The sequence below is a fragment of the Mesorhizobium sp. Arg314 genome (assembly GCF_053714275.1).
On record NZ_JBSKBP010000022.1, the window covers coordinates 56,301 to 98,173 of the forward strand.

Here is a 41,873-nt window from a genome sequence, read left to right on the forward strand (position 1 = left end):
GAGCCAGTTCCGCCGCTGCCTTTGCCGGTGCCGGCAAGCCGGGGAGGAGCCGACATTGCCGCCGACGGCAGCGGCCTCAGCCTGTGGAACGGCTTTGGCGGCTTCGATGGCGACGGCCGCCACTATGTGACGCGGCTGACCGGCCGGCGCTCGACGCCGCAGCCCTGGATCAACGTGATCTCCAACGCCTCTTTCGGCTTCCACGTCTCGGCCGAAGGCGCCGGCTTCACCTGGAGCCGCAACAGCCGCGACTACCAGCTGACGCCCTGGTCGAACGACCCGGTGTCGAACCGGCCGGGCGAGGGCTTCTATGTTTTCGACCACGCCAGCGGCAAGGCGTTCTCGCCGATGGCCGCGACGGTTCGCGATCCGTCGATGACCTATGAGACCTGGCATGGCCAGGGCTTCTCGACCTTCCGCTCCAGGCGGGGTTCGCTGTCCATGGACCTGACGCAGGTGGTCGACCCGACCGATCCCGTGAAGATCACCCGGTTGCGCATCCAGAATTCCGGCTCCGTGCCGGCGCGGCTGCGCGTCTATGCCTATGCCGAATGGGTGCTGGGCGGCCATCGCTCACGCACCGCGGCGACCATCGTGCCGACGCGGGATGCGGCAACGGGCGCGCTTTTGGCGCAGAACCCCTATGGCCTCGACTTCGGCGAGCGGGTCGCTTTCCTGGCGGCCGGCCATACCGTCCATTCGGTGACCGCTGACCGCAGCGAGTTCATCGGCAGGCATGGCACGACCGAGTATCCGCAGGCCGTGCTTGGCGGGCTTGCGCTCTCGGGCCGGATCGAGGCGGGCGACGATCCCTGCGCGGTTGTCGCCAGCGACATCGACGTTCCGGCCGGGGGCGACGTCACGTTGTTCTGGCTGCTCGGCGACGCGTCCACGCCCGCCGAGGCAAGCGCGCTGGTGCAGACCCATCGCGGCAAGGATTTCGATCAGCGCCTGGCCGACAACGAGCGCGCCTGGCGCGGCTTCCTCGACACCATCCAGGTCGAGACGCCCGACGAGGCGATGAACGCCATGGTCAACCACTGGCTGCCTTACCAGAGCCTGGCCTGCCGCATCCGCGCCCGCTCGGCATTCTACCAGGCGAGCGGCGCTTTCGGCTTCCGCGACCAGCTGCAGGACACGCTGTCGCTTCTGGCGCATGACCCGAAGCTGGCGCGCGACCAGATCCTCAATGCCGCGCGCCGGCAGTTCCCGGAGGGCGACGTCCAGCACTGGTGGCTGCCGCGCACCGATGCCGGGGTGCGCACCTTGATCTCGGACGACGTTGTCTGGCTGGCGCATGCGACGGCCCGCTACATCGAGGTGACCGGCGATGCTGGTATCCTCAAGGAGCAACTGCCTTTCATCGACGGGCAGCAGCTCGGCGAGGGCGAGCATGACGCCTTCTTCACGCCGGAGATCACCAAGAGCACCGCACCGCTCTATGACCATTGCGCGCGGGCGCTCGATCTCGCGATCAAGCGCAGCAGCCCAGCCGGCCTGCCGCTCATCCTTGGCGGCGACTGGAACGACGGCATGAACCGCGTCGGCGAGGGCGGCAAGGGCGAGAGCGTGTGGCTGGGCTGGTTCCTGTTGAAGACGCTGATCGACTTCGCGCCGGTCGCCAAGGGGCAGGGCGACACCAAGCGGGCGCAGGCCTGGACCAAGCATGCGGATGCGCTGAAGCGGGCGCTGGAAAGCACCGCCTGGGACGGCCAGTGGTACCGGCGCGGCAGCTTCGACGACGGCACGCCGCTCGGTTCGCACAACTCCGACGAGTGCAAGATCGACTCCATCGCCCAGTCCTGGAGCGTGCTGTCGGGCGAAGGCGATCCGGCCCGCTCCACGACGGCCATGGGGCAGGCGACCAACATGCTGGTCGATGACAAGCTCAATATCGTCAAGCTGTTCACGCCGCCCTTCTCCAGGAGCGAGAAGGATCCCGGTTACATCAAGAGCTACCCGCCTGGCGTGCGCGAGAACGGCGGCCAGTATACCCATGCCGCGACCTGGTTCGTGATCGCGCTGGCCGAAATGGGCCGCACCGACGAGGCCTATCGCTGCTTCTCGATGCTGAACCCCGTCAATCACGCTTCGGATGAGGCGGCGGCCGAACACTACCGCGTCGAGCCCTATGTCGTGGCCGCGGACATCTATTCCGGCGAAGGCAAGGGCGGCCGCGGCGGCTGGACCTGGTACACGGGCTCGGCCGGCTGGCTCTACCGCGCTGCGGTGGAAGGCATCCTCGGCATCGAGCGGCGCGGCAAGGAGATCACGTTTAGGCCGAAGCTGCCCGGACACTGGGATGGCTACGCCGCGACGCTCAAGATGTTCGACGGCGAGATCAAGGTTCGCGTCATCCGCGACAAAAAGACCAAGTCGATCTCGCTTGAAGTCGACGGTTCGAAGAAAAAATCAACCTCTTTTGAGCCGAAAACCGATGGCAAGACCGAGGTTGTCGTCAAGATACCTGCGTAAAATCAAAGGCTTGGCTTGTTGGCTGCGCACCCTCCGGGGCGCGCGGCCAATCGGTGTTTTTTACTTGGCGCAGGCGCCGCGCCCGATCGCGCGCCTTCCTTTAGGGCAGGCTAAGCAAGCAGCCGGTGATTAAAAATGTGGCAGCGCGAGGCCAGTGCCATTATTTTGCCGCAAGGCTGACATTTCACCTTTTATCTCAAACCGTTAGGCGATCACGTCAGATTTCGTACCGTCGTCATCTTTTGTTCGCTAAATGGGAACGGAAGGGATAGACGACGCATTGTTTCGCGACACATTTACCGTTACGTGTCAAAAAATGGTGCGGTGCACAATAGCGGCATTGAGCACAGACAAGAGTTTGGCGGAGTAGCTGAAGTGTCACTTCTGCAGATCTACTTTAGAGCGCTGGGTTATCTGGCGGCCGACAAGAAGCGCGTTGCGCTGATTTGCGGCGCCAACGTCGCGCTCGCAGCGATCGCAATCCTCGAGCCGATCCTGTTGGGCCGGGTGATCGGTGCCATTTCCGAAAAAGGCCAGGTGTTTTCGACGCTCGCCGTCTGGGCAGCTCTCGGTGTCTTCAATGTCATAGCCTTCGTGCTGGTGGCGCGCGGCGCCGACCGCTTCGCCCATGCCCGTCGTTCGGAAGTGTTGTGCCAATCCTTCGAGCGCGTCATCACCATGCCGCTTGCCTGGCATCACCAGCGCGGCACTTCCAATTCGCTGCACACGCTGCTGCGCGCCGTCGAGACCCTGTTCAGCCTGTGGCTCGAATTCATGCGCGTTCATCTGTCGACGGCCATCGCGCTGGTGCTGCTGGTGCCCACCGCGCTTGCCATGGACATCCGCATGTCCATTGTGTTGCTCGGCCTCGGCGTGCTTTACGTTGGCATCGGCCGTATCGTCATGCGCCGCACCAAGTCAGGGCAGACGGCCGTCGAGCGCCACTACCACACCGTGTTTGCCCATGTGACCGATAGCGTCAGCAATGTCGCCGTGCTGCAGAGCTACAACCGCATCGGCCATGAGACCGCGACGTTGAAGCGTTACGTCAAGAACCTGCTCGACGCGCAGAACCCTGTGCTCGACTGGTGGGCGATCGCCAATGCGCTGAACCGCCTGTCGTCGACGATCTCGATGATGATCGTGCTCTCGATCGGCGCTTATCTCGTCACCCGTGGCCAGCTCCGCGTCGGCGATGTCGTCGCTTTTACCGGCTTTGCCGGAATGCTGATTGCCCGTCTCGACCAGATGTCGGCCTTCACCACCCAGATTTCCGAGGCGCGCGCCAAGCTCGAGGACTTCTATCGCCTTGAAGACTCGGCCGCCGACACCGCTGAGCCGGACGGTTTGCGCGAGCTCACCAATGTCACCGGCCACGTGCGCTTCGAGGATGTCAGCTTCGAGTTCGCCAATTCCGGCCACGGCATCGACGATGTCTCCTTCGAGGTCCAGGCTGGCCAGACGGTTGCCATCGTCGGCCCGACCGGCGCCGGCAAGACGACGCTCATCAATTTGCTGCAGCGCGTCTTCACGCCGTCAAGCGGCCGCATCCTGATCGACGGTATCGACACCCGCACGGTGACCCGCAAGTCGCTGCGCCATTCGATCGCCACCGTCTTCCAGGACGCCGGCCTGCTCAACCGCTCGATCGAGGACAACATCCGTGTCGGCCGCGCCGATGCGAGCAATGACGAGGTCCACGCCGCAGCCAACGCCGCCGCCGCGCAGGATTTCATCCTCTCCAAGAGCGGCGGCTACGATACCATCGTCGGCGAGCGCGGCGGCCAGCTCTCGGGCGGCGAGCGCCAGCGTATTGCCATTGCCCGCGCCGTGCTGAAGGATGCGCCGATCCTGGTGCTCGACGAGGCGACCAGCGCGCTCGACGTCGAGACCGAGGACCGCGTCAAGGAGGCGATCGACGAGTTGCGCCGCGACCGCACGACCTTCATTATCGCCCACCGCCTGACCACCGTCCGCGACGCCGACCTCGTCGTCTTCATGGACAAGGGCAAGGTGGTCGAGTTCGGCGGCTTTGCCGAACTGTCGCTGCGCAACGGCCGCTTCGCCGCCCTGCTGCGCGCCGGCGGCCTGCTCAACGACGAAGAGGTCCGCCGCCTCAGCCGTCCGGTGACGGAAGCGGCTTAAAGCAAGGCGCTTCTCCCTTCTCCCCTTGTGGGAGAAGGTGGATCGGCGCGTAGCGCCGAGACGGATGAGGGGTGTTCCAGCGGAGTGAGACGCTGGTGTCATCTGGAACACCCCTCATCCGTCGCCTTCGGCGACACCTTCTCCCACAAGGGGAGAAGGGAAAGTGCGACACTCCCCCGATTGCCCCTGGCGCATCGCCGGTCTATTTAGGTCGCCATGAGCGACACCACCTCACGCCCTGCCGGCTGGACCGATCTCGCCAACCCGACGCGCTTCGTCGGGCTGGCCGACAAGGTCGTCCCTTGGCTGGCGGCGCTAGCGGCGATCCTGCTCGTGGCAGGCTTGTATATGAGCTTCACCGCGCCAGAGGATTTCCAGCAGGGCATCACGGTGCGCATCATGTATATCCACGTGCCTTTCGCCTGGCTCGCCATGATGTGCTACACGATCATGGCGATCTCGGCGCTGGGCACGCTGGTCTGGCGCCATCCGCTGGCCGATGTGGCGCTGAAATCGGCGGCCCCGATCGGCGCCACCTTTACCGCGCTGGCGCTGATCACCGGCTCGATCTGGGGCAAGCCGATGTGGGGCACCTGGTGGGTATGGGATGCGCGGCTGACCTCGGTCTTCGTGCTCTTCCTGATGTATCTCGGCATCATCGCGCTGACCCGCGCGCTGGATGATGCCGGCCGCGCCGCCTGGGCCGCCGCCATCATCACGCTCGTCGGCTTCATCAACATCCCGATCATCAAATTCTCGGTCGATTGGTGGAATACGCTGCACCAGCCCGCGTCGGTCTTCCGGCTCGGCGGTCCGACCATCGACCCCTCGATGCTGTGGCCGCTCGGCGTGATGGCGCTCGGCTTCACGGTGCTGTTCTTCGCGCTGCATCTGATGGCGATGCGCACGGAGATTTTCCGACGCCGTGTTACCGCGATGCGCAGGGTTGCGGCAAGGCAGGCCGAGCGGGCTTGACCTTCTCCCTTGTGGGAGAAGGTGTCGCCGAAGGCGACGGATGAGGGGTACTCCAGGGAACACCGACGTCTCACTCCGCTGGAACACCCTCATCCGTCTCGGCGCTATCGCGCCGATCCACCTTCTCCCACAAGGGGAGAAGGGAAAGGCGCACATCACCCCATCCGTCCACGTGCGGCCACCGGCAGCGTCTCCAACACCTTGTCACCGTCGATCAGATGCACCTGGTCGAACAAGTTCGTCACCACGCAGCAATGGTCCGGCACGACGCGCACACGCTCTCCGATGCGTAGACCTGCGCCGTCGGAGAGCGTGACGTTGCCGTGCTCTTCGCTCAAACCGGTGACGCGCGCGCCGGGCACGCCGAGCAGTTCGCCGAAATCCGGCAGGCCGAGCGTATCGGATGACAGCGCCTTGCTGCCGGAATCGAGGATGGCGCGCGACGCCGTCGGGTGGCTGACCACGGTGGCGAGCACCGTCAGCGCACAGTCGTCCAGCGTGCCGACGCCTTTGGCGACCTGGTAGCGGTCGAGATAGATATAGGTGCCGGGCCGGTATTCGGTGACGACGCTGTTTTCGCCCGAGCGCCACATATCGGGCGTGCCGCCGCTGGAGATGCGTTCGCATTCGAGCCCTGCCGCGGCAAGCGCGTCGCGTGCAGTCTTCAGCCAGGCTTCCGCCTCGGCGGCGCGCCCGGCGGCCGGATAAGTCATCAGCCCGCCAAAGGCGAGGCCCTTTGCCTGATCGATCACCTTCGCCAGCGCCAGCGCATCGTCGGTGCCCTGTACGCCGCAGCGGCCCATGCCGGTGTCGCATTCGACCAGCACTTGCAGCGGATGGCCGGCATCGGTGAAGGTGGCGGCAAGCCCTTCCAGTGTCTCATGGCTGTCCGCCGTCACCGACAGCGTCACGCGACCATGGAGCGCCTTCAGGCGCTCCAGCTTGGCGCGGCCAAGGATGTTGTAGGGCAGGAAAATATCCTCAAGCCCGGCATCGGCCATCACCTCGGCTTCGCCGATCTTCTGGCAGGTGATGCCGACCGCGCCGGCTGCGACCTGCTTCTTCGCCCAGTAAGGCAGCTTGTGCGTCTTGATGTGCGGCCTGAGCTTCAACCCGTGGCGGTCGGCATGCGCCTGCGCCTTCTTTATATTGGCTTCGGCGCGGGCCGCGTCGATCAGGATCGCCGGCGTGTCGAGGTCGTCTATGCTGGCCATGAAAATCACCGTCCAATGCATGTATCTTGAAAGCGGGAACCGGTTTCGGGAAAAGACATGCGTAAAATCGAAAAGTCCGGTTGGGTTTATGGTCCCGATCCGGCCGGATGTCACGGGGCCAGAGCCGTCAGTTTGCGTCGACAGCGGACCGGCATTGGGCTATTCGGATGGGCAGATTTCAGCACCCAGCGGCCGGAGGAAGGGAACTCATGAAGCGCTCCAAGATCAACGACATCATCCGCGAAGCCGACGCCTTCATCCGCTCCTTCGGCTATATCATGCCGCCCTTCGCCTATTGGTCGCCGGAAGAGATGAAGGCGCATAAGGGCGACTCGTCGGCCATCTTCACCTCGCGCCTCGGCTGGGACATCACCGACTACGGCCAGGAGAAGTTCGACGAGCTCGGCCTGTTCCTGTTCACCGTCCGCAACGGCCGCTACGAGGACATGAAGCTGGGCATGGGCATGCTCTATGCCGAGAAGATCATGATCTCGCGCAAGGACCAGTTGTCGCCGATGCACCGCCACAACATCAAGGCCGAGGACATCATCAACCGCGGCGGCGGCAAGCTGGTGCTGGAACTGTTCATGCACGACCGCGACGGCGGCATCGACCCGAAGGCCGAAGTGTCTGTGCCGGTCGACGGCACAATCCATCGGTTGCCGGCAGGCGGGCTGTTGAAGCTCGATCCGGGCCAGAGCGTCACGCTGCTGCCAGGCGTCTGGCACGCCTTCTGGGCCGAGAGCAAGGACGTGCTGATCGGCGAGGTCTCGACCGTCAATGACGACCTCACCGACAACGTCTTCCGCGACCCGATCGGCCGCTTCTCCAACATCGACGAGGACGTCGCGCCGGTTCATCTCTTGGTGTCGGATTACGAGAAGTGGGTGGGGTAGGACTCAAAGTCAGTAAGTTGACTAGATACAATACTGTGAATTGGACGGGCCATCTGGTTAAGACTATTTGCAGATCCGCCAGGCTACCCAGTATAGTCGGTATAGGGCTTGGAATGGGCTAGTCGGGGGAGCAATTGATTCACATGCCGGGATCTGCGAGCGCGAAGCGCCTTGCCTGGTGGTCAGACTAAGTGATCAGGCGTGCTTTCCCACAGCGCTTTGATCGGCTGGCCGACAATGGGCGCACTGAGCCTATCCGAGTTACTGTGACTACTGACGATGGCGTCGAGCACGATGTTGTCATGAAGGTCTCTGCCGGTCGCGAAAGCAGCGAAGAAGGCCTGATGAATGAAATGCTGGGTTCGCTGTTGGCTGCGGACCTTGGCCTTCCGGTGAATGAGCCGTTTTTTATCGAGCTCGATACTGACTTCGTCCAGTCAGTAGTAAGGCCCGACGTTAGAGACAGGCTGGAGAAATCCTCTAGAATCGCATTCGCATCCAAAGCCGCTGGCGAACAGTGGCGACGGTGGAAGCCATCGGACAAACTGGCCAAATCTCAGCTCGAACTGGCAATTGCCGTTATGGCATTTGATGGCTTTGTCGCAAATAGCGACCGAAACCCGCAGAACTCAAACTTGCTGGTGAAGGATACAGACTGGCGGTTGATTGATCACGAAGCTGCGTTCGGCTTCCGACTGCGACTTTTTCCGAAGTGCGAGCCGTGGAAGGTAGGCAATTTGGAGATGATGCGGCGATATGGGCATGAGAGCGAGCATGTTTTTGCAAAACAGCTTGCAAAGCGGGACGATCTCAATTTTGGACCAGTGCGTGGCTCGTGGTCGGGTTTGTCAGACGTCCGCATGATCCAATATGATGCAATGCTCCCAGAGGAATGGGAAGCTGTTCGCCCTTTTTTAGCCGAAGCGATACGCCACCTTAAGCAAGTGCGAGACAACATCGAAGCATGTCTGCGTGAACTGGAAAGAGTGCTGTCATGACGCGCGAACCTTATACGTACATGATCCTCCGCTATCGCCATGACCCCGTGGCTGGTGAGCAGGTCAACGTCGGTGTTGTGGTGCATGCCGTGAGGAGCGGGTTCCTTGGTGCGATCATGCGACGTTCGTATGGCCGCATTGCAAAGATGTTCCCGACGCTGGATGGAGCGACCTTACGCCAAGATTTAATCGGTATCGAAAGAGCGTTCCAAAAGCTCGCGAGAACAAACGTATCCGGCGATATGGTTGGCCGCCCTAGCGCTGCAACCTATGCGCTCCGTGTCGTCGGCAAGGATGACAGCGCCTTAGTCTGGAGTGACATAGGTTCGGGTGTGACCTCGGATCCTGCCAAAACACTTGAAGACCTCCATAGTCGTTTTGTCACTCGGTACGATGAAGCCACGGCGGCACGGCGATCGGATGCGGATATCTGGCGGCCATTTCGTGACCTTTTATTGGAGCGAAAAATCGAGAACGTTTTTCAAAGGAAGACCATCGTGGGTACGCATGATGCTGTCGAGTTCGACCACTCCTGGAAGAATGGAAAGTGGCACTGTTTCCAGCCGCTTTCATTCGACCTGACTTCTGCCGCGGGCATTCAGGAAAAGGCCGCCCGCTGGGTTGGTCACATGGTTGGACTGAAGCAAGCGGTGGACGAGTTTCAGCCTTATTTCATTGTAGGCGAGCCGTCCGACGACTCGTTGGCAGCATCCTACGAGCGAGCGATCGACTTCATTCGAACGGCTCCACTTAATCCTCAGATCGTAACTGAGAAGGAGATGCCTAACTTCGTCGATGATCTCGCGGTCAAGGTTCAAGCTCATGGTCACGATACCGAGCGTTCGACGTAACGCTTGCGCTGCACTTGCCCTGAGCTCACCGCGCGTATTTATCCGCCTTGCGGTTCCCGAGCAGCAGCTTGCGTTCCAGATGCGCGCGAAGCTCGCCGTAATAAGCGGTCAGGAAGGCTTTTGAATCGATCGGCTCGACCCTGGCGCCGATCTTGCGGGCGATGGTCTCCGCCACCGCCTTGAGCGCCGAATAATCGTCGCGGCGCAGCACTTCCTCTAGCTTCTGCAACTCGGCGATGCCATAGGCGTCGAGCTGCGCGGGGCTGAACTGGAAGCGCGCCGCGACCGGGTCCTTGCGCAGCGAAAGATCCTCGACCAGCGCCACTTTCGGCGCCTCGACCACCCAGGTGCCGGCGAGCAGGTCGCCGATCCTCAACCGGTCGCGGTTGAAGAGCGGAAACAGCGAAAACAGCAGCGCCCAAACCAGGCCGAAGATGGTCGTCAGCGTGTCGGCGACATCGGCGCTGGCGCGCGCGGCGAGGATCGACAGCGGCAGGAACACTTCGATCTCCCGCATCAGATTGCGCGCGATGACCTGGTCGAGCGTGAGGCCGGCGCCGCTGCGCGACGCGACCCTGACGCCGACCATGCGCTTGCCCGGCGTCGCAGCGCGCCGTCCCGCCTCGAAGGCAATGAAATAGATGTTGCGCAGGAAGAAAATGAAGATGACCCAGACGATGAACAGCGGCTGTGCATCCTGGAAGCCGAGGCCGGCAAGGCCAAAGATTATCACCAGGGAGAAGACCACGGCCGCGGTGACGATGATCACCACATCGAGCAGGAATCCCGAAGCGCGAGTTCCGGCATCGGCCAGCTTGACCCGCAGGTCCACGCCTTCCGGCGTGACCAGCGAGCGTATCAGCGCGGCCGGGCTCTTGGTCTTGCCCACAGTTCTAGCGGTCGCCATGCCGTACCATTCGCAACAGGTAGAAATAACAGATCCACAAAACCAGCATGCCGCCGCCGATCGAATAGCGAGCGACGTCGCTGGTGATCGTCTGCCGGCCGATGCCTTCGAGCAGACCGGCAAAAAGCAGCATCACCGTGACGCCGACCATGGCGGTCGCCGCGACGCGCCCGGCCTGGGCGGCGGCTGCCATGCGCGTCAGTTCGCCGGGAAAGGCGATGCTGGTGCCGATGCGCATGCCGGCCGCACCGGCGATGGCGATGGCGAACAGCTCCGTCGTGCCGTGGATCGAAAGCCAGCCGCCGAGCTCGAAGCCCAGCCCCTTGGCGGCATAGATCTGGAAAATCGCGCCGAGCATGCAGCCATTCATCAGGATGATCAGCACGCTTGGCACGGCGAAGGCGAAGCCCAGCGCGAAGGCCAGGATCGAGACCTGCGTGTTGTGGGTGAAGAGATAGGCGGCGAAGCCTGAAAGGAAGTGATCACCGCCGCCGTAAAGCACGCTGCGCAGCGTCTCGGCCGACGAATCCGGATTGCGCCCGCCGGCCAGGCTCGGCGCGATGATGGCGTCGTACCAGCGCTTGTCGGAGGCGACCAGCCAATAGCCGGCAATCGCGCCGATGACCGTCAACCCGACAGATGTCCACACTTCGCGCCAAAGGTCGCGGATCGCCGCCGGCCAATCGTGCAGGAAGAAATCGCCGATGCGGGTCCTCAAGGAGCGCCGCGCGCCGTAGAGGTAGAAATAGCCGCGCAGGCATAGCGCCTCGAGATAGGCGATCAGCGCACTGTCGAGCGAGGTCGCGCGCGCCACCGACAGCGAGGACAGCGCCGAGCGGTAGAGCAGCGGCAGCGACAAGAGTTCGTCTTCCGACAGCGCGCGCGGCGTGCGCTTCTCGACGCGCGCCAGGAGCGCCTCGAAGGCTTTCCAGTCGGCTTCGCGCTCCTGGCGGAAGCTCGCCAGCGACTGGCGCACCGCAACGGTCCCGGCGGACAGCGTCATAAGAGGTTCTCCTCCTTGAGCTGGATATAGCGCTCGACCAGCGCCGGGCCGAGCCGCTGATGATCGGCCTCGATGACATGCGCGCCAAGTAGCCTGAGCCTGCCGATCACCACCTGACGCTGCTTCAAAAGATCGCCGGCGGTAACGGAGCGGGCGACATCCTCGGGCGCCGCCGGCGCCATGTCGGACAGCGTTTCAAGTTCCACATCCTTCATCAGCATGAACAGCACCAGATGCCGTTCGGTCAGCCGGCCGACGGTGCGCAGCATCAATTCGGCGCTGATCGGATCGACGAAATCGGTGAAGACGATGACCAGCGAGCGCCGGTCGAGCCTGGCTGCCAGCGTGGTGAGCGCCAGGGTGAAATTCGTCTCCTCGGTCGAATAGTCGATCTCGGCGGCGCGCTTCTGGATCATGGTGAAGCTCGGCGAGCCGCGTACCGCGCCGCTCGAGACGCGCGGCCTGGCATCGAAGGAAAACAGGCTGACGAGATCGCCGCCCTTGAGCGCGATGAAGGCCGACAGAAGCGCCGCCGTCACTGCACGGTCGACTTTCGGCACGCCGTCGACCGGCTCGCACATCAGACGGCCGCTATCGATGGCTAAAACGATGTTGTTGTTCTCCTCGATCCGGAACTCACGCGCCAGCAGCTTGCCGTGGCGGGCGCTGCGCTTCCAGTCGATCATGCGCCGGCCCATGCCGGGCTGGTAGTCCTTCAGCGCTTCGAATTCGCGACCCTGGCCGGCGCGCTTCTGCGCATGGCCGTCGGCAAGGGCCGAGCGCTGCAAAAGCGTGATCGCCTCGTCGCGCGCGCTGTTGACATTGGGCAGCACCGCAACCTTGCGGTCGACTGGCAATATGACCTGGTTCCACACCAGCCCGAACGGGCCCTGCCAGCGCAGCCAGAGCCGGTCGAAACTCGCGATGCCGCGGCGGATAGCCTCGAATTCGAGGTCGAGCGTGCCGCCATTGGCCGGCAGCGCGCCGCCGGTGCCGGCGACCGGTTGCACCCGCTGGTCGTGCCCGACACGCGCCTGCAGTCGCCGCAGCTTCGCGCCGAGACAGGCCGCGATGTGCAGCGTGAAGCGTCCGCCGACGCCCACCTGCGGCGGCGCGGTCAGTGTCGCGTTGAGCGAGGCGCGACCCCGCCCGGCGGCGGCGTCCACCGCCAGGAATGCGAGCAGCACGCAGATCCACAACAGGCCGAGATACCAGACAGAGGGCAGCGCGAGCGCGATCAGGAAGGCGGGGATCGCCCCCGCCGCCGCTGCCCAGACCGCTCGGCCGCTCGGATAGATCAACGCGGCGCTTCCGTATGGTCGACGAGGTCGGAGACGATCCGCTCGACCAGCCGCCCGTCGATCTGTGCTGCCGGCGAGAGAACGACGCGGTGACGCAGCGCCGGCACGGCCAGCGCCTTGACGTCGTCCGGGATGACGTAGTTGCGGCCGTCGAGCGCCGCCCTGGCGCGCGCCGCCCTGGCCAGCATGGCGCCCGCGCGTGGACTCGCTCCCACTTCCAGGTCGGGGCTTTCACGCGTGCCGCGCACCAGCGCCGCGATATAGCCGACGACATCGTCGACCAGCGTGACGTCGCCGACCGTGGCAAGTGCCGCTTCCAGCGCCTTGCGGTCGGTCTGCGCCGTGATGCCGTATTGCCCGATATCGTGCGAGGCCGAGCCGCCGCCGTGATGGACGATGATGGCGCGCTCCTCCTTGAGGTCCGGATAGCTCACCCGGTGCTTGAACAGGAAACGGTCGAGCTGCGCTTCGGGCAGCGGATAGACGCCCTGATGCTCGATCGGGTTCTGCGTCGCCACCACCATGAAATTCTTGCTGAGCGGATGCGTGGTGCCATCGAAGGTGACGGCGTGCTCCTGCATGGCTTCGAGCAGGGCTGCCTGCGTCTTCGGCGGCGTGCGGTTGATTTCGTCGGCGAGCAACAGGTCGCAGAAGATGGGGCCGCGCGTCAGCGTGAACTGCCCGGTCTGGAAATTGTAGATGTTGGAGCCGACGATATCGCCGGGCATCAGGTCGGGCGTGAACTGGATGCGACCGTAGGCGACGCCCAGCGCCTGCGCGAAGCAGCGCGCCGTCATGGTCTTGGCGGTGCCCGGTGGGCCCTCGAGCAGGATATGGCCGCCGGCAAACAGCGCCGTCAGCATCAGGTCGACCGTGTCGTGCTGCCCGGTGATCGCTTTGGCCACTTCTTCCCTGATCGCGTTCGCCAGGGCCTTCACTTCATCGACGTTCACCGAGCCTCCTTGCCGTCCAGTCATGCAGCTGTTCGGCTGCCTCATGCATTGCGGCCAAATTGTTGGATTCGTTCGCGGCCTTGAAGCGACGGGTGAAGCCGTACGCCTCGCCCTTGTCGCGGGAATCGAGCCAGCGGTCGAGCGCTTCGCCCTGCAGCCCATGCGGCGCGCCGAGCAGCGCCCCTGCGCGCTGCCGCACCAGCGTTGCATAGCGATCGCCAAGCCGTTCCAGCCGCCCGGCGCGCTTCAGCAGCGTCGCCGTGGTGTCGACCAGCGCCCGCTTGCCGAAGGCAATGGCACGCCCTTCCGCGCGCGGTGGCCCGAACCGGCCGAGCCCATGCAGGAAAGCGAGCGCGGCCGCCACCAGCACCGACAGCGTCAGCGCCAGGAAGGGCGGTTCGACCAGAAGCTTCGCGAGATCGTAGTTGCCGCCGATGCCGTGCATGCTCAGGTCGAACATCACCGCGCCCTTGGCGGGCTCCAGCATGGCGATCATGTCGAGCGCGGCGGCCGCCTTCTGCTCGTCGCCCAACGCGGCATTGTTGAGGAAATCGGGATCGGTCAGGATGTAGAAAGGTTCGCTGTCGAGCTCGGTCAGGATGGCCCTGCCGTCGCCCGCCGCAATCAGCGGGTGATCGTCCGCCACCCATTGCAATTCGTCTGGCACGGCGATCTTGAGGCCTTGGACATCGATCTTGTCGACCGTCGGCTTGCCTTCGCCGAGCTTCGCCTTGGCGAGCCGGCCGAGCCAATCGTTGACAACCGAGTTCGGCAACCGCTCGATTTTCGTTTCCCAACCTTCCCGCCCTGGCAATGGCATGGTCTGCCATTTCGGCAGGACGAAAAGCGTGTCCTTGCCCGAGCGCAGCTTGATGAGGCGATCGAGCGCGGCCGGATCGCTGCCGGGGGCGATGGTGACGACGAGCAGGAAAGTCGATGCCAGCGGGGACGCAAGGTCCTTCTCGCCACGTTCCATCGGCGGCGCTTGTCCGTTGGTGAGCTTCAGCCATTCGACGAGCCCGGCATAGCCGGTGCCGCCTTTCGAGAGCGGCGTGGCGCCGCCTTCGGGCTGGCGGAAATCGGGAGCATAGGTCGAGAGCAGGAAGAAGCCGGCCGCGGCCAGCAGGCTGGCGAAAATACCCCAGAACAGGGTTTTGCCGCTGAACGGCGCCTCGGCTGCCTCGTCCGGCTGCGTACTCATGCCCAGGCATCCCGGAAAGCGAAGCGCTCATAGGCGCCGCGCGCCTGCCGCCAGCCTTCGGCGCCGACCGGACGGCGGGCAAACAAGGCAGCTTCGACGATGCGCGCGATCTCGCTGAACGCGGCGCGAGGCCGGGTAGGGATCGAGCCTGCACCCGCGATGTCGCGCGCCGTCAGCGATGGGCGCAGGAAGTCCGGCAGCCGGGTAGCAATGTCGGCAACGCTGCGGCGCAACAGAAGATGCACCGCTTCGTCATATTCGCCGCGCGCGGCAAGTGCATCGGCCTCGGAGAGCAGGATCTGGGCCGCACCCGCGTCGGGGCGCCATTCCTCCTTCGTTTCGATCTCCTCGCGCTTGCGCCGCCAGGGCAGGCGCCACGTGATGCCCTTTGCTTCAAGAAACACAAGCAGCGCGATGATCGCGACGCCGATGATCACCGCGCCCCAGAACATATAGATCATGTAGGGACCGAGCTTTGCCAGATATTCCAGAAACGGCCTCAGCCACTCCGGCGGCTCCGGTCGAACATAGGTCGGCAGCCCGAACTGGATCGAATCGTGCGCCAGCAATTGCTTGTGCAACTGCGCCAGCCGCCCGGCGTCTTCCGCCCCTGCCTGTACGGCTGCCACCCGCTCGTTCCCCCCTGCAACCTGCGGTTCGGTTTCGACACTGGCAATACGCCAAGATAATTGCAAGCGCACTGGACGTAGGCCTTCAATCTTGGCAAATTTACTTTTGAAGTCACCCATCGAATGCCGTGGTGACTCGGGGGAAATTATCATGACCACTGCAACATTGGGACGACCCGGAAGATTCGAGATCGGCAGGGTATTCAGCAACACCTTTTCGGTAATCACCCGCAATATAGGACTTTGCGTGGGGCTGGCGGCGCTGTTTTCAGGCCTTCCGACATTGCTCATCAGGCTGTGGACGCAGCCGCAAATCGACGCAGTGCTACACCGGGATCCGGCTGCCATGGCAGACCCAAGCGCCATGTTTCGCAATTCCTACATCACCGTCATCGCCGGGCTGATCTCGTTTGTGTGCGCGCTGCTGCTGCAATCGGCACTGGTTCGGGCGACAATCGAGGACCTCAACGGCAAGCGGCCGTCCTTCGGCGACTGCATTCAGATGGCGATCCGCTTTCTGCTGCCGACGCTCGCGATCGGCCTTCTCGTCGGTCTCGGCGCGGGCCTCGGGCTGATGCTGTTGATCGTACCCGGCATCATTCTCTGGCTCGGCTGGTCGATGGCGGTGCCGGTCCTTATCCAGGAGCGGCGGGGCGTGTTCGGCTCGATGTCGCGCAGCCGGGCTCTGACCAAGGGCAGCCGCTGGGCGCTTTTTGGCCTGTTCCTCATTCTCATCATCATCGCGATGATCGTCCAGTGGGGGATGTTGCTGGTTCTGGTGCTGTTCGGCGGCATCATTGCCGAGATCGGAGCCGCGCTGGTGCAGACCGTGGTGTCGATGGTGCTCTCGATCGCGACGGCGGTCAGCTATGTCGAGCTGCGCCAGGCCAAGGAAGGTGCAAGCATCGACGAACTGGCGGAGATATTCTCGTAGCGATTGGCTGGTCGCCGCCAATCGATGTGGGCGGCGGCCAACCGTTTAATGACAACAGCAATCGTCCGACTTACGTTCGTCCGGCAGAGGCATGACGAGGTGATCGGTACGTCCGCCTTGGAAAGTGCCGCAGCCAACTTCGCCTGCAACTCCGGCAGCTCCTCGGTCTCGCTGCGCCGCTTCAGGCATTCGACCAACCCGTGCAACGCCCAGACATTGTCGGGGTGCTGGGCGCAGCGCTGCACGGCGCCGCTCAAGCCCAGATCGTCGCGATAGACCTGTTCGGCCTCGGCCGCGTGGCCCTGCTCAAGCAGGAGCGCCGCCAGCGCGTGGCGCGGCGGATGCATCCAGGCCCATGGCTCGGTGTAGGATAAATTGTCGTCGAGCTCGACCGCGCGTCGCAGATGCTCGTAGGCCTCATCATGCCGGCCCTGGTGATAGGCCAGCTCGCCGTCGAGCAGAGCGCCGCCCACCGCGAGCGAGGCTTTTGTCGGGTTGCTGAGGAAGCGGCGCTCCGGCGAAATGCTTGCGATTTGCCGGCTAAGTAAATCGCGTTCGCGCTCGGCGGAAGCGAAATCGCGCAGCGTCGCATGCGCCACGCCCTTGGCGTAATGCTGCAGCGCGGCGGTCATAACATAGAGCCCGGGCTCGCTATTCAGCGGCTCGTCGATGATCTCGCGCCAGCGCCCGAAGCGCACTTGAACATGCGACTTCATCGCATGATAGCCCTCGACCGTCTGCGTCAGCTTCGGTCGCTCGGCAATGCTGACGACATCGCGCGTCACCAGGCTGCGCACCTTGTCCGCCGCCCACAGTGCCGGGCGGTGCTGGCCGAGGAACATGCAGGTGAACATCATCAGATGCAGGTCGTGGCAGCAGCCAAGCAGGTAGTAGGTCGGCTCGCCGGCATAGGCGAGATAGAGGTCGTTGGCCCGCACCGCCTTCTCGCTGGCGAGCCTTGCCTTCTCATACTCGCCGCAGAGCACATGAATGTGCCCCGGCATGTGGTTCATATGGCCGGCATCGGGGCACATCGTGCCCAGCCGTTCCGCCGAGCGCATGCCACGCTCGGGCTGCGTCGACATTTCGAGCAGATGGATATGGAGATGCAGCGCCGCCGGGTGCGGCGCAACGCCTGCCTCGTCCGAGAGCCGGATCGAGCGTTCGCAGATCTCCAGCGCCTCGATCACGTCGGAATCCGGCGCCGGCGCGCCGGTCTTGAGGTTCCACAGGCGCCGCACCGTGCGCATCATCAGCGCCTCGACCGTCAGCGCCATCACATCATGGTCGTCGGGGAACGCGCGAAAAACCTGCCGCATCGCGGCGGCATAGGCATCGTCCCATTTTTCGAATTCCGCGGCGCTCACGCCATGCGGTTGTTGGAAGCGGGCGCTGAGCGCCCCGATCAGCCGCTGCTCGACAGCGCTCGCTCTGGCCGCATTGGCTTGCGCAAGCCGCACATGCTCAAAACAGCGTTTGGCGACATGGTCGGCCTCGGCCTTGCCATGTTCCTTCCAAGTGAGGTTGTAGAAGGGGCCGGCGGCATAGGCGATGCCCCAATGCACGAAAGCGCAGCCGGGATCGGTCCCCAGCGCCTTTTCGAAGCATTTCATGCCTTCCTCGTGATTGAAGCCGTAGCACCAGTTCAGCCCGATATCGAACCATCGTTGCGTTTCGGCCGAGGATGTGGAGATGGGGCGGCGGTAGGTGCCGAGGTCGAAGTGATCCATGCCTTGTTGCTTCTCGCATTCCGGCTGGAAGCCGGTCGGTGCAATCTGGGCCGAAAGGCACGGGGTTGGCAAATGACAAACGGCCGGCGCGACTGGAAGGTCGCGCCGGCGCGTCTCAGCCCTGGGAGGCTCAACTCTCCAGCCAGACTTTCTCGAAATGCTGCTCGAGCGACTGGTGCTGTTCGCAGCCCTGCACGCCCTTGCGGTATGTACGATAGACCGAGCGCCAGTAAGGCTGGATGATGATGCCGGAGTCGCGCAGGTTGGTCTCGATCTTGGCCATGATCTCCTTGCGCTGCGCGGCGTCCGGGGTCGCCAGCGCCTTGTCGAGAAGCTCGTCGAACTCCTTGTTCGAATAGGCGCTTTCGTTCCAGGCGGCACCCGATTTGTAGGCTAAAGCCAGCACCTGGACGCCGAGCGGGCGGCCGAGCCACTCGGTGCAGGAATAGGGGAACTTGCTCCAGTCGTTCCAGAAGGTCGCGGCCGGCAGCACGGTGCGCTTGATCTTGAGGCCGGCCTCGCGGATTTGCGCAGCGATCGCGTCTGCGGTGCTCTTCTGCCATTCGACGTCGACCGAGATCAGCTCATATTCGTGGTCGGTCTTGCCGGCTTCCGCGATCAGCTTCCTGGCCTGTTCGACATCGCGCTTGGCCGGGCCGATATCGGCGAATTCCGGATGCATCGGTCCGACATGGTGGTTGTCTGCGGGTTTTCCGCGGCCGTCGAGGCCGAGCTTCAGCACCGCCGAATTGTCGACGGCAAGCTGGGCGGCGCGGCGCACCTTGACGTCGTCATAGGGCGCGTTGCCGACATTGAAGCGCGCGACAATGGTCGAGCCGGTGGCGATTTCCGAATTCTGCAGGCCCATCTTATCGGTCTGCGAGACAGCGTCCGAAGCGGTCTCGTGGTCGGTGTCGATCTCGCTGGATTCGAAGGCCGACAGCGTGGCGTTGGGGTCGGAGCCGTAGTCGACCCATTTGATGCCGTCGAGATAGAACTCGCCCTTCCACCAAGGCTTGTCCTTGCGCTTCACCTCGGCGCCGGTCTCGGCGTCCCAGCTCACCAGCTCGCACGGGCCGGTGGTAATAGCCAAAGCCTTCTTCGGGTCGCCGTCGCCCTCATAGGAGCGGTGCATGATCAGCGCCGGATAGTCGGCCATGCCGGCGATCAGCGAGATGTCGGGCTTGGGCAGGTTGAGCTTGACGGTATGGTCGTCGACCTTCTGGATGCCGCCATCGACCGGCTTCTTGGTGTCGGCATTGACCAGCGCGCCCATGCGCGCGGCGACAGAATTGCCGGCGACCGAGGCATCGCACCAGCGGGTGAGGTTGTGGATCACGTCGTCGGCGTTGAAAGTGTCGCCATTCGACCAGGTGATGCCCTTGCGCACGTTGAGCGTGATCGTCTTGGCGTCGTCGCTGGTTTCCCAGCTTTCCAGCAGCCACGGCTCGAAAGAGAAGTCGGTGTTCCAGCGCACCAGATATTCGTTGCATTGGCGCGCGACATTCGACATCTCGACGCCGTCGAAGGTACGCGGGTCCTTGAATCCCTTGACGTTCATCGCCACGCGCAGCGTGCCGCCGCGCTTCGGCTCGGCAGCGCGGGCCGGCGAGGGGACAATCCCGCCCAGCGCCAGCGCTCCGGCTGCACTGACGCCGAAGCCGGCCATAAGGGCGAGGTATTCGCGCCGGCTGATCGCGCCTTTTCTGAAGTCGTCGGCGATTGGCCTGGCCCGCGGGTGCAGTTTTCTGTCGGTAAACATGAATTTCATCGTCGTTCCCTTTGTTGTTGGTGCCTGTCACCTCAGGCACGGCCAGCGACCTGCACGAAGGGGCAACGAGCACCCCGGCCGCCGTCAGGCGCGGGGGCGGAGACGACCGCCGGAGCGCCGTTGCCTGCGCGAGGATGATAGGTCTGCTTGCCGCGGCGAAATGTTTGGTTTTCCGCAGTTCTTGTGCGTTGTTCCGCAGAGGCGTACAGCCAATTTCTCCCCTTGTGGGGAGATGTCCGGCAGGACAGAGGGGGCGCTGTCCCGCCGGCGCCTCAGCCAGTCACTGCATCGCTCACGAATAGTTTGGGGCCATCAAGGGTTCGAAGGGTCGCGATCCTTCGCGCCCCCCTCTGGCCTGCCGGCCATCTCCCCCATTTGGGGGGAGATTAGCACTTCGTCGCCGGCGCCAAGTCTTGCGATGTCGCTGACGATCCTCGCAAACGCCTCCGCCGCGCGCGGCACGGTCGGGCGTGCCCGCAGGAAACTGTGCACCAGCCGCGGCTCCTCGCGCCACCAGGCACGGCCGCCGGCGGCGAGGATGCGGTCGCGATAGGCCTCGCCGTCGCACGACAGCGGATCGCATTCGGCGGTGACGATGATTGTCGCCGGCAGGTCGGAAAAGTCGTGATCCCTGAGCGGCGAAAAGGTCGGGTCGTCCGCCGACTGCCCGGGCGCGGAGCGGACACGACGGTAGAACTCGATGTCCGCAACCGTCAGCAGCGGTGCCTCGGCGTGCTCGATGTAGGAACCGCGGCTCTCGTCGCCGCCCAGCCCGGGATAGATCAGCATCTGGCCGACGGCATGCCGGGAGTGATGCCGCATCGTATGCGCCACCGCCGCGGCCAGATTGCCGCCGGCGCTTTCGCCGCAAAGGATGATAGGCAGCGCGCTGGTCGCCGCGATCCATTCGAACACGGCAAGCGCATCGTCGAAGGAAGCGGGGTGCACATGTTCCGGCGCCAGCCGGTAGTCGGCCGAGACAACTTCGAACCCGGTGCCGGCACAGATTTCCGCGCAGATGTCGTCGTGGCTGTCGAGATCGCCGAGGACGAAGCCGCCGCCGTGATAATAGACGACGACCGCCGCCGCGATCCTGTTCGCCATGCGGTAGCGGCGGACCGGGATCGCATGCGTCGCCGTGGCGACGAGGCCGTCGCTGGTCGTCACACCTTCCGGACGACCCTGGTGAAACGCTACGCACATCCGGCCATAGACCGCGCGCTGCTCCGCGATCGGTGCGGCCACGATCTCCGGCGGGTACCAGCTGTTGACCCTGTCGATATAGTCCCAGAGCTCCGCATCGAGCCGGTCGGCGTATTTGCCGCGGCTCGCCGGATCGATTGGGTCGCCAGCCATCGCCGTCAGAGCTCGGCGTAAAGCTGCGCGGCGTTCTCGAAGGTGAAGCGCAGCGGCACCGACCCCTCGACTTGCCACGCGCTGACCGTGTCGCCGGCCATCAGCCGGCAGGCGTCGAGCGTGTTGGTGACGGCGCCGCCATAGAGGCGGTTGGCGAGATTGAGGATGCCGGTCTGATGCATGGCGGCGCTTGCGCTGCCGCAGGCGTCCTTGACCAGCAGCACGCGAAAACCGCGCGCCACCGCGTCCTTCACCGTGGCGTCGATACAGGCCTCGGTCCACACGCCGGCGACCACCAGCCATTCGATGCCGGCCGCCTTGAGCTTATCGGCAAAGTCGTTCCTGCCGAAGGCGCTCGCTTCCCGCTTGATCAACATGGCTTCGCCGTCTTGCGGCGCCACCTCGTTGCAGATCGCCGTCAGCGGATCATCCTTGTCGGAGAAGGCCGACTTTCCGCTCTCGTCCACCGGATGGAACGGCCGCGCCTCGGCGAGGTCGACGATATAGGCCCAGTGATGGAGCGGCACGAAATTGCGTCGCGCTGCCTCCTGCAGCCGCTGGACGTTGGCGAGGATGTCGGCATAACCCTCGACCAGGTAGCGCTTGTCCTTGCGATGCTCCTCCTGGAGATCGATGAACACCGCGGCCACCGTGCCGCGCCGGATGGAAATGGGCGTTTTCATGCGGATGCTCTCGAAGGGGGGCGGTGGGGCATCGGAATGTGCCGTAGCCTATCGGCTTCGTCATTCCAGGGCGTAGCAGCCGCGCAGCGGCGTCGCGAAGACCCTGGAATCCATGCCGTTACGTCCATCGACGAGTGGGGCCTAACAGAATTCTGCACCGTTGCAACGCTTCGTCGTAACGGCATGGATTCTAGGGTCTGCGCCGCGTCGCTCCGCTCCTTGCTACGCCCTAGAATGACAACGGCAGGTACGCAACGGCTAGTCTCGAAGCTTTGCGATATCGCACCCCGGCTGGCAGTGGACGCCGGCATGACTTCGCTCATTCCAAAAACTCTTCCTCATAAGGGAAGCGCGAGAGCAGTTCCGTGCCGGTCTCGGTGATCAGGATCTCATCCTCCAGTTTGACGCCCTCGCGGCCGCCTTTCTCACCGATATAGCTCTCGACGCTGACCACCATGCCGGGCACGATGATGCCGTCGCGGCCATAGGTCTCGTAGTCCATCGCGTGGGCGATGAAAGGCGTTTCGCCATGCATGCCGACCCCGTGCATGACCGAAGTGTAGCGCTGGTCGACGAAGCGGTCCGGGATCTTCCACGCTTTCTCGGCGATCTCGCGGAAGGCCATGCCGGGCTTCACGATGCCGATATTGTGCTGCACCTGATCATGCGCCATGCGGTAGAGCGATTTCTGGTAGGGCGTCGGCCTGCCAGGACCACAGCGGAAAGTGCGTGAGAAATCGGAATAATAGCCGTAGCAGCCGATCGTGTCGGTATCGAGAGCGAGCAACTCGCCCGGCCGGATCTTGCGCCCGCTCGCTTCGTTGAACCACGGATTGGTGCGCTGTCCCGACGTCAGCAGCCGGGTTTCGATGAACTCGCCGCCTTGGCGGATGACCTCGCCATACATGATGGCGAACAGCTCGTTTTCGGAAACGCCGGGCTTGATCGCCTCGCGCACCGCAGCCACCGCGGCTTCAGCGCCCGCCATCGACGCCAGCAGGCATTTGACTTCCTCCGGCGTCTTCACGGCGCGCACGGCCAGGATCTCGCCCTGGCAGTCCTTCACCTCGCAGCCGCGCCTTTCCAGCGCCAGCGCCTGGAGGTGGCTGCAGCGGTCGAGGCCGAGCTTCATAGAGCCGCCGCCATGCTTCTTCAAAAGCTCGGTGATCTCGTCGGCGAACGGCCCAGCGGTCTCGTCGTCGCGGCCGGAGACCGAGGACCACACCAGCTTGGAAGGCCGCGCCTCGTCGATCGTGTCGAGCACCATCGAGACGTGGTAGCTTTGCGGATATTCGAACAGCACGACCGGCCCCTCGGTCGGGATGAAGAAGTACCGTGTCGAGTTGCGCAGGAAATAGCCGAACATATTGCGCGAGCCGGTGGCATAGCGCTGGTTATAGGGATCGAACAGCACGACGCCGCCATAGCCCGCCTCGCGCATCCAGGCGCGCAGTTTAGTAAGTCGACCCTTACGCAGCGCGTCCGCATCGATGAAGGACGGCTCGGTGTCCGACAGCCACATCCCGCCGGCGGGATCGGCCGCGGCCGGGTGGCGCATGCGGTCCTTGAAATCCACGTCCTCGGTGCTGTCCGGATCGAATACGACGATGCTCATGGGAGGCCTCCTGTTGCGGAGAACATAGCGGGGCAGGATGCGGAGCTTGTGCGGAATTCCGCAGATGTCGTGCCGGATGCCGCGCCATTGACGTCGTCATTCTAGGGCGAAGCAAGGAGCGAAGCGACGCGCGCAGACCCTAGAATCCATGCCGTTAGTTTGGCCCAAGGATGCAACGGTGCAGAAAGTCCTCGCTGCGAGGGGTGCCAGTTCTGCACCGCCGAGACGCTCTCAGGTCAAGGCATGGATCCTGGGTGTCTGCGCTCCGCTGCGCGTCGCTTCGCCCTAGGATGACGAGTTAACGCGGAGCCGCACCACTTGGCCCCTAATGCCTTCGCATCGCCTTGGGCGCATGCCCATGCTCCTCGCGAAACGCTCTTGCAAAGCTGGACATCGACGCAAAACCACACGCCAGCGCCACGTCGCGCACCATCAGCGTCGAATGCGCCAAGAGGTCGGCGGCGCGCTTCAGCCTGAGCCGCCGGTAATAGCCATTCGGCGAGATATCCAGCTCGGCGCGGAAATTGCGCTCGAGCTTGTCGGGCGACACGCCAAGCCGTTCCGCCAGATCCGCCATGCCGAGCCGCTCCTCGACCGCGTCCTCCATGATGGCGATGGCCGACAGGACCAGCTCGTTCTGGACGCCGGTGCGCAGCCTGAGCGGCATCAGCTTGCGGTCGACGCTGGACCGCAAGGGGCTGTGCACGAACCATTCGGCGACACCGGCCGCCAGCTCAGCGCCATAATCGCGCGTGATAATTTCCAGCATCATATCAAGGCTGCCGACGCCGCCGGCGGAGGTAAAGCGCTTGCGGTCGATGACGAAGAGATCGCGCCTGAGCTCGATGTCCGGAAAGGCCTCGGTGAAAGCGGCCTGGCTGGTCCAGTGCAAGGTGCAGGCATGCCCGTCGAGCAGGCCGGCGCGGGCGAGGAAGAACGCCGCATCCGCCACGGCGCCGATATGCGCGCCGCCGCGTAGGCTTTTGCGGATCCAGCTCATCGCCTCGTCGGCGACGACATGATCGGCATCGCCGCCGGAGCAGACGACGATGCGATCGACCTTCGGCGCGCTGGCGGCCGAGAAGCCGGGCTGGATGACGACGCCGTTGGATGCCTCGACCGTGCCTTGATCGGCCCCCACGATCACCCAGCGATAGCATTCGCGCCTGGCGAGAACATTGGCGCCGCGCAGCGGTTCGATCACCGACGAGAAGGCCATCATTGGAAAGCCGGGAAAGACCAGCACCGCGAAGGTGAGGGGCGCTTGGCGTGCTTCCGTCTGGGCGCGCTCGCGTGGTCGGTTGGCTAGGGCGGCACTCACGATTGTGTATTTCCCGGGCGCTGCATTGATGGCAGAGAGAGCGTGACTCTAGCGGGCGCGTCGGCGCCCTTGCAACGGAGAGACGACACTATGTTTGCGCCAACGGCAATCGACACGAGCAACAAGCCGGCCTTCTACAAGGAGTTGGCGGCGCAATTGAAAGCATTGCTGGAAGGCGAGGGCGATTCCATCGCCAATGCCGCCAATACCGCGGCGCTGATCTATCAAATGGTGCCCGACCTCAACTGGGCCGGCTTCTATTTCCTCGCCTCCGACGACGAGCTGGTGCTCGGCCCCTTCCAGGGCAAGCCGGCCTGCGTTCGCATCGCCGTCGGCAAGGGTGTCTGCGGCACGGCCATCGAGCTCGACATGTCGATGCTGATCAAGGACGTCCACGAATTTCCCGGCCATATCGCCTGCGATGCCGACTCGCGCTCGGAACTGGTCGTGCTTTTGCGCGATGCCGATGGGACGTTCGGCGTGCTCGATCTCGACAGCCCGCTGCCCGGGCGCTTCGACAAGGACGACCAGGCCGGCATCGAGAAACTTGCCGCGATCTATGTCGCGGCGAGCTCGTTCGAGGACGGCGACGAGGATTAGGACTTGAGATCGAGGTGAGGCAGGCTTCGCCGCGGTCTCAGGCGAATTTCACCAGCATCAGGCTGAAAGCCGCGATGAAGATGAAGGCAGAGAAGGCCAGCATCAGCGGCCGCAGGCCGCGCGAGCGCAACTGCGAAATGTCGGCCTGAAGGCCCATGGCGGCGAGCCCCATGGTCAGCATCACCTGCGCGGCCAGGGCGATTGCGGTATGGACCTGGGCGGGAATGGCGACCAGGCTGTTCAGCGCTACGACCGCGACGAAAGCCACGACGAACCAGGGCATTGGCGGCTTGGCGCCGGAAGCGTCGGTGCTGCCGCGGCGCGCCATCAGGCCGAGCGCGATGACCATCGGCGCCAGCATCGCGACACGCGTCAGCTTGGCGACGGTCGCGGTCTCGCCGGAGAGCGTGCCGTTCTGGAAGCCGGCGCCGATCACCTGCGCCACCTCATGGATCGAGGCTCCTGCCCAGAGACCGAATGCGTGCTGGTCGAGCCCGAAGACCGGCGCCAGCAGCGGAAAGCCGAGCATGGCGACGGTTCCGAACAGCGTGATCGCGGCAACCGCGTAGGTGACGTCCTCGTCGCGTGCGTTGGTGACGATGTTGGTGGCGACGATTGCCGAGGCGCCGCAGATCGAGGTGCCGGCGGCGATCAGCTGCGCCAGCTTGGCGTCGACGCCGATCAGCCGGCCGAGCGTGATGGTGAAGAGGAAGGTGGCGCTGAGCGTGGCGGCGACGATGCCGACGCCGCCGAGGCCGATGCCGGCCACCTGGCCGAGCGTGAGCTGGAAGCCGAGCAGCACGATGGCGAAGCGCAGCAGGCGCTTTTGCGAAAAGGCGATGCCTGCCTTGGCATGGGCGGGAAGGCCGAGCACGTTGGAGTAGATCATACCGGCGACGACAGCGAGAATCATCGGGCTGAACAGGGTGAGGCCGGAGAAGCCGCGCGCCGAATAGGCGACGCTGGTGATCATCGCCACAAGGACCAGTCCCGGCGCAACGCCGGCTGAGATCGAGGTCAGGGCTGGGCGCTTGCGCTCGGCATTGGCCGAGTTCAGGCGATTTGGAAGATCGTTCGCGGTGACGGGCAGGAAAGACACTTGAATTCTCCAGGAAAGCTCACCGGGGAAATGCCATTCCAGAACCAATCTTTCCAACGAATTATTCGAGTTATAATGATCGATTTTTACGAACGATTGCCGTCGGGCAACTGGCTCAATCGCCCGAGCTTGCGTTTGACAGGGCGCTTGCCGCATCGTTATTTCTGACGATATACGACGATTACCTCACCACAATCGAGCGGCGGCGGCCCGCAGGGAGCGAAACCATGTCACACAATCTGCAGTTCTATATCGATGGCGCCTGGGTCGATCCGGCGGTCCCGAACACGCTCGACGTGATCGATCCCTCGAACGAGGACGCCTTCGCGCAGATTTCGCTCGGCACCAAGGCCGATGTCGACAAGGCAGTGGCAGCAGCCAAGCGCGCTTTCGCCACTTTCGGATTCACCGAAGTCGAGGAGCGCCTCGACATCCTCAAGCGCGTCATCGAAATCTACAAGAAGCGCAGCAAGGACCTGGCGCTCGCCGTCTCGCGCGAGATGGGCGCGCCGCGCCAGATGGCGCTGGACAGCCAGGTCGGCGTCGGCCAGGCGCATCTGGAAAAGATGGCCGAGGTGCTGAAGACCTTCCAGTTCCGCCACGTCAAAGGTTCCTCGCTGATCGTGAAAGAGCCGGTCGGCGTCGTCGGCATGATCACGCCCTGGAACTGGCCGCTCAACCAGATCACCTGCAAGGTCGGTCCCGCGCTTGCCGCCGGCTGCACCATGGTGCTCAAGCCGTCCGAGATCGCGCCGCTCGACGCCATCATCTTCGCCGAGATCATCGACGAGGCCGGCGTGCCGACGGGCGTCTTCAACCTCGTCAATGGCGATGGCCCGACCGTCGGCCAGGCTTTGGCCAGCCATCCGGATGTCGACATGATGTCCTTCACCGGCTCCACCCGCGCCGGCATCCTGGTCGCCAAGGCTGCCGCCGATACGGTCAAGCGGGTGCATCAGGAGCTTGGCGGCAAGTCGGCCAACATCCTGTTCCCCGATGTCGATCTCCAAAGGGCAGTCACCAAGGGCGTGGCCGGCTGCTTCGGCAACAGCGGCCAGTCCTGCAATGCGCCGACCCGCATGTTCGTGCCGCGCGACCGGCATGACGAGGCCGCTGGCTATGCCAGGACGGCGGCGGAAAAATTCACAGTCGGCCCGGCCGACGCGCCGGGTTCCAAGCTCGGCCCGGTGGTCAGCCGGCTGCAGTTCGACAAGATCCAGGGTCTGATCCAGAGCGGCATCGACGAGGGCGCCACGCTGGTGACCGGCGGCCCAGGCCGTCCGGCGGAGCTCAACCGCGGCTATTATGTCCGCCCGACCGTGTTCGCCAACGTCACGCATGACATGCGCATCGCCACCGAAGAGATCTTTGGACCGGTGCTGTCGATCATGCCTTACGACACGGTCGAACAGGCGGTCGAGCAGGCCAACGACACCGTCTTCGGCCTCGCCTCCTACATCCAGGCCAAGGATATCGAAAAGGCGCGCCAGGTGGCCGCCCGCATGCGCTCCGGCAATGTCTACATCAACTACCCGACCTGGGACGCGGGACTGCCCTTCGGCGGCTACAAGCAGTCCGGCAACGGCCGCGAATATGCCGAATACGGTCTGGAGGATTTCCTCGAGATCAAGGGCATCGCCGGGTATGAGGCGGCGGAGTAGGGTTCGCCTGATGCAGCAGGCAAGTTCCGGCGCAGTGAGCAGAAGGGGCACGGTCACGACCGCGCCCCTCGGGGGCACCGGCTACTACCGACCTGGCTTACGAGCGTACCCGCCGGGCGAAATGCTCGTACGTCACGCGCCAGGGGTCGCTCTCTGCAGCTCTCTCCTCGCCGATCCAATGAAAGCTGCCGGTGGTGATCTCGGTGAACCGCCATCGCGCTTGCAGGCCGCGCGAGTCCTCGCCGATCTGGACGATGTCCTTGCCCTCCGCCCGTCCGATCTGGCGCGAGTAATCCTGGTTGAGCGGATCGCTCCAGATGATGTGCCAGCCGCCGATTCGGGGATCGAAGATGCGCAAGGTCGTGCCGTACATAATTGACGGGGCAGGGCGTTTGGGCCTCATCCAGATGTCCTGGATAGCGCGGCCTTCGAGCACCCAACCGAAATGGCATTCTCCATCCCATTTCTGGATTGTGCCGTCGTCGAGGTGATGAACCGTGTCCATTTCCCAGCTTCCGATCAGCCAGCCATACAGCTCCATGTCTTTCGCTCGGCCGGCTCGGGGGCCGTCAGATCCGAGAGCCGCAAGAAACGCGGAAAATGCGCTCGTCATGATTTTTCTCCAATAGAATAGGCGAGCAGCGACCAGACGCTGGACGTTGCCGCCACAATCCTTGCAGCGTGCGGGTTCAAGGTCTTGGGAGAAATTGCTGTGATGGTGCTATGGACGAGACGATGGCTGCCCGCGCCTTGCCTCTATGATCCCGACCATGGCCCGGGTGAATTCGACCATGCTGTTGGCCGTGATGGCTGCGTTGTCGGGGCTCTGGCCGATATGCTCGGCTGCTCCGCAGCATGAGCGGCGGATGCGGTCGTAATGAGCAAGTCTTTCATCGTCCGGCAACGCCGCCAGGTTCAAGGCTCGACGGTGAAGCATGCGCAACAGCTGCGCCAATGCTGTTTCGACACTCATGCGTTTGCTCCGCATCGGTCGAACGTCTCGGCACATAAGGTGCCGGATCGTCGATCTGGGGGCGGTTCTCGTCCCCGATCCGGCAAGGCTGCGCCTTAGCTGTTAATATATCGTTGATTGCTAATATGATCGGCGAAGCCTTTTGGACGGGAGCACGGCTGCTATTGGCCGTGGCGGAAGCCTCATAGCAGAGCGCGTGCAACCACGCTCAACGACGACTGCCCGGGGGCGTCCCGAACAATATCGTCGCATTTCAAATTCTAACGATCGGCAAAATGCACCAGTAAGGATGCTTGGTAAGAGTTGATTCAACCCTTGCTGGTATGTACAAGGTGGCGGCTCCGACTAGGGGTGGGTTGCCTGAAAGCCGGAGCCGCCTGCGCGGCTCATGGGGTAGTGACCGCGCTGTCCCAGAATAGGACAGCGCGGTCTACGATTCGTTAATTAGCTAGTATATCGTCGTGCGCACGGGGGGCTGGCGGTGCGCTGGCCGGCCGGCTTACTCTATTCCTTCGATCCTGCTTTTGCGTTTCGCCGGTGTAAACACCCCGCTTGCGGGGGGCGCCAGGAACCTTTCGTTGCAGGCCATGTTAATTATTTGGACGCGCATCTTCCAACCGGACAGCGCGCCGCGTCGGGATGGATTGTCGCCTGTCGCCGCGAAGGCGAGAGACGCCGGCTTTCCTTTAGGAGGTCCCGACAAAGAGCCCGCCCGACACCAGAAGAGCGGGCTCTTTCATTGAGTCCTTGCCATTCGAAAGCATCTAAGGAATATAATCCTCCCCGGTGCGGCGACCACTTCAGCAAGGTCGCCAAGGTCGAACAATATCCCCTTTGTCGAAGATGCGCTCGGCAAGAAGCTTGAGGACGGGACAGGCCTATCGGTGAGTTGCCTGACGTGCCGTTGGTGAAGCAGCTCGGCCCGGATCATTCATGCATGCATTGGGGATTGATCAAGGTGCTCTTCTGCGCCGAGCGGCGCGCCGCCGGCCGCGACGATCGGAACCTTAAGTTCACAAACCATACGTTGACGCCAGAGCAGCGGAAAGGTTGGACGCCTTGTCCTTAGCGGCCCGACAGTTCCGCGTTGGGGTTGCGTTTGGGATGAACCGCCGGGCCTAGCCGACTCGGGTGGGGAGCCGGCTGGAGCAGAGGTTATATTAGCGCAGCTGCATAAAGATCACGGTTGATGACTTTCCACCGCTTTTCGCGCAGAGGACGCTTCGGCGGTGTAGGATGGCGGGAGCAAGAAAAAAGGCCGTCCACGCAAATGCTGGATGTGGACGGCCGCTTACGACATAGCAGAATTTAGTAGGCCTTCTTGGGGGCGGCCTTCTTCGCAGTGTGCTTCTTGTGCTTCACCGGGCACTTGTGCTTCTTCGTCACCTTGCAGGCCTTCACGACGTGCTTTTTGACTGGCTTTTTCTTCGTCATAGCATCTGAGGCCGGCGCGGTGGTGGTCATGGTCGCCGCCGGGGCCGCCGGCTTTGTGGCAGCGACGGCAGTGCTGGTGCCGAGAATCGGCATCGAGACAGCGAGCGCAAAAGCAAGACCGAGAGCGGAGATGAGGGACTTTTTCATGGCTTTTTCTCCTTATTATGCAGGTCGGTTTTGGGTGTCACTGCATCGGGATCGATCGGTGTCACGCCAAGCAGCTTCAGAGCGTTCGCGAGCATCCGGATGCCCTGCGCCTCCTTCTTGTTGGCGCAGAACCGGTTTCCCTTTCTTTGCAGTGCTTTCGCCGCGGTGACCTGCGTTGCCGCGGCGTGGGTTTCGAGGGCTTCGTCGACTTGGCGGCTGAGATTGGCGCAGCGCTCGGTCCGGGTCAGCGGCGCTGCGACCTTTGCGGTGGAGGCGCCGGCCGCCGCTGTAATGAGCGACATGCTGAGCAAAGCACCCATCACGCTGATCGAGATCCTTTGCATCGCTTGTCGCAAACCCGAGCAAGTGCTGCCGCAGCGCAGCAGCCGATGAACTGACCCTCCAGTCAACTATACGCTTTAACGATTTCGGGAGGTTTTCCGGTATGTTTCCGGATTGTGTCTGAGGGGCTGGCCACGATCAGGCCTTCCGCAGCCTCACACCGGCGCGGGCGGCCTTCGCTCTCATGGCGGAGCGCGGCTTCGGCCGCTATGTCGGATCGGCATTCATCACCTTGAACCCGAGAGATGCGGGGCTCTGGCAACGCGTCCACGAGCATTCCGGGGGGCCGCGCCTAAAGGCATGAGGCGGCCCGCAACACAATGGTTTAAGCCGGGCCTGGTCGGTCGCGTGAAGCATGTACGGGCGGTTTATCCAACGAAAGATGCCCGCCGGGGGTACACAGCGGGCATCATCTCCAAAAACCGACGATAAAGGGACTCAACACTCGTCAGTCGGGGAACCTATACCTAATGAGATTGCGGGCTATATGTTTCCTCGCATGGACCTATGCGGGGGCAACGCGGGACTTCAGTCGCATATGGAACATTGGTCTGGGAGCGCCACGGTCCCGGCTGCGGGCGGCGGAGGTTAAATGTTCGATGGCCCGCTGCAGATGTGCCACCTCACCGGCAGCGGGCCAAGGTGGCCGGCGCATCTCGTTGGGGAGAATGCCTTCAGGGCGAGCGCCGAGCCTGACGGCTTATCAGGGCCGTCGCATATACAAATCGGCTAATCTACCTCAAACGGCTATGGTGTGATCGCGTAAGCCCTTGGCAAGCGATCCGGGATGAGGAATATAATCCTTCCCGGTACGGCGACCATTTCAGCGAGGTCGCCAATGACGATGACGTTGCCATTTTCCGAAGGGACGCTCGGCCGCAAACTTGAGGCCGGCACGGGTATGTCGGTCGACTGCCTTACATGTAAGCGCAAGGCCACCCTGGACGTTGCGGAGTTGGTGAAGCGCTTCGGGCCGGATCAGCCATGCCTGCACTGGGATTTGCTCGAGATCATCTATTGCAGTGAGTGCCGCGACGCCGGCCGCGACGATAGGAACCTCCAGTTGACGAACCATGCGCTGACGCCAGAACAGCGCAAGAGGTGGACGCCTTGTCCTTGATAGGACGCAGTGCGGGAGCGGCCCGGCAGGCTGACCGGGGGGTCAGCAAACGCCGGGCCTAACCGGCGGGGGCTCGGGGGCGAGACACGGCACCGGCTGGCGACAAAATATATGCTCGTTCTGGAATGACCGGCATCATCCATACGGACGAGCTGGGAACAGCCCTTAGGATGTCGCCGGCAGCAGAAGTTTCATTGCCAGTGCGTAAGCACGTACAGCGCCAGGAGCGACATCACCAGGCTCGCCGCCATCCCGATCAGATCGCCCCGCCGGTAGCGCCAGACAGCGCAGGCGAGCATGGCGAGGCAGATTGCGGCGATGGAGAGCGGGATGGTCACTTGCTCGGCGCCGCCGGCGCGCCCACTGCTAAGAAAATCTTGAGCATTGCCCCCGCCTCCCCAAGTCATGCCCGGCTGAATACTTGCGCATGTAATGTGCGCATGCAAGCTACGCCTTCCGCAGCCTCACTCCGGCGCCGCTGCCGTTCTCGGGGATGAAAACAACGCCGGCCGCTTCGAGGGCCTGCCGAAGGACAGTCAGCGTTGAATTGTTGGGCTCTGTCTGATCGGTCTCGAAGGCTGAGATCGTATTTCGATGAACACCGCTTTTCGTGACGCGCGGTCTGCAGCCTGTACAGGTCGCGGCGGGCCTCACTGTGCCGGCGGTTGATCGGGCAAGCCGAAGCTCGACAAGGAAGGCAAGCCGGTGCTGGTCGCGAAATACACCTGCCTCCATACGCTACGCCATTTCTATGCAAGCTGGCTCATCAACCCGAAGGACGCAGGTGAGCAGGGGAAGGACATCAAGACGGTGCAGGCTCGCATGGGACATTCCAGCATCGTCATGACGGACGACACCTATGGCCACCGGTTCCCGAGCGCCAACGATGAGGAAGAACTGGCGGCGGCCGAAAAGGCGCTCTTGGGAGCTTGACGCGACACAAAAACGCAACATGGTTGCCGTTCGGTTCGATCCAGTAGGTGCTAAGTACTTGAAATTACTTGGCTGGGGTTCCTGGAAGCTTTTCGAACTTTCTGCCTTGCACCTTCACCCGAATTGCGGGTGTTGATGAGCGAGGTTGGGATGTCGGAATCCGCTATAGGGAAAACTTGATCGTCGCACTCACTCTGGGGCTCGCGTCGGAGGACCGCTACCCGTGATACCCACCGCCGAGGAGGCGCTGAACAATGACTGCCGGCGTGAAACTACATGCCGGCAGCAGCGAGCCACTGCTGTAGTGTGAAGGGGGTGTGAATGATTAGCGCATGTCGCCCAGAGGGGTGCGCGGCCCTGGGACAACGCCATGCATCAAAACGACGACCTAAAAGCGCGTCGATTGATTCCCTTCGAGCGCGACGAACTAAGTGCCGTCAGGCGCCGGGTTTGCCGCTAGCTCGCCGCCTGCATCTTGAGCAGTTGCTGCGCGGCGGCCGCGTTGTCGCCGCCACCTGCCACATGCACGGTGGGAACGGCGAGCTTGATGCCGTTCTCGTCGAATGCCTTCTTGATCATCATGAACGCTCGCCGCTTGATGCCGAACTGAGTTCCCGGCTTGGTCATCAGCTTCATCCTGAGGTCGATCCCGGAATCGCCAAAGCTGTCGACGCCTTGCATTTTCAGCGGCTCAAGCGTGTCGGCCGCGAACTCAGGATCCGCGGCCAACTCCTGACCGATCTTCTTGATGAGCTTGCGAGCGAGATCCACGTCGGAATCGTAGGTGATGCTGAGAGCCATCTTGTCCATCACCCAGTCACGGCTCATGTTCTGGATGGCGCCGAGCACGCCGAACGGCACGGTGAAAATTGGGCCGCGGTGATGCCGCAGCCTGACTGACCGTAGGCTGAACGATTCGACGGTGCCCTTATAGCTGCCGCTCTGAATATACTCGCCGACACGGAAGGCATCGTCGAGCATATAGAAAACGCCGCTCAGCACGTCCTTGACCAGTGTCTGCGAACCGAAGCCGATGGCGACGCCGAAAATGCCCGCGCCGGCGATCAAAGGTGCGATCTGCACGCCCAGTCCGGACAGGATTGTCAGCACAGCGACGGCCGCGATGAAGACAGCGAGCACGTTGCGGAATATCGGCAGCAGCGTACGCAGCCGGCCGCTGCGGGCAAGGTCGTCCGCATTTGCCCCTTCCTTTGGCGCGAGCTCCATCCGATAGGCGATCAGCGCCTTCGCCAACTGCCAAAGCAGATCCGCAACCAGGAGGACGATGATGCTGTTGAGCAGGCCCGAAATCACGAGCGCGCCTGTTTCGCTGCCGGCAAGGGCTGCAGTCCTGACGCGCCAGATATAGGCGAGCCAAGCGACCGCGGCGCCAATCACTGCTGCCCTGGCACCTCTGACGATCAGCACGTTCAGCATGATGCCGGCGGCACCACTGCGCTGCGCTCTGGCGGCAAAGGCCTGTGCGACGTTGCCAACCCCACGCACTGCCATCGGCAACAGCAACGCATAGAGGCCAAGCCACAGCACGCCGAGCAGTCCTGCCACCCAGGCCAGCCAAAGCGCGATCAGATAGAGCGTCAGCAGCGATTGCCTGACAGTGGAAGCTGCGCTGCCCGGCCGCCGCCAGACGATTTCGATGGCGACGGCCAGCATGCCCAGGCCACAAAGCAGGGCAACCACCCGCGCCACGTCGATCGAGAAACCGATGCTCGGCATGAGGCTGACCACGGCCCAGCCAAACAGCAGAAAGCCGGCGATGAGGCTCACGCGCCGAAGCCAGAAACGCTGCACCGTCTCGCTTGCGACAGGGACTGCCGTCAGCGTCTCATCCGACGTCCTGCTTTCCGCGCCGGCAAGTTCAAACAGCAGCCTGGCAGTTGCGCGGACGACACGCACGGCGATGAAGGCGAGCAGCAAGGTCAGCACGATGCGGCGCAGCAAAGGCGGCCATTCGAACGCGAGGAACGAGCCGATGGCTGCCAGAGCAAATGTCAGCAAGGCAGCGACCTCGGACAGGGCCGCCTGTCCGGGGTCAACTGTTCGGTCAGAACCGCCAGGCGACAAAGCCCGGCGGACCAGCCACTCGGCGCCGAAGCCGACGACAGTCAGGACTGCCAGGATAAGGATCACCAGGCCGGGCCTGCCTGAATTCACGTCGCGCGACACGATGCCGGCGGCGTTAGCTGCCTCCTGCGGGATGCGGGGAATGGCATCGGTGAGCGCGACGAGACGTGCGCGAACGGCCAGCTCCCAGTTCGAGATCGCGTCGGCAGGCGATGCGGCAGACGGTTCCTCGGCGGCTGCCGGTACCTTTCCTTCGAGCCATACCTTAACCTCCGGATCGGACAGCAGGTCGAGGAACTGCCGTGCCTTTTCGGGCGGCACGCCGTCCGGAGGCTGCTGGGCCCAGGAAGCTCCAACGAGCACCCAAAAGAAAATCGGAACAATGGCCGACAGCAAAAGACCAATTCGAGTGGGCAGTGCATTGCTCATCGAGCGCTCCCGCAATTTTCGGTCGACAATGCGACCAGACGTTCCCGCAATCGAACGAAGCACGCCGGATCGAACGCGGAACCCCGCTACTTGACCAGCTCGAACTCACCCGGCCGCCAGCTCTTGTCGAACCAGGGTTCGAGTTCGAGCGACACGGAACTTATTAGCCATCAGCATCTAGGCGGCAGTAAACGCACCGCGCGATGCTGGCAGAGTTTCGCTCTGTACCGGTGCCGGTATCGACCGCAACAGCGCCTGCGCCACATGTCGCTCGCCCATCATCACGTCGCCCTCCGGCTATGCCGGTCGAAAATCGATGGAATGGATCAGCCTGACTTTTGTTCGGCCAGGCACTTGCGACCCGTTGCCATCGCCTTGAAGGTGCCCTTCAGATCGACGACAAAGGTACCCTGGGTTTGCGGAAACACGGTCATCTTGTATTTCTTCGCCACGTCGCGCTTGAAAGCTGGGTCATCCGTCAAAATGTAACCGCCCGAATACCCGCCTTTGAGTTGGCCGGTCGTTGTGGTCACCACGCCGCGGTAAAGATGACCGTCGATATCGACGAAGATGTCCTTGACTCCGTTCTTGAGGCCTATGTCCAGCTTCGTGAACACGCCTAGGTATCCGACCGACTGGTTTGCACCTACGCCCATTTGCACCGAACCCGGGCCAAACGAACTCACGATCAGGCAATCTCCGCGTGTCTTATTGGCGTAGACAGTCCAACCCTCGACGTCATCCCCGTATTTGACAAGCTTATCGCTGGCCTTGGGAAGAGGATTTTCTTGCGCGTAGACTGCCGTCGCAGATGAAAGCGCAACTGATGTTGCCACGATAAGTGCCGTAAAATCTCGCATGATGGTTATCCCTCAGATGTCAGATGTAAGAGTTGTTTTAGATCATGGCCTGGAAAGACCGCGGGAAGCGAGGGTGCTGTCAACGAATGCCAGCACCCCTATTGCAACCTTGGTTTTTCGGTCGAACGCGGAACCCCGCTACTTGACCACCTCGAGCTCACCCGGCCGCCAGGTCTTGTCGAACCAGGGTTCGAGCGGGCCATAAAGCCGAAGCAGCGTGTACCAACCCTTGCCGGGAACGGTTTGGATCCAGTTCGCTTCCTTCCCCGCCGGCGCGGTCGGGCCGAAATAGAGGTCGACCGAACCGTCGGAATTCTCGATGAGCTTGTCGCGCTTGTTGTTCTTGCTCGGGAAGGCCTGGCTCGTCTGAAGCTGCGAGCGCGTCTGCGGATCGTAGATCACCACGGACCAGAAGTCCTTGGCCGGCGCATTGGCGGGAATGCGGAGGCTGTAGGTCTTGGCGCCGTCCAGATAGTCGCCGTTCGCGTCGGTTGCGGCATAGGCGTACTGGGAGCCGGCACCGACCATTTTCTGCACCATGGCGGGCGTGTTGACCGTCGCCTGGTAGAAGTAGAGGGTCCTGGCGTCGAGATTACGGCCGCCCGCGCCGCCGTCCCGGAGCCATTGATAGCTGCCGCCCACGAAGGCAGTGCCCCAGGCACTGTTCGGATAGAGCTTGACGTCGTCGAGGCGCGGGCGGAACAACAACGCGCGGGAGGTTGCGTTGCCTATGGCGACCGCATCGATCAGCAGCTTCTTCATCCGCGCGTCCGGCGCGAAGGGCTTGCCCTTCTGGATGCCGATGGAGGCAAACAGGCCGAGCATTTCGGGGTCGAACATCGAGCTCGGCTCACGTTCGACGACCGTATGCAACTCCTCGAAGAACTCGAAGTCGTTGGCGTGGATGGTGTTCATGGGGACCCGCGATCCGTTGATGAACTCCATCTTCGGCGGGTTATCGCGCTTGCTGAGCGGATAGACCTTGAGCCCCTTCTTGAACGAAGCCACCGCCGCGTCGGTCTTTCCGTCCACCAGGAAACCGCGCAGGATCACCCAGTTCACGTAGCTGGTCGACTTTGAGACAAAATACTTCTGACCCTTGACTTTGGCCTCCATGCCGCCGACGGGCGGATTGAGATCACCCTTGTAGTCGGGAGGAAGGATCAGGTACTTGCCGCCCTTGCCGCGATCGAGCCCGGGAGCGCCCATGTCGGCCACGAAGCGGAAATAGGCGTCGTTAACGGTGCCGGGGCCGGAACCGGCCGGAACCTCGACGACTGTCGGTCCGTCCTTCTGGAGATCGAGCATCGCCATGCCATAGACGGTATCGGTGTTGCCGGTCAGGAACAGCGGCGCCGAGTCCATCAGCTGTTCGGTAATGATCGCCTTGTTGGAGGCATCGGCGCCCAGTTCCAGGGAACCGAGCCTCACGCCCTCAATCGAGGTTGCAGGAATGCCGTTGAGGAATGTCTCCACGCCGCGCATAATATCGAGATTGTCATAGAGTTTGCCGACCGTTGCGTCGTCCGGCATCCCGTCGAAGAAGTTCAGCGTTCCGATCGACGTCTCAACCTTGTCGGGCGTCATGATCTTCTCTGGAATCTTGTGATTGTAGCCCGGGGTGTTTCCCTCCTGAGCTAACGCGATATTCATCGCAAGCAAACTTGCGCCGACTAAAGCAAAAGATCGCATACCATATCGAAGCATCGTCGTCTATTCCCTCTAAAGATGTTGAATAATTCCTGGTAGACTCACACGCACCGAGAAGATGCACAAGGCATACTTCCAGTTGGCGTAAAGTAATCGCAGATTCCCTTCCATCATTCAGACAATGTAGTTCATCCAACTTTTCATCCGCAGCAGGATTCGCCGAACGACCGCGACCGACGCCATATGGGTGCTGTACACGGCGACCTGAGCTGTCGATCCGGCAGGCAGTTGGTAACCCGAAACATCGTCCGTTATTTCGATGCCGACGAGCGCGAGGCCCTGTGTCTGTCCGCGATCCTCAGGATTGAGAAGAGTGGGGCTTGCTTGCAGCTGCCCTTGCGAAACTGCATCCGCAACCCCGCTGACCTTGCCCTGAAATACCTTCCCGGGAATCGCATCGAACGCGATCTCGGCTTCCGAGCCCACGGTCAGACGTTGAACGACAGCCTGCGGGAAGGCTGCTGCAAAAACCCTGTCGCCCTCGTGAATAAAGATCAGCGCCGGTGCTGTTCCTGCCATCATGCCGGGGCGGAGGAAGAGCTGGGTTACGTAGCCGGCGGTTGGTGCTCTCACCACGGTTTGATCGAGGTCGTATTCGGCGTCGCGCAAGTCGGCCGTCAACCTGGCGACCGTGGTATTTACGCCGCCGATCTCCGACAAATAGGCCAATCGAGCGCGTTCCAGCGCCGCCTGACTCTCGGCCAGCGACTGGTTGGCTGCCTCGAGGTTATGAGACGCCGTATCGACAGTGGCCTGCGCAACCACCTTTTTTTCGAGAAGTTGTGTTTGGCGATCGAAGGCCTGCTGGGCCAGCTCGACCTGCGCCTCGGCTTTTGCAACACTGGCGGCAGCCTGGTCCTGCGCCGACTTCAGCTGCTTGACCCCTTGTTCCGCTTCCGCGACAGCAGCTTCCTTCTGTGCAACGACGAATTTGTAGGGTTCCGGATCGATCTTGAACAGGACGTCGCCCTTCTCAAGGGCAACGTTTGGTTCAACTGGAACCTCGACCACACGGCCTTTCACTTCGGGAATGATCGGCGTGGTGAAGAAATAGAGACGCGCTTCCGTCGTAAACGGGTGATTGTAGTTAACGATTGCAAGTAGCCCGCCGACGACCACCACGCCTCCAAGGCATGCGGTGGTCGCGGTCCATTTGTTGACCGGCAGACGCATGAATTTGAAGACGACAACGCAGATAGCCGCATAACCAAGCAGGAGAAGTGCACCCATGGCGTCTACTCCGCGACCTGCTCAAGCGCTGAATGCCGTCTGTCGAGCTGGGAGGTTTCGGCGGAATTTCCCGAAGCCGCAGCCGGTGAAAGTCCCCAGCCGCGATCCGGGTGGTAGAGGAACGCCCAGATCCATAGGAAAGGCCACAGCGCCCCCAAGGTAAGGAGGCTGACCCAGGTTGCAGCGCCGATCGCGTCCTGATGTGGGTGGTTGCGGGCCTTGGCGATCTCATAGGGGATTGCCCAGACAGCGACCGCGCCGTAGGCAACCAGCAAAAGCACGATGATCAAGGTAATGAGCGCGACGCTGTCGAGCATTGTTGTTTCCATCCGAAGCCGTCTTCAGTCCGCTTCCCGAAGTCGCCGCCCGGCTTCGTGCTTTTCGAGCAACGCCGCCAGCGGGAAAGAAAACCAAAGTCATGCAGCCACAGTGCATCACCCGCCTACGCTGGGGCATTGTGCTCTTGTTCGGAAGGTAACTAACTGTAGGCTACCCGCTAAAAATGCGGTCTGACCCGCTGCCGGTTCGTGGACACCGAGATGAGGTGTTTGACGGAACTGGAGGAATGCAGAGCCTGTCCTGCCGCGATGGAGAGCTTCCTTTCGTCACTCAAGGGCGAACAGCGCAAGGTCTACAGGACGAGGGATGACGCCAGGGCGGGCGCGTTCGATTACCTCGAGCGCTTCAACAATCCTCAGCGACGGCACTCGGTACGAGACTGTCTCAACCCGTCGAGTTCAAGGAGCGAGCGATGCTAGCTCGACTGCGCGGTTCAAAACCGGCGCAGGCCAGTCAATCAGGGATCACAAGACCTGCTTTTCTAAGCGAGCCGAGAAAGGTCTCGACATCTTGCGGGCGAGCCAAACGCATTGACACTTGCCCCCGCAGGTTTTTCACCAATCCTGGCAAGTTCTGTTGAAGCCAGACGATCTCTCGGCGGGCCTCTATCGCCTTTCCCGCTTCGCCGTATATGGCAGCGGCAACTAGATGAAATATCGGATGCGTTGGCAAAGCGGCTTTCTCCAGCCAAATGACCGCTTGCCTATAGTCGGCACCAAAATAGGAGCAAAGCGCCGAGTCCACTTCATAGTAAGCTGATTGTCCCGGATTCAATCGACGCGCCTCCGAAATCAATGGGCAACCTTCCTTCCAATTTCCCGAAACCGCGAGGCGCTCGCCGTACTCGCCCAAAAATTCGGTGTCACCGGGATTCACTTTCAAGCTTTCCTTGCCCAGCTCCAACGCCGCATCGATCTGCCCGTCGAAATAGAGAGCCAGCATTTTCGCCTGGCGCGCTCGCATATTCTGGGGATCGAGCGCCACGGCTCGCCTGGCGGCGTCGAGAGCATGTTCAAGCGAAGACGCCGGGGACACCCCATCGGCTGAAAATTCAGCCCGATAGTCATCGACATAGACCAATGCCAGGAGACCCCATGCCGTGGCGTAGCGGGGGAAGCGATCCACAGCTTGCTCAAGGCATGTACGCACAGTGGGACGGCGCTCCGTATCATATTCTAGCCGGTACGCGTAGAAAGAGAGCGTGCAGCTATACGCGGCCCACTCATCTGGGGCTTGGCTTGCGCGGGAATCCTGGTCCGCGTCCGCCTGGAAGATCGCGCCGTAAACCTGAGCCAAGCTTTGAGTTACGCTGCGCGCAATCTTCAACTGCGCATCCTGAAATGCCGACGCGGTTAATGGGCCGTCGTAACTATTTGCCCAAATTACGGTTCCACTGCCGTGATTGAGGAGCCGAGCCCGAAGCTTGAAAGCCTCTTGTGACAGCGTGACACTTCCCTCGATGACAAATCGTGGCGGCGCCAGTGAGGCATCGTCCGGCTTCGGGGCGGACACCATAACCTCTATGTCTCTGAACTTGGAAAGTTGCTCGACGATTTCCTGCTTCAATCCGCTTGCAACCGAGCCTGCGGCCTTAGTGCCGCCCGGATTGTCAAAGGTCTGCACGAGCACACGGGGCTTTTCCGGCTCGCCGTGTTTGGCGGAGCCCCACCACCAGGCCGATATAGATGCCACGATCGCCAGAAGCACCACGAGTACGGCTGTTAGCAGACGTGGCCGGGTTCTCCACAGGAGCGGGCGCTCTGTGACTGGCTGCGTGACAAGTGGGGCAGGGAGCGGCGCTAACTGGGTTTCCGCCCGGCGTGCGAAGGAAGGAACATATCCACCCTTGGGAATGGTTATGAGTACAGGATCCCCCTGTCCTGAGGTCAGGTAGTAGCGTTCCAGCGCCCGACGAAGATGGCCGGCCTCAATGCGGACGATCGGGTCCGTCTG

36 protein-coding genes and 1 pseudogene (1 of these 37 only partly in view) are annotated in these 41,873 nt (G+C 62.7%); 12 read left to right on the forward strand and 25 right to left on the reverse strand.

The genetic code is table 11. From position 1 onward, the window contains the following. The 3 genes from ACWGS9_RS22055 to ACWGS9_RS22065 all read left to right on the forward strand — a co-directional run. On the forward strand, positions 1-2,475 hold the end of the coding sequence (locus ACWGS9_RS22055) for a GH36-type glycosyl hydrolase domain-containing protein (protein ID WP_454507233.1). The gene continues 6,105 nt to the left of window position 1, outside the view; the window shows 2,475 of its 8,580 coding nt (coding positions 6,106-8,580); the start codon falls outside the window, past its left edge; its stop codon occupies positions 2,473-2,475. Between the two features lie 375 nt (positions 2,476-2,850). After that, positions 2,851-4,620: a glucan ABC transporter ATP-binding protein/ permease gene (locus ACWGS9_RS22060; RefSeq protein ID WP_454507234.1), complete on the forward strand. Its 1,770-nt coding sequence runs from the start codon at positions 2,851-2,853 to the stop codon at positions 4,618-4,620. A 216-nt stretch (positions 4,621-4,836) separates the two neighbouring features. After that, on the forward strand, positions 4,837-5,595 hold the full coding sequence (locus ACWGS9_RS22065; RefSeq protein WP_454507235.1) for a heme ABC transporter permease: 759 nt from the start codon (positions 4,837-4,839) through the stop codon (positions 5,593-5,595). 155 nt (positions 5,596-5,750) lie between these two features. Here the strand turns inward: ACWGS9_RS22065 and ACWGS9_RS22070 are convergent, their stop codons facing one another. After that, entirely contained in the window at positions 5,751-6,809 is a 1,059-nt protein-coding gene (locus tag ACWGS9_RS22070; RefSeq protein ID WP_454507236.1) for a D-TA family PLP-dependent enzyme, read from the reverse strand. Positions 6,810-7,018: 209 nt separating this feature from the next. Here ACWGS9_RS22070 and ACWGS9_RS22075 point away from each other — a divergent pair, with 209 nt between their 5' ends. The 3 genes from ACWGS9_RS22075 (at position 7,019) to ACWGS9_RS22085 (ending at position 9,554) form a co-directional block, all read left to right on the forward strand. Continuing rightward, complete coding sequence (locus tag ACWGS9_RS22075) at positions 7,019-7,705, forward strand: D-lyxose/D-mannose family sugar isomerase (RefSeq protein ID WP_454507237.1); 687 nt, start codon at positions 7,019-7,021, stop codon at positions 7,703-7,705. 302 nt (positions 7,706-8,007) lie between these two features. Continuing rightward, positions 8,008-8,703, forward strand: coding sequence for a HipA family kinase (locus ACWGS9_RS22080; RefSeq protein ID WP_454507238.1), 696 nt, complete (start codon positions 8,008-8,010; stop codon positions 8,701-8,703). Next, entirely contained in the window at positions 8,700-9,554 is an 855-nt protein-coding gene (locus tag ACWGS9_RS22085; RefSeq protein WP_454507239.1) for a DUF3037 domain-containing protein, read from the forward strand. The genes ACWGS9_RS22080 and ACWGS9_RS22085 overlap by 4 nt, the downstream gene beginning before the upstream one ends. 25 nt (positions 9,555-9,579) lie before the next feature. On the opposite strand, the gene ACWGS9_RS22090 is transcribed toward ACWGS9_RS22085, so the two are convergent. Genes ACWGS9_RS22090 through ACWGS9_RS22115 form a run of 6 tightly spaced genes read right to left on the reverse strand, consistent with a single transcriptional unit; the run spans position 9,580 to position 15,839 of the window. Continuing rightward, positions 9,580-10,461: an RDD family protein gene (locus ACWGS9_RS22090; RefSeq protein ID WP_454507240.1), complete on the reverse strand. Its 882-nt coding sequence runs from the start codon at positions 10,459-10,461 to the stop codon at positions 9,580-9,582. Then, positions 10,448-11,464 (reverse strand): stage II sporulation protein M, encoded by a 1,017-nt coding sequence (locus ACWGS9_RS22095; protein ID WP_454507241.1) that lies wholly within the window; start codon positions 11,462-11,464, stop codon positions 10,448-10,450. The genes ACWGS9_RS22090 and ACWGS9_RS22095 overlap by 14 nt, the downstream gene beginning before the upstream one ends. Beyond that, positions 11,461-12,765, reverse strand: a complete 1,305-nt coding sequence (locus tag ACWGS9_RS22100) for a DUF58 domain-containing protein (protein ID WP_454507242.1) — start codon at positions 12,763-12,765, stop codon at positions 11,461-11,463. The genes ACWGS9_RS22095 and ACWGS9_RS22100 overlap by 4 nt, the downstream gene beginning before the upstream one ends. Beyond that, on the reverse strand, positions 12,762-13,718 hold the full coding sequence (locus tag ACWGS9_RS22105; RefSeq protein ID WP_454507243.1) for an AAA family ATPase: 957 nt from the start codon (positions 13,716-13,718) through the stop codon (positions 12,762-12,764). Before ACWGS9_RS22105 ends, ACWGS9_RS22100 begins: the two co-directional genes overlap by 4 nt. Beyond that, positions 13,705-14,919: a DUF4350 domain-containing protein gene (locus tag ACWGS9_RS22110; RefSeq protein ID WP_454507244.1), complete on the reverse strand. Its 1,215-nt coding sequence runs from the start codon at positions 14,917-14,919 to the stop codon at positions 13,705-13,707. Before ACWGS9_RS22110 ends, ACWGS9_RS22105 begins: the two co-directional genes overlap by 14 nt. After that, positions 14,916-15,839: a DUF4129 domain-containing protein gene (locus ACWGS9_RS22115; RefSeq protein ID WP_454507245.1), complete on the reverse strand. Its 924-nt coding sequence runs from the start codon at positions 15,837-15,839 to the stop codon at positions 14,916-14,918. The genes ACWGS9_RS22110 and ACWGS9_RS22115 overlap by 4 nt, the downstream gene beginning before the upstream one ends. A gap of 55 nt (positions 15,840-15,894) precedes the next feature. Between ACWGS9_RS22115 and ACWGS9_RS22120 the strand changes: the two genes are divergently transcribed. Next, a complete protein-coding gene (locus ACWGS9_RS22120) occupies positions 15,895-16,482 on the forward strand; it encodes a hypothetical protein (protein ID WP_454507246.1) in 588 nt (195 codons plus the stop codon). Here the strand turns inward: ACWGS9_RS22120 and ACWGS9_RS22125 are convergent. The 6 genes from ACWGS9_RS22125 to ACWGS9_RS22150 form a co-directional block, all read right to left on the reverse strand. Next, positions 16,416-18,212 carry a tetratricopeptide repeat protein gene (locus ACWGS9_RS22125; RefSeq protein ID WP_454507247.1) on the reverse strand — a complete coding sequence of 599 codons (1,797 nt, stop codon included), beginning with the start codon at positions 18,210-18,212 and terminating at the stop codon, positions 16,416-16,418. The genes ACWGS9_RS22120 and ACWGS9_RS22125 overlap by 67 nt on opposite strands. A 130-nt stretch (positions 18,213-18,342) precedes the next feature. After that, the gene (locus ACWGS9_RS22130; RefSeq protein ID WP_454507248.1) at positions 18,343-19,983 is read right to left on the reverse strand and encodes an ABC transporter substrate-binding protein; all 1,641 of its coding nucleotides are present in this window, start codon (positions 19,981-19,983) and stop codon (positions 18,343-18,345) included. 312 nt (positions 19,984-20,295) lie between these two features. Then, positions 20,296-21,339: an alpha/beta hydrolase gene (locus ACWGS9_RS22135; RefSeq protein WP_454507249.1), complete on the reverse strand. Its 1,044-nt coding sequence runs from the start codon at positions 21,337-21,339 to the stop codon at positions 20,296-20,298. A 5-nt stretch (positions 21,340-21,344) separates the two neighbouring features. Beyond that, positions 21,345-22,022, reverse strand: a complete 678-nt coding sequence (locus tag ACWGS9_RS22140; protein WP_454507250.1) for an isochorismatase family protein — start codon at positions 22,020-22,022, stop codon at positions 21,345-21,347. Between the two features lie 319 nt (positions 22,023-22,341). Then, complete coding sequence (locus ACWGS9_RS22145) at positions 22,342-23,637, reverse strand: M24 family metallopeptidase (RefSeq protein WP_454507251.1); 1,296 nt, start codon at positions 23,635-23,637, stop codon at positions 22,342-22,344. 325 nt (positions 23,638-23,962) lie between these two features. Beyond that, on the reverse strand, positions 23,963-24,859 hold the full coding sequence (locus ACWGS9_RS22150; RefSeq protein WP_454507270.1) for a GlxA family transcriptional regulator: 897 nt from the start codon (positions 24,857-24,859) through the stop codon (positions 23,963-23,965). A gap of 189 nt (positions 24,860-25,048) precedes the next feature. On the opposite strand from ACWGS9_RS22150, the gene ACWGS9_RS22155 reads away from it, so the two are divergent. After that, positions 25,049-25,558, forward strand: a complete 510-nt coding sequence (locus ACWGS9_RS22155) for a GAF domain-containing protein (protein ID WP_454507252.1) — start codon at positions 25,049-25,051, stop codon at positions 25,556-25,558. 37 nt (positions 25,559-25,595) lie between these two features. Here the strand turns inward: ACWGS9_RS22155 and ACWGS9_RS22160 are convergent, their stop codons facing one another. Continuing rightward, on the reverse strand, positions 25,596-26,657 hold the full coding sequence (locus tag ACWGS9_RS22160) for a YeiH family protein (RefSeq protein ID WP_454507253.1): 1,062 nt from the start codon (positions 26,655-26,657) through the stop codon (positions 25,596-25,598). A 227-nt stretch (positions 26,658-26,884) separates the two neighbouring features. On the opposite strand from ACWGS9_RS22160, the gene ACWGS9_RS22165 reads away from it, so the two are divergent. Then, positions 26,885-28,318, forward strand: coding sequence for an aldehyde dehydrogenase family protein (locus tag ACWGS9_RS22165; RefSeq protein ID WP_454507254.1), 1,434 nt, complete (start codon positions 26,885-26,887; stop codon positions 28,316-28,318). Between the two features lie 97 nt (positions 28,319-28,415). Here ACWGS9_RS22165 and ACWGS9_RS22170 read toward each other — a convergent pair whose 3' ends face one another. The 4 genes from ACWGS9_RS22170 to ACWGS9_RS22185 form a co-directional block, all read right to left on the reverse strand. Then, complete coding sequence (locus ACWGS9_RS22170; protein ID WP_454507255.1) at positions 28,416-28,859, reverse strand: hypothetical protein; 444 nt, start codon at positions 28,857-28,859, stop codon at positions 28,416-28,418. A 180-nt stretch (positions 28,860-29,039) separates the two neighbouring features. Next, entirely contained in the window at positions 29,040-29,291 is a 252-nt protein-coding gene (locus tag ACWGS9_RS22175) for a hypothetical protein (protein ID WP_454507256.1), read from the reverse strand. Positions 29,292-30,599: 1,308 nt separating this feature from the next. Next, the gene (locus ACWGS9_RS22180) at positions 30,600-30,872 is read right to left on the reverse strand and encodes a hypothetical protein (RefSeq protein ID WP_454507257.1); all 273 of its coding nucleotides are present in this window, start codon (positions 30,870-30,872) and stop codon (positions 30,600-30,602) included. After that, on the reverse strand, positions 30,869-31,216 hold the full coding sequence (locus ACWGS9_RS22185) for a hypothetical protein (protein WP_454507258.1): 348 nt from the start codon (positions 31,214-31,216) through the stop codon (positions 30,869-30,871). The genes ACWGS9_RS22180 and ACWGS9_RS22185 overlap by 4 nt, the downstream gene beginning before the upstream one ends. Before the next feature lie 836 nt (positions 31,217-32,052). Between ACWGS9_RS22185 and ACWGS9_RS22190 the strand changes: the two genes are divergently transcribed. After that, positions 32,053-32,334: a hypothetical protein gene (locus tag ACWGS9_RS22190; protein WP_454507259.1), complete on the forward strand. Its 282-nt coding sequence runs from the start codon at positions 32,053-32,055 to the stop codon at positions 32,332-32,334. A gap of 191 nt (positions 32,335-32,525) precedes the next feature. Here ACWGS9_RS22190 and ACWGS9_RS22195 read toward each other — a convergent pair whose 3' ends face one another. Next, positions 32,526-32,672: a hypothetical protein gene (locus tag ACWGS9_RS22195; RefSeq protein WP_454507260.1), complete on the reverse strand. Its 147-nt coding sequence runs from the start codon at positions 32,670-32,672 to the stop codon at positions 32,526-32,528. Positions 32,673-33,039: 367 nt separating this feature from the next. Between ACWGS9_RS22195 and ACWGS9_RS22200 the strand changes: the two genes are divergently transcribed. Further along, positions 33,040-33,267 (forward strand): tyrosine-type recombinase/integrase, encoded by a 228-nt coding sequence (locus ACWGS9_RS22200; RefSeq protein ID WP_454507261.1) that lies wholly within the window; start codon positions 33,040-33,042, stop codon positions 33,265-33,267. Between the two features lie 456 nt (positions 33,268-33,723). Here ACWGS9_RS22200 and ACWGS9_RS22205 read toward each other — a convergent pair whose 3' ends face one another. The 5 genes from ACWGS9_RS22205 to ACWGS9_RS22225 form a co-directional block, all read right to left on the reverse strand. Beyond that, the gene (locus ACWGS9_RS22205) at positions 33,724-35,781 is read right to left on the reverse strand and encodes a mechanosensitive ion channel family protein (RefSeq protein ID WP_454507262.1); all 2,058 of its coding nucleotides are present in this window, start codon (positions 35,779-35,781) and stop codon (positions 33,724-33,726) included. 326 nt (positions 35,782-36,107) lie between these two features. After that, complete coding sequence (locus ACWGS9_RS22210) at positions 36,108-36,641, reverse strand: hypothetical protein (RefSeq protein WP_454507263.1); 534 nt, start codon at positions 36,639-36,641, stop codon at positions 36,108-36,110. Between the two features lie 138 nt (positions 36,642-36,779). Next, entirely contained in the window at positions 36,780-38,348 is a 1,569-nt protein-coding gene (locus ACWGS9_RS22215; protein WP_454507264.1) for a DUF1254 domain-containing protein, read from the reverse strand. Positions 38,349-38,465: 117 nt separating this feature from the next. Further along, a complete protein-coding gene (locus ACWGS9_RS22220; RefSeq protein ID WP_454507265.1) occupies positions 38,466-39,581 on the reverse strand; it encodes an HlyD family secretion protein in 1,116 nt (371 codons plus the stop codon). A gap of 5 nt (positions 39,582-39,586) precedes the next feature. Continuing rightward, positions 39,587-39,898: a DUF3302 domain-containing protein gene (locus ACWGS9_RS22225; RefSeq protein WP_454507266.1), complete on the reverse strand. Its 312-nt coding sequence runs from the start codon at positions 39,896-39,898 to the stop codon at positions 39,587-39,589. A 264-nt stretch (positions 39,899-40,162) separates the two neighbouring features. On the opposite strand from ACWGS9_RS22225, the pseudogene ACWGS9_RS22230 reads away from it, so the two are divergent. Continuing rightward, a pseudogene (locus ACWGS9_RS22230) lies at positions 40,163-40,341 on the forward strand (IS3 family transposase); the annotation flags it as partial. 32 nt (positions 40,342-40,373) lie between these two features. On the opposite strand, the gene ACWGS9_RS22235 reads toward ACWGS9_RS22230, so the two are convergent. Then, positions 40,374-41,873, reverse strand: a 1,500-nt coding sequence (locus ACWGS9_RS22235) for a hypothetical protein (RefSeq protein WP_454507267.1), incomplete at its 5' end; no start/stop codon positions are given.

Coding starts and splice junctions, on each gene's coding strand:
- ACWGS9_RS22065 (WP_454507235.1), top strand. CDS start 4,837: ATGAGCGACACCACCTCACGCCCTGCCGGCTGGACCGATCTCGCCAAC.
- ACWGS9_RS22070 (WP_454507236.1), bottom strand. CDS start 6,809: ATGGCCAGCATAGACGACCTCGACACGCCGGCGATCCTGATCGACGCG.
- ACWGS9_RS22075 (WP_454507237.1), top strand. CDS start 7,019: ATGAAGCGCTCCAAGATCAACGACATCATCCGCGAAGCCGACGCCTTC.
- ACWGS9_RS22080 (WP_454507238.1), top strand. CDS start 8,008: ATGAAGGTCTCTGCCGGTCGCGAAAGCAGCGAAGAAGGCCTGATGAAT.
- ACWGS9_RS22085 (WP_454507239.1), top strand. CDS start 8,700: ATGACGCGCGAACCTTATACGTACATGATCCTCCGCTATCGCCATGAC.
- ACWGS9_RS22090 (WP_454507240.1), bottom strand. CDS start 10,461: ATGGCGACCGCTAGAACTGTGGGCAAGACCAAGAGCCCGGCCGCGCTG.
- ACWGS9_RS22095 (WP_454507241.1), bottom strand. CDS start 11,464: ATGACGCTGTCCGCCGGGACCGTTGCGGTGCGCCAGTCGCTGGCGAGC.
- ACWGS9_RS22110 (WP_454507244.1), bottom strand. CDS start 14,919: ATGAGTACGCAGCCGGACGAGGCAGCCGAGGCGCCGTTCAGCGGCAAA.
- ACWGS9_RS22115 (WP_454507245.1), bottom strand. CDS start 15,839: ATGAGCAATGTCGGAAGGCCTGAAAACAGCGCCGCCAGCCCCACGCAA.
- ACWGS9_RS22120 (WP_454507246.1), top strand. CDS start 15,895: ATGGCAGACCCAAGCGCCATGTTTCGCAATTCCTACATCACCGTCATC.
- ACWGS9_RS22125 (WP_454507247.1), bottom strand. CDS start 18,212: ATGGATCACTTCGACCTCGGCACCTACCGCCGCCCCATCTCCACATCC.
- ACWGS9_RS22130 (WP_454507248.1), bottom strand. CDS start 19,983: ATGAAATTCATGTTTACCGACAGAAAACTGCACCCGCGGGCCAGGCCA.
- ACWGS9_RS22135 (WP_454507249.1), bottom strand. CDS start 21,339: ATGGCTGGCGACCCAATCGATCCGGCGAGCCGCGGCAAATACGCCGAC.
- ACWGS9_RS22140 (WP_454507250.1), bottom strand. CDS start 22,022: ATGAAAACGCCCATTTCCATCCGGCGCGGCACGGTGGCCGCGGTGTTC.
- ACWGS9_RS22145 (WP_454507251.1), bottom strand. CDS start 23,637: ATGAGCATCGTCGTATTCGATCCGGACAGCACCGAGGACGTGGATTTC.
- ACWGS9_RS22150 (WP_454507270.1), bottom strand. CDS start 24,859: ATGATGGCCTTCTCGTCGGTGATCGAACCGCTGCGCGGCGCCAATGTT.
- ACWGS9_RS22155 (WP_454507252.1), top strand. CDS start 25,049: ATGTTTGCGCCAACGGCAATCGACACGAGCAACAAGCCGGCCTTCTAC.
- ACWGS9_RS22165 (WP_454507254.1), top strand. CDS start 26,885: ATGTCACACAATCTGCAGTTCTATATCGATGGCGCCTGGGTCGATCCG.
- ACWGS9_RS22170 (WP_454507255.1), bottom strand. CDS start 28,859: ATGGAGCTGTATGGCTGGCTGATCGGAAGCTGGGAAATGGACACGGTT.
- ACWGS9_RS22175 (WP_454507256.1), bottom strand. CDS start 29,291: ATGAGTGTCGAAACAGCATTGGCGCAGCTGTTGCGCATGCTTCACCGT.
- ACWGS9_RS22180 (WP_454507257.1), bottom strand. CDS start 30,872: ATGAAAAAGTCCCTCATCTCCGCTCTCGGTCTTGCTTTTGCGCTCGCT.
- ACWGS9_RS22185 (WP_454507258.1), bottom strand. CDS start 31,216: ATGCAAAGGATCTCGATCAGCGTGATGGGTGCTTTGCTCAGCATGTCG.
- ACWGS9_RS22190 (WP_454507259.1), top strand. CDS start 32,053: ATGACGATGACGTTGCCATTTTCCGAAGGGACGCTCGGCCGCAAACTT.
- ACWGS9_RS22205 (WP_454507262.1), bottom strand. CDS start 35,781: ATGAGCAATGCACTGCCCACTCGAATTGGTCTTTTGCTGTCGGCCATT.
- ACWGS9_RS22210 (WP_454507263.1), bottom strand. CDS start 36,641: ATGCGAGATTTTACGGCACTTATCGTGGCAACATCAGTTGCGCTTTCA.
- ACWGS9_RS22215 (WP_454507264.1), bottom strand. CDS start 38,348: ATGCTTCGATATGGTATGCGATCTTTTGCTTTAGTCGGCGCAAGTTTG.
- ACWGS9_RS22220 (WP_454507265.1), bottom strand. CDS start 39,581: ATGGGTGCACTTCTCCTGCTTGGTTATGCGGCTATCTGCGTTGTCGTC.
- ACWGS9_RS22225 (WP_454507266.1), bottom strand. CDS start 39,898: ATGCTCGACAGCGTCGCGCTCATTACCTTGATCATCGTGCTTTTGCTG.